This window comes from Mesorhizobium sp. J18, assembly GCF_007829525.1.
Classification (GTDB): Bacteria; Pseudomonadota; Alphaproteobacteria; order Rhizobiales; family Rhizobiaceae; genus VLJP01.
This window is the reverse complement of the sequence record NZ_VLJP01000008.1, coordinates 1-56,458: the sequence shown is the minus strand read 5'-3', so window position 1 is coordinate 56,458 and position 56,458 is coordinate 1. Positions and strand designations below refer to the sequence as shown.

Sequence of the window (56,458 nt, the reverse complement as noted above, 5' to 3'; positions counted from 1 at the left end):
CCTCGATGTCCGGGGCGAGTCCCGCCCGGTTTCCAACAATGCGGACGCGCACGCCGTTCTGATGAAGCTCGGCAAGATCACGCCGGATAAAGAGCTTCAGGAGCCCCATCAGGTCGCTGATTTCGGATTTCGGCCGCGACCAGTTCTCCGAAGAGAAGGCATAAACCGTAAGCCAGGGGATTCCCATCTCGCCAGCGGCGCGCACGGTATTGCGGAGAGCCTCTACGCCGGCCCGATGACCTGCACTTCGCGGCAGACCGCGTGCACCAGCCCAGCGGCCATTGCCATCCATGATGATTGCGACATGCGCGGGCTTCACCGATCCTTACCCCTTTGTGGTTCTGACGCCCGCCGATGCAGTCGTCAGACCTGCATGATCTCCGCTTCCTTCTCAGCCAGAAGCTTGTCGATTGTCGCGATGGTGTCATCCGTCATCTTCTGCACCCGCTCCGATTGCGAGCGCAATTCGTCCTGGCTGATGGCGCTGTCCTTCTCGGCCTTCTTCAGATGCTCCATCCCGTCGCGCCGCACATGCCGCGCGGCGACGCGCGCGTTCTCGGCATATTGATGGGCAATCTTGGCCAATTCCTTGCGCCGCTCTTCGTTAAGTTCCGGGAGCGGAATACGAAGGGTCGAGCCGTCGACGATCGGGTTAAAGCCTAAATTCGACTCGCGGATTGCGCGGTCGACCGCCTGCACCATCGATTTGTCCCATACGCTGACCGAAATCATGCGCGGTTCAGGCACAGTGATGGTCGCGACCTGATTGATAGGCATAGGGGAGCCGTAGGCTTCAACCTGGATCGGATCGAGGAGGTTGGCTGAGGCCCGACCGGTGCGAAGCGAACCGAGATCGTGTTTGAAGGCGCTTACCGCGCCGTCCATCCGCCTTTGCAGATCCTTGAAATCAACTCCGTCGCTCATCTGCCGCTCCCTGACCCGTTCTATTCTGCAGCCGCAGGTTCATCAGCCACCACGGTATAGTGGCCTTCGCCCCTCAAAATGGCTCCAAAACCGCCTTTTTCATGAATTGAGAAGACGATTATCGGTATGTTGTTCTCACGCGCAAGCGCAATCGCCGCCGTATCCATGATCGACAGCCCCTCACGGATGACGTGCTCATGGCTGATGCGATCGTAACGGATTGCATTCTTGTCCTTGTAGGGATCGGCGGAATAGACGCCATCCACTTGCGTTCCCTTGAACAGGGCGTCCGCCCCGATCTCGGCGGCGCGCAAAGCGGCGGCGGAATCCGTCGTGAAGAAGGGATTGCCCGTTCCGCCGGCGAAGATCACCACCTTGCCCTCATTCATATATGCGGTCGCCTGGCGCTGGGAGAAGCTTTCGCAGAGCTCGGGCATGGCAATTGCCGACAAAACCACAGCCTCGACGCCGATTTTCATCAGCGAAGTACGCAGCGCAAGGGAATTGATGACTGTCGCGAGCATACCCATGTGGTCGCCGGTCACCCTGTCGCCCCCCTTTGAAGCAACGGCCACGCCGCGGAATATATTGCCGCCACCGATGACGACACCAACCTCGACGCCGAGCGACCGCGCCTCGGCTATGTCGGCAGCGATCCTGTCGACCACCGAAACGTCGATCCCAAAGCCTTGTCCGCCCATCAGGGCCTCGCCGGAAGCCTTGAGCACGACGCGCCGGTAAATGGGTTTGGAGGTCATCTATTCCTCTTAGGATCAATCGCCCCTGCGATACACGAAGGGCATCGCGATGTCACGCGATGCCCCTCGATAGATCGTTACTGAAAAATGGTTACTTCTTGACCGCCGCGGCGACTTCGGCTGCGAAGTCGGACGTTTCCTTCTCGATGCCTTCGCCAAGGGCAAAGCGCACAAAGCCGGCGATCTTGGCGGGTGCGCCGATTTCCTTCTCGGCCTCGGCCAACGCCTTCTCGACCGTGAGGTCGGGATTGATCACAAAAGCCTGCTTCAAAAGCACCACTTCCTCGAAATATTTCCGCAAGCGGCCTTCCACCATCTTCTCGATGATGTTCTCCGGCTTGCCCGACTGGCGCGCCTGATCGGAGAATATCTCCTTCTCGCGCGCGACCGCGGCCGGATCGACCTCTGCTTCCGTCAGGGCAAGCGGGTTCGTCGCTGCGACATGCATGGCCACCTGGCGGCCGAAGGCATTTGCCGCCTCGGCATTGCCGGTGGTCTCGATGGCAACAAGCACGCCCATTTTGCCGAGATTTTCAGCGACGGCGTTATGGACATATGTCGCCACAACACCGTTTTCGACCGAAAGCTTGGCGGCCCGTCGGAGCGTCATGTTCTCGCCGATCGTGCCGATTGCGTCCTTGATCGTGTCAGCGACTGATTTCCCGCCCGACGGATAGGCCGCCGCGGCAACGGAGTCGACCTTGCCGTCTGTCCCGAGGGCAACCGAGGCGATATCCCGTACCAGTTCCTGGAAGGCATCGTTGCGGGCGACGAAGTCCGTTTCTGAATTGACCTCGACAACAACGGCGCTCGACTTGTCGGCAGCAACACCGATCAGGCCTTCGGCCGCGGTGCGTCCGGACTTCTTGTCGGCCTTGGCTATACCCTTCTTGCGCAGCCAGTCGACCGCGGCTTCCATGTCGCCGCCCGTCTCGGCCAGCGCCGCCTTGCAATCCATCATGCCTGCGCCGGTCATCTCGCGCAGTTCCTTGACCTGTGCTGCAGAAATGCTCATCGTGGCCTCTTCCATTCTCGAAATTCTGCAAAATTGATAGCGCAGCCGCGCCTCTCAAATATGACGCGCGGGCTGCATGAACAGCCCGCGTTCGCCCACGAACGGCTGCCCCTCGACGGGGGCTCAGGATTCCTTGGAATCCTCGGTGCTGGCAGCTTCCTCGCCACCGGCCGCCTCGCCGGCATCGGCTGATTCATCAGGGCTGCTTTCCTCGAGGGCCGTCTCGACCGGCGCCTCGGTGGATTCGCCGACGTCGATGCCAAGCGAGCCCTGCTGCCGCGCGATGCCATCAATCGCTGCTCTGGCGATCAGGTCGCAATAGAGCGAAATCGCGCGTGCGGCATCGTCATTACCTGGAATTGGATAGTCGATCGGATCCGGATCGCAATTCGAATCGATGATCGCGACGACCGGGATGCCAAGACGCTTGGCTTCCTGGACGGCAATCGCCTCCTTGTTCGTGTCGATGACGAACATCATGTCGGGCGTGGAGCCCATATCCTTGATGCCCCCCAAAGCCCGATCGAGCTTGGCGCGCTCGCGCTCCAGGTTGAGCCGTTCCTTCTTGGTGAAGCCCTGTGCTTCCCCGGCAAGGAGTTCATCGAGCTTGCGCAGGCGCTGGATCGAATTGGAAATGGTCTTCCAATTCGTCAGCATGCCGCCGAGCCAGCGAGCATTGACGTAATACTGCGCGGAGCGTTGTGCCGCGTCAGCGACAATTTCCGAAGCTTGGCGCTTGGTTCCCACGAAGAGAAGCCGGCCGCCCTTCGAGACGGTATCCGAAACAGCGCGCAACGCCTGCTCAAGCAGCGGTACGGTCTGGCTGAGGTCGATCACGTGGATGTTGTTGCGGGCGCCGAAGATGTAAGGCGCCATTTTCGGGTTCCAGCGATGTGTCTGGTGGCCGAAGTGAACACCAGCTTCCAAAAGCTGGCGCATGCTGAAATCAGGCAGAGCCATCTGCGTTCTTCCTTTCCGGTTAGCCTCCACGGACCAAACGGCGGGTTGCCCCGCCACCGGAGGTGTCAGCCGTATTTCTCCCGGTCAGATACCCAAGTCCGTGTGTGGAATGGGCGCCATATAGATGCATCAAGCCATCAATGCAAGCCGGCAGCGTCTCAGTTCTTGTCACAGGGTTTGGGCGCTTCGAAAAATGCCAGATCAACTAGCCGCCCCTTTATGGAGAATTCGCCATAGTTCATCAGGAGGTCGCGCGTGATGCCGCTTTCGTGGAGCTTGAAGCTGATATTGTAGTCCGGCGTCTCCTCGCCTTCCTCCTCCTTGCCGTCGAAATATGCGATGGTGACGGGCCAGAATTTGTCGGCCGCTAGTTTCTCCATCGCGGTCCGTTCCGGATCATCTGCTTCGACGCCCTCTGCCTTGCCCACGATGACCGATGTCATCATCACCTCGCTGGCCTCATCCGAACCGTCGAAAAGGTCGGTTTCGTAAAAATTCTCGCCGGCCTTTGCCTTGCCTACGAGTTCCAGAAGATGTTCGGTCGGAAAGCGCGTGGGCTTCAGATCGAGCTCCTTGGGTTCAGGTTTCTGTAGCTTTACAATCGTGCCTTCCGGGCTGGTGGTGGCAGTGCCCTTCACCTCACTGTCGAGCGCCTCATCGATGAACGATTTGGTGACGAAGTCGAACGTCGTGCCATCACCACCTTCGAAGGTTGTCGTCTGCTGATCAGTGATCCGCGACATCTCGTCGGTGTCAATCTGGGTGACGAAGCGGAAATTGACGGTGTAGCCTTCGCAGGCCGAGCCTGCGAATTCATAGACCATTCTGCCGCTGACGCCGTTGATGCCTGAGCGGTCGGTTGCCTTGTCGAGCGACAGGTCGTAGACGGCACGATGAGGCAACAGGAGTGGGGCGGCAGAAGCGGTCTGTACAGTGAGGCCGCAGCATGTTCCGATGGCAAGCAATACGAAGCGCGATGCGCCCATGAAATCTCTCCCGTTGGCACACAGTCGGGGCATGACCATGCATATAGCACATGCAAAACAGTCGTGGCGGAAGCGAGGCAAAATATGCAAGCTCCTTCCGCTCTCTATTCAGGACCACAAAGCGAGGCAATGACCATGGCGGACACGATCGAAAAAAGACTTCTCGAACTCGGTGTCGAACTGCCCACGCCGGCAACGCCTGCCGCGAATTACGTGCCCTTCGTCGGGAGCGGAAAACTGCTCATCACCTCCGGCCAATTGCCCATCAAGGACGGCAAGCTGATGGCTATGGGCCTGCTCGGAAGGGAACTGGGTACCGAAGCCGGCAAGCTGGCCGCCAAGTGGTGTGCCGTAAACATCCTGGCACAGTTGAAAGTAGCGCTCGGTGACCTGGAGCGTGTTAAACGCATTGTCAAACTCACGGTCTTCGTCGCATCAACGCCAGACTTCACGGATCAGCATCTCGTTGCCAACGGTGCATCCGATCTCCTCGTTGCCGCCTTGGGCGAAAGTGGTCGTCACGCACGTTCTGCGGTGGGCATGGCTTCCCTGCCTTTGAATGCGCCTGTCGAAATAGAAGCAATCGTCGAGGTGGCCTGACGCATGCGGGACCTCTCCTGGTTGACGGCCCAGCCGATCGCCCATCGCGGGCTGCATGACATGAACAAGCTGCGTTGGGAGAATACATTATCGGCTTTCGTCGCCGCGGCTGATCGCGGTTACGCGATCGAATGCGACGTGCACCTGTCATCGGATGGAATTCCTGTCATCTTCCATGACGAACCTCTCCAGCGCCTGCTTGGGCAGGAAGGCAATATCTGGGAAAGGACAGCCGCCGAGCTCTCCGCATGTTCCGTTGGAGGAACGGCCGACTGCGTTCCTGCCCTGGAAACAGTTCTGGAACGGATTGACGGGCGTGTGCCCGTCATTATTGAGCTCAAGGGAACGAAGGGCCGTGATGAGGGGCTGGTCGAGAAGGTCGCTGGCCTCCTCGCCACCTATCCCGGCAAGGCAGCCATCATGTCGTTCGATCATTGGCTTGTTCGTGATTTCCGAAAGCATGCCCCGAACATTCCCGGTGGCCTAACGGCCCTTGGAACTTCCGATGCCGATATCGAGAGGCATTTTTCAATGCTTGCCCATGATATTGCCTTCGTATCCTACCACGTCATGGATTTGCCGAACCGTTTTATCTCCTTCGTACGGGAACGCCTCGCAATGCCCGTGATCACCTGGACGGTGCGCGATCAGACGGCGGTCGAGAGGACCTTCCAATACGCAGATCAGATGACCTTTGAAGGTTTCGAGCCCTGATCCGACCTGCCCGGCATCTTGCAATGCCGCAACGCAGCAATATGTTGATGCGATGATCTGCAACGGCTGGAACGCTTTATGAGCGGCGACCTTACGATCAAGGTCGTTCAAAGCCTTGCCGCGTTCTCGTCTCGGGAATGGGCGGACCTCTCCGGTACTTGTCGCGCTGCCTGCACAAGCAGCTACAATCCATTTTTATCCTTTGCTTTTTTGAAGTCTCTTGAAGACAGTGGATGCGCCACGCCGCAGACGGGATGGCTTGGACAGCATCTGCGCCTTGAAGCCGCAGACGGCAGACTGATGGGGGCCGTTCCCTGCTACCTGAAATCACATAGCCAAGGCGAGTATGTCTTCGATCACGGCTGGGCCGATGCGTTCGAGCGTGCCGGCGGACACTATTATCCCAAGCTGCAAGTTTCTATACCATTCACGCCGACAACAGGGCCGCGCCTCCTCGTTCATCATTCAGTCGAACCCGAGAGCGTGCGGACTGCCCTTGCTCATGGCCTTCGCGCGCTTGTCGAAAAACTTGGTGTGTCCTCGGTCCACGTCACCTTCGCACAGCCTGTCGACATGACTGCTCTCACGGAGGCTGGTTTTCTTCATCGCACGGACCAGCAGTTTCATTTCCACAACGAGGGATATTCGTCCTATGATGATTTCCTCGGTCAACTTGCATCCCGCAAGCGCAAGGCGCTCAAGAAGGAGCGGCGCGTCGCGTTGGAGAACGGCATCGAGATCGACTGGCTCACCGGCCGTGACATCACGGAAGCCGTGTGGGACGATTTCTTCGCCTTCTACATGGATACCGGCAGCCGCAAATGGGGACGGCCATACCTCAACCGGCGCTTCTTTTCGCTGATCGGAGAGCGCATGAGCGAGGATATCCTGCTTGTCATGGCGCGGCGCGGCGGACGATATATTGCCGGAGCAATCAATTTCATCGGTTTCGACACGCTTTACGGCCGCAACTGGGGATGTATTGAAAACCATCCCTTCCTGCACTTCGAGGTCTGTTACCATCAGGCGATCGAGTTTGCGATCGCCAAAGGTCTACGGACTGTGGAAGCCGGCGCCCAGGGCGAACACAAGCTGGCGCGCGGCTATGTGCCGGTGACGATGCATTCAGCGCACTATATTGCTCATCCGGGTTTGCGGAACGCTGTTGCCGACTACCTCGAACGTGAGCGCAGTGATGTGGAGGCGATGGGGGAATACCTCGAAGATCACCTGCCCTTCCGGCACGGAGACTGATTTCCTGTTAGGGGCAGGACTTAGTGGGATAACGTCTTTGAGAACAGGTTGACCACGAGCACGCCTGCCAGAATAAGAGCGATTCCTATGACCGCAGCCAGATCAAGCGATTGGCGAAACCAGAGCCACCCTATTGCTGTGATAAAAACAATACCTGCACCTGACCAAATGGCATAGATGATGCCCACCGGCATGGTCCGAAGCGGCAATGACAGGAAATAGAATGCCAGACCATAGCCGATTATGGTTATGACGGCTGGCCAGAATCTTGTGAAACCATCTGTTTCCTTGAGTGCCGAGGTGGCCACGACCTCGAAAGCAATCGCCGTCAGGAGATAGACATAGTTCATGGGGGCCTCGAATCGTCGGGTTGACGATCCGGAACCTAGCGCGGATAGATGCCTTGCGAAATTCAAGGCTGGTGAGAAGGGCGATGACGAACAAGCCGTATGACGATGGGAATATCTTTGCCAAGATTCTGCGCGGTGAAGTTCCCTCCCATAAGATCTACGAAGACGCCGAGACCTTCGCATTCATGGACATCATGCCGCGCGGCGACGGCCATTGTCTCGTCATCCCGAAGAAGCCGGCGCGTAACATTCTGGATGTCGATCCCGACAGCCTGAGAGCCGTCATGATCACGGTGCAGAAACTGTCACGCGCCGTGATGAAGGCGTTCAACGCTGATGGGGTAACGATCCAGCAATTCAACGAACCCGCTGGCGGTCAGGTGGTTTTTCATCTGCATTTTCATATTCTGCCGCGCTTCGAAGGCGTGCAGTTGCGCCCGCATACCGGTGAGATGGCCGATCAAGCGGTCTTAGCGGCGAACGCCGAGAAGATCCGCAAGGCACTGGCCGAATTCTAGAAGAGAAGAAGACCGGCGAGCAGTACCGCCTCGCCGGTGGCAATGCCCACGATCATCTTTTTGCCGGTTGCCAGATAGGCCGCGAAACCGGCTATGGCAGCGCCGATGCGCAGCGCCAGCGGCGTTGTAGCCAATGCGCCGCCGGGAAAGACGATGAGATTTGCGATTACTGCGGCCACCAGTGCTGTCGCGACGCACCGGACAAGCACCAGAAGATCGGAATCCTCAGAAATACGCTCGCCGAGGAATACACCGGCGAAGCGCCAGATGTCTGTGGCGATCCATCCTGCGACCAGGATAAAGACGAACGGCCACCACCAGGCCTCGATCGCGCCAAAGGTCATGTTCCTCGCCTCCGGACAATGCGGTGGAAGACATATGCCATAATGCCACCCGAGAGCCCTGCCCCCAGCAGGTCGAATTCGGGCGTCAGCAGGTGGAAGACAGGCCCCAACAGAAGACCCGCCGCCATTGCCACATGTCCGGCTCGCTCGCGGGCCGATCCCCACAATGAGGTGAGGAAATACATCGGCGTGAGCAGGAACAGGGCAGCTGAGATGGTTGCCGGCAAACGGCCAGCCATGGTGAATACGATGGCCACCACCGCCATATTCGTCAACACCAGTGTTGAGCCAAGCCCTGCATAAAAGGTCGTGCGCATTTTTCGTGGCACATGCTGAAATTTTTCCATCGCCAGCACCCAGGATGTCACAGCGACGAAATGGGAAAGCAGGTAGAGGACCCATTTGCGGGTCGTGGGCACTCTCATTTCAGGAACAAGCGCTACGACCATCGGCATCAGCCGCACGGAGGAAAGGCTGACAGCAAAAGCGGCCGCCGGAAGCGTATTGCCGGCGAGTATCGAGCCAACCAGGACAACCTTCGCCGGAAGCGCCCATACGATCCCGGTCATGAAGACTGTCTGCACAAGCGTCAGCCCTGCATCCCGTGCCAGCCCGGCGAAGCCAACAAAGGCAGCCATCAGAATCAAACCGGGCAAGGAAAAGCTTGTCCGAACGCCCCTTAGATACCAGCCGCTCGGCCGGAGTGACGCATATGTCGATCTAGAATCGTCATCAATCATTCTCAGGTCGCATAACACAGGCGACTTTGGCAGGCGACACGAGGAAATGGCTTAAATTGGAATGGTCCAAATTGGATCGTAATCGAGAAGAAGGCAGCGGTCGGTTGGCCACTGCCTTCTTGGTTGGTATCAGGATCGTCTTGAATCAGGACCGGCGGGGGAGCTGCGGCACCATGCTGCGCTGGGGCGATGCCTTCGGCTTCGCCGCAGACTTGGCCTTTGCCTGGGTTTTCCTGCCCGCTTTCCGCTTCGGGGCCGGTTTGTCCTTTGGCGGAGTCTCGCGCTTGGGCTTCACGGGGGCGTCGTCGGGAACAGCTTCAAGCTTGAGCTCCGAAACGCCGGCCTCGTTCTTCTCGACCGTCACGCGCACAGTGCCGCCCTTCTTGAGCTTGCCGAATAGCACTTCCTCGGCCAGAGGCTTCTTGATGTGCTCCTGTATCACACGGCCGAGCGGACGCGCGCCCATGCGTTCGTCGTAGCCCTTGTCGGCAAGCCAAGCGACAGCTTCCTCGGAAAGGTCGAAAGTGACACGTCGCTCCGCAAGTTGGGCCTCGAGCTGCATGACGAATTTCTGCACGACCTGATGAATGACAGGCACCGGCAGCGATCCAAACGGGATGATCGCATCGAGACGGTTGCGGAATTCCGGCGAGAACAGCCGGTTGATCGCCTCCATGTCGTCGCCTTCACGCTTCGAGGAACCGAAGCCGATCGCGGCCTTCGCCATATCGGCGGCTCCCGCATTCGTCGTCATGATCAGGATCACGTTGCGGAAGTCGATCTGCTTGCCGTTATGGTCCGTCAGCTTGCCGTGATCCATGACCTGCAACAGGATGTTGAACAGGTCCGGATGCGCCTTCTCGATCTCGTCGAGCAGGAGGACGCAATGCGGATGCTGGTCCACTCCGTCCGTCAGAAGACCGCCCTGGTCGAAGCCAACATAGCCGGGAGGCGCGCCGATGAGCCGCGATACGGTATGGCGCTCCATGTATTCTGACATATCGAAACGCAGGAGCTCAACCCCGAGCGAGGCGGCGAGCTGTTTGGCGACTTCGGTCTTGCCGACTCCGGTCGGTCCGGAGAACAGGTAGGAACCGATGGGCTTGTCCGGTTCGCGCAAACCTGCACGCGCCAGCTTGATCGAGGAGGCAAGCGCGGAGATGGCTGTATCCTGACCATAAACGACGCGCTTGAGTTCCACCTCCAGTCCGGCGAGCACTTTCTCGTCGTCGGCCGAAACCGTCTTCGGCGGAATGCGCGCCATAGTGGCTATGGTCGCCTCGATCTCCTTGATGCTGATCGTCTTCTTGCGCCGCGATTCCGGCAAAAGCATCTGCGAAGCGCCGGTCTCATCGATCACGTCGATCGCCTTGTCGGGCAGCTTGCGGTCGTTGATATAACGGGCCGAAAGCTCCACCGCGGCCTTGATGGCGTCGTTGGTGTAGCGAACCTTATGGAAGTTCTCGAAGTAAGGCTTCAGGCCCTTCATGATGGCGATCGCATCATCCACCGTTGGCTCGTTCACATCGATCTTCTGGAAGCGGCGGACCAAGGCCCTGTCCTTCTCGAAGAACTGACGGAATTCCTTGTAAGTAGTTGATCCAATGCAACGAATCGTACCCGATGAAAGAGCCGGCTTCAGCAGGTTCGAAGCGTCCATCGCCCCGCCCGAAGTGGCGCCCGCGCCAATGACGGTATGGATCTCGTCGATGAACAGGATTGCGCCGGGGAAATCCTCCAACTCCTTTACGACCTGCTTCAATCGCTCCTCGAAATCGCCGCGATAGCGGGTTCCCGCAAGCAGCGTGCCCATGTCAAGCGCGAAGATGGTGGCATCGGAGAGCACCTCGGGCACATCGCCCTCGACAATGCGCTTGGCGAGCCCTTCTGCAATAGCGGTCTTGCCGACGCCCGGATCACCGACATAGAGCGGATTGTTCTTGGAGCGGCGGCAAAGCACCTGGATCGTGCGATTGATTTCCGGCTCACGTCCGATCAGCGGATCGATGCGCCCCGCCCGCGCCTTGGCGTTCAGATTAATGCAATAGGCCGACAGCGCGTCCTGCTGCTGCTTCTTCTTGGTACCTTCTTCGGTCTCGGCTCCTGCCGCGCCGGCCTGGTCCTCTTCTGCACCGCGCGGTGTGCGTCCTTCGCTGGCGCCTGGCCTTTTGGCAATGCCGTGGCTGATATAGTTGACCGCATCGTAGCGGGTCATCTGCTGTTCCTGGAGGAAATAGGCAGCATGACTTTCGCGCTCGGCGAAGATCGCTACAAGCACATTCGCCCCCGATACTTCTTCCCGCCCGGAAGACTGGACGTGAATCACGGCACGCTGGATGACCCGTTGGAATCCAGCCGTCGGCTTGGAATCCTCGTCATAGCCGGTAACCAGATTGTCGAGTTCGGTATCGACGTAATTGAGCACCGTGCGCCGCAACTCTTCGAGATCGACATTGCAGGCACGCATGACCGCGCCCGCATCAGCGTCGTCGATCAGCGCAAGCAGCAGGTGCTCAAGCGTGGCATATTCATGATGCCGCTCGTTTGCATATGTGAGCGCCTGGTGAAGGGCACGCTCCAGGCCTTGCGAGAAAGCCGGCATTCAAAACCTCACTTTTTCTCCATCACGCATTGCAGCGGGTGCTGATGCTGACGGGCAAAATCCATGACCTGGGCCACTTTGGTCTCGGCCACCTCGAACGTGAACACGCCACACTCGCCTACCCCGTGATTGTGGACGTGCAGCATGATCCTCGTCGCCGCCTCCCGGTCCTTCTGGAAGAACCGCTCCAGCACATGAACCACGAACTCCATCGGGGTATAGTCGTCGTTAAGCAGGAGTACGCGGTAAAGGCTGGGCTTCTTTGTTTTTGTTCTGGTGCGTGTGATGACGGCTGTTCCGCGGCCATTGCCGTTGCCGTCCTCGTTTCCTTCTTGCATCCGCAGAGCGTCGCTTGGCATGACTTCCCCGCCGATCCTCAAAAAATTCCTCGCACTTACTGCACCGTTTTCAGGTAGCCACATGTAGGCACTCTCGGGACAATTTTAAGGCCTTCTTTCCGGCTGACAATACGGCTGTGAATGCTTGGGGGCGAAATACGCCTCTTCGTGAACGGAAGTGGCTAAATTGCAGGCAAAAAAAACCCGGCCGCCACGGCGGCCAGGTCCAGAAACGCCCTGTAGGGGAATTGAAGGACGGTTGTGCCGGCTTACTTCACCTTCCCGACGGCCGATTCGAAAGGCTTGTATGCGTCCTTCGCCATCTCTGCGTAGAGGTCGCTCATCCGCGTCGCCTGAGAAATGAAGCTCTCATAGGCTTCCTTCAAGTAGTCTGTCTGAACTTCGAACGCCTTATCGAGAGATTTGGCGCTCACCAGTCGCTCGATAGCGGCGCTGCCCGTCTCGAACGCCTTCTTGGAGTAGTCAGCGGCTTCCACGCCGATCGCCTGCAAACCAGTCGTAACGGCCGCAAAGCTCTTCAGACCGCTGTCCATGAATTCCTTGCCCAGTTTTCCGACATCTTCGAATGACTGCATTGTGGAAAATCCTTTGCGACTGAACAAATGCGGCAACGCACCTTCTTTTGCGCTGCGGTATAACTAATGTGCAGTGCACAAAATGTCAATATATCGCCGGCAGCCGACCTTTCTCAACAGACCCTGAATTTCGCCTTAAATCGTCAACATCCCGGTTACCATAAACGGATTGGTAACACTGCACCCTTAGGGTCAGTGGTAGCGGCAGGGGACGGTTTGCCGCTGATCGAGCTCAAATGGAACATTCATGGGTGCAACTGTGCGTCAGGCGTTGGTGGGTATCGGCGAGATCTTCCGACTTTCTGCAAATTCGGTTCCGGCGTTTTTTATCGCAATGGTTATCGTGATCGGCATGAGCGCCAACGCGAATGCCAATTCGAAATATGCCGGCTTCGTCATGGATGCCAAGACTGGCAAGGTTCTCTATGAATCCAGTGCCAATGAGAAGCGTTATCCCGCATCGCTGACCAAGATGATGACGCTTTATCTCACCTTCGAGGCGCTTTCGAATGGGCGTATATCGAAGGATACGCCCATTCCGGTTTCCGCCCACGCAGCATCCGAACCGCCGTCGAAGCTAGGCCTCAAGGCTGGCCAGACGATCACCGTCGATCAGGCAATCAAGGCGCTGGTGACCAAATCCGCCAATGACGCAGCAACGGCGCTCGGCGAATTTTTGGGCGGCTCCGAGACCAATTTTGCCAAGCTCATGACCGCAAAGGCGCGGCAACTCGGCATGACCTCGACGGTTTTCCGCAATGCGCACGGCTTGCCCGATCCCCGTCAATACACCACCGCCCGCGACATGGCGCGTCTGGGCGTAGCACTGCGCGAACACCACGGCCGTTATTATGACTATTTCTCGACCCGCTCCTTTACGTACAAGGGTCATAAATACGGCAATCACAACCGTCTGCTCGGACGCGTAGAGGGCGTCGACGGTATCAAGACGGGCTACATCCGCGCCTCCGGCTTCAACCTCGTAAGCTCGGTCAGGGCTGATGGCCGGAGCATTGTCGCTGTCGTCATGGGGGGGAAGACAGCGCGCAGCCGCGATGCGCATATGGCTGATCTTATCAGTCGCTATCTGCCCAAGGCTTCCAGGGGTGCTGATCGCGAGTTGATCGCGCGCGGTTCCGGTGCTGGCGCGGCTGKGSCCGCCATGATGATCCCCGGACGCCAGGTGCCAGTTCCCACGAGCCGGCCAGATATCGACACCATCACTGCCTATGCTGCGGAAGAAAGCTCCGATATGGGCGATGCCGCAATCGTTGAAGCCGTTCGCCCCTCCGAGCCGATCGAAGTCGATCCGGTCAGCACCGCGTCAACGGCCAAGGGCGGCTGGGTGATCCAGGTTGCCTCCATGCCGTCCGAGACTGAGGCCAAAACCTTTCTTGCCCGCACGGCCGGCAGCGTGCCGACCCTCCTTGCGGAAGCGTCAGCCTTTACCGAGACATTCGACCACAAGGGTCGCACCTATTATCGGGCCCGTTTCGGCGGCTTCTCCTCCAAATCGGAAGCCTGGAACGCCTGCAGCGCGCTGAAAAAGAAGAGCATTCCCTGCTACGCCGTTCAGCAGTAGAAGGCGGCGCATCTCCGGGGAGTATCGTGTCGAAGGAGATTCAATCGTGATCGGACAACAGGATGTCCCGAGCCTCGTTGATGCGGGCGGCAAGAAAAGAGGATCCGCCGGCATCGGGATGCAGTCGCTGCATCAGGCGGCGGTGCGCCTTGCGGATTTCCGTCGCGGCCGCACCGGCCTCAAGACCAAGGATCTTGTAGGCCTCCTCCTTAGTCATGCTGCTCGAAGCTGGCGTGCCTCCCTGCCTGTCGCGGTCGTCCGCGTGAAGGCCTTCGCGCCAGACGGGAAACTTGCCGTCAAGATAAGTCTCCAATAGCTGCAGGCTCTCATTGTCGGCGGCGAGTTCCATTCGCAGGTCGAGAAGTTCCTCCAACGACATCTGGTTGAGAGGGCGGCCTTCGAAGCGGCCGGCGATAACCATTCCGTCCAAAGTGCCACTGTCGTGGTCCAGTTCCATTTCCAGCGCCGCGGTGCCGACGGTCGAGCGCTGGCCCGGAGCAGGCGCCTGTGTGCGCCGGAATCGACCCGATCCGAACCATGCGACGGCCGCCGAAATCAACATGCCGCCTATCGCCGCCCGGCCGGCAAGCATCAGGACCAGCCCGAGCATACCCAGGACAATCGGACCGGCATAACGGATCGAACCCGCGATACTGGCGGCGCTGGCGCTCAGGAAAAGACTGGCGGCCAGCAGAAAGACCAACAAGAGCGCGAATGCGACGAAGGGAACTGTCATTGTCCCTTGCCGCGGAGATTTTCCAGCATCAGCAGATCCTCCCTGCTTCCCCGCGCCTCCAGTGCTTTCAGCCCGCCGGTCGCGTAGACGGCCACCGAGGAAAGCAAACGGCCCAGTGTGGCGGCGGAATTCCGGTCGAAGCGGAACCATGCGCCTCTCGACAGACGCGCTATCTCGCGGAAGGCGGCTTCCGCCAGATAATCCGCTCCTTCCTGAAAAAGAAATACGGGAATCCCATGCAGGCCAAGTTGTCCTGCCTTGACGGCGAGGTCGTCCACATTCTCCTCCATCGCATCGCCGATATAGACGAGGGCATTGACCTTCTCCCGTGCCGTCTCCTTCAATGCATGCGACAGGACCTTGCCGATCTGGGTATGTCCGCCGCGGCAGTGGATGCGGGCCATCAAATCCTTTAAGGCGTTGGTATCGGTGACAAAACGGGATGCACGGCATTCGCCAAGGCCACGGAAATAGACAAGCTGCACATTCAGCGCACCGGCCTTGCCTACGGCATCGAACATTTGCCCCTGCAATTGGCAGGCCATATCCCAAGTCGGCTGCCGGCTCATTGTGGCGTCGAGAGCAAGGATCAGCCGCCCGCTTCCCGAACTGCCGCGTGTGGCAAGCGCCCTCGCCTGTTTGAGGAAGGCCGCTACTCCATCTGCGTCGGAGCGCTTCCCGACCGCGCGGCTGTCCTCACCGGTTTTCGCAGGTGTTCTTTTTTCACTCATATAGGGAAAATGTGCCGGGCCGGTTCGGCTTGCAAGTCCTACAACAACCCGAGATCGGCCAGTTCGCGGCGCAGCTTCGGCGGGAGCGCCTCGGCCTCGCCCCCCGATCTAATATCCGCCGGCGCATCCTCCGGCTTGAGGTAGCGCCAGCCCTGGAAGGCGCGCCGCGGCTGCCACTCGGTGCGCATGACCTGTGGATCAAGCACGAGATGACATCGGGAAATGCCTTCAACGTCGGTGAAAGGCCGTATTTCAACAAGACGCTGGCGGCACTGCACGGTGCCTTTGATCACCCAATAAAGTGATCCGCCGCCCGTCAATTCCGCCGCCTTTTTCGGCACCATGCGTGTCGTGTGGAAATGTTCTGGCACTTGTCCCTTGCGCCGCTTTTCCTCCAGTCGGTGCGCAATCCATGCCTCGAGATCCTCGACGCTGTCGCAGCCGACACAGAGTTTCACAAGATGCAGAACCATGACCGACGATTACCGCCATCCAGTCGGCGGTTCAACAGAATAGCCTGCTTACTCACAAGCCTGCCGTTCAACACTCGACGACATTGACGGCAAGGCCGCCCTGGCTGGTCTCCTTGTAGCGCTCGTTCATGTCTATGCCGGTCTGGCGCATGGTCTCGATTGCAGCATCGAGCGGCACGAAATGCTTGCCATCGCCTTTGATGGCGAGCGAAGCGGCCGTGACCGCCTTGACTGCGCCGAGGGCGTTGCGTTCGATGCATGGCACCTGAACCAGCCCGCCTACAGGGTCGCAGGTCATGCCGAGATGGTGCTCCAGCGCGATTTCCGCAGCGTTCTCCACCTGCTCGGGAGTGCCGCCGAGAACAGCAGCCAAACCTGCCGCCGCCATGGCAGAGGCCGACCCCACCTCTCCCTGGCAACCAACCTCGGCGCCGGAAATCGAAGCATTGTGCTTGATGATGCCGCCAATGGCAGCCGCAGTCAGGAGAAAGTCCCTGATACCCTTCTGGTCCGCATCGACATGGAAGCGCAGCCAGTAGCGCATGACAGCCGGTACGACACCGGCCGCGCCATTGGTTGGCGCAGTGACGACCCGACCGCCGGCGGCGTTCTCTTCATTGACCGCCATCGCATAGACAGAAAGCCAATCATTGGCCAGAAGCGGATTGGGGCGGTTCTGCTGCCATTCTTCCTCGAGTCGATCGTGCAATTGCCGGGCGCGGCGTCTGACCTTCAAGCCGCCTGGCATGATACCATCCTGGGAAAGCCCGCGCTCGATGCAGCCATGCATGGCTTGCCAGATTGCATCGAGGCCAGCGTCCAGGTCGTCCCTCGGTATGCGCGCCTCCTCGTTGGCGCGTTTCATCTCGGCTATGGACAGCCCGCTGTCTGCTGCCATGGTCAGCATCTGCCCTGCATTGGCAAAAGGATACGGCACATCGGCGTCCACCGGCGCCTTGCCATTGGCCTTCATCTTCTGCAGTTCCTCCTCGGAAGCGACGAAGCCGCCGCCGATGGAATAATAGATGCGCCGCAGCAGCAGTCGGTCATCTGCGTCCAGCGCGTTGAACGCCATGCCGTTCGCATGGCCGGGAAGCGCCTGCTTCCTGTCGAGGACGAGATCGCTTTGTGGATCGAAGCGGTAACCGGGATGGCCGGGCGGCGACACGAGCCGTTCTTCCGTTATTTGCGCCAGAACCGCATCGACCTTGTCGGGATCGATGGAGACTGGCGTGTAGCCGGCAAGCCCGAGGATGACCGCACGGTCGGTGCCGTGCCCTACCCCGGTAAAGGCTAGTGAACCATGCAGGCTGACGGAGATGCGTGCCACCTTGGTGCCAACAGGGCGTGGCCAGTCGCCTTCGGCGATCTCTGCCAGAAAGCGCGCGGCAGCCGTCATCGGGCCCATGGTGTGGGAACTCGACGGACCGATGCCGATCTTGAACAGGTCGAAAACGGACAGGAACATCTATCGTCAGCATCTTATATGCGAAATCACATCTTCGCATATATCGTCCGAAAGGCCGCCTTTCGCTAGGCGGGCTCCGACTTTCGCTGACGCGGCAACGACATTCCTGTCCAACGCCGGCAAAAAGAAGAGGCGCAGCGGACAGGCTGCGCCTTGCATTTGACAGGTATTTGTTAGGCTCAGTTGGCGGTCGCCAGGACCGCCGCCGGCTCGGCGTCGCTTACCTTGGTTTCGGCTCCGCTGAAAAGCCACGCCATGAGGATGATCGTAGCAAAACCAACCACTGCCTTGGCGGTCACGCCCCAGCAGGATTTCTGAACGGTATCGTCCATTTAGTGTCTTTTTCCGTGCTTTCTCTTTGCCGCCCGCGGCTATTTTCGCTTCGCGTCGGCTTCCATCGCGGACGGGTAGATAGCCATTTAAGGATCATTTCGCAATCGCGAAATGGGCAAAAGAGTGGCCGGAGACGGGCAATCTCGTTAAATCCGATCAAAAATACAAGCATTTTCATTGGCTTAAGATGATCGATCAGGTAAGAAAAAATAAACTGCTCGGGCGGAAATGTGGCATGCTTGATTCAAATTTGCACTTGATTGACGAGCTGGTTCGACATCCGTGATGCTTGATTCCCTGCTTCAGAATCCGCTTGATATTGTCGCCCTCCTCCTCTTTCTGACCGTTTGGATTGCCTTCTCCCAGGTCGCCGCCGGGCGCTTCTCTTCGAGACCAACGCTGACCATGTTGATGAACCGGCAGCGCGAGGTCTGGATGCGCACAATGGCGAAGCGGGATCTCAGGATGATCGACACGAGCATCATGATCGGCTTGCAGCAGGGCACTGCATTTTTTGCGTCGAGCGCGATCTTCGCCATTGGCGGCTGCTTCGCTCTTCTGGGCTCCTCGCAGCAAGTCCTTGACGTCCTTAACGACTTGCCGGCCAGCGCACCCGCCAGAGCCGTGTTTGAAGCCAAGGTGCTCGGGCTTATAGCGATCCTGGCCTATGCTTTTTTCAAATTCGGGTGGTCCTACCGGTTGTTCAACTACTGCTCGATCCTGATCGGTGCCGTGCCAATCCTTTCCGATAAAGCAGCGAACGAGGCCGAAGTGGAAGCTGCAGTCTTGCGTGCCGCCCAAATGAACGTGCTCGGCGGCAAGCATTTCAACGCGGGACTGCGGACGATATTCTTCGCGCTTGGTTATCTCGGCTGGTTCATCGGCCCATGGGTGTTCATGGGAACCACGCTCTTTGTTCTCGGAGTGCTCATCCGGCGGCAATATTTCTCGGCAGCCCGCCGGTCGCTCCTGACCTAGCCGGGCGGCAGGATCGAATCGATCCGGCCCGTCAGCCGATAGGCAAAAAGCCCGATCCACTCCCGAATGGCTATCGAAGTGTTCTCCAGGCAATCGGTCACATTATCCTGTGCAAGTCCGATCGTTTCCGTGCCGCTGGTTCTATAGTCCGCCGGCCAGGGAACCACGTCAAAGCCTGCCTTGCGAAAAAGCGCTACCGAGCGCGGCATGTGAAAGGCTGAAGTGACGAGAAGCCATGTCTCGCCGGGTTTGGGCTCAACTAGCTTCCTCGTGAAAACCGCATTCTCATAGGTATCGCGGGAATCCCGTTCCAGGATCAGGCGTTGCCGGTCCACGCCAAGCGCCGTAAGCAAACGCGGTGCCGTATCGGCATCGCCCTCACCGTCCAGGATCAATGTTCCGGTCCCCCCGGAGACCACAACCTTAGCCGCAGGATAGCGTCGGGCAAGGATTGCCGTTTCGATGAAACGATCCCCGCTTGAACTCAATTCATAGCCGCCGCGCGCAAGATTGACCGAGCCTTCAAAGCCGCCACCGAGAACGATGATCCCGGCAACGCTTTCGGGCGCCGGATCGGGTCGCGCAAAACGGTTTTCCAGGGGATGCAGGAGCAATGCGCCAAGGGAGGTCCAGGCTGATAGCGCTAACACCAGCGCCGAGGCTGTCGAGAACAGAATTGACAGTCTCTGCCAGCCCGCCAGGGCAAGCGTGATACCGATGATAATCAGAATGCCGATCAGATTGATTGGCTGGGCGACCATCCAGAATATCTTCGAGGCATAGAAGAACATTGCCGCTGCCCGAGGCCGGAGATCAGGATCTGTCTGGTCCCGATCCTCTCTACGCTACCACCATTTCTCCGGCTCGAAACGCCCCGCTGCCTGCTCAATCACATAGGCCGTGCGGAAAAGCGTCTCCTCGTCGAATGGACGGCCAATCAATTGCAGCCCGAGCGGCAGTCCCTTCCCATCGAGTCCAGCGGGAACTGCGATGCCGGGGAGCCCTGCCATGTTGACCGTCACCGTGAAGACGTCGTTGAGATACATCTTGACCGGATCGGCGGCCATGTCCTGGTCCGCAATCCCGAAGGCGGCCGAGGGTGTGGCTGGTGTCAGGATTGTGTCGATGCCTGCGTCGAAGACATCCTCGAAATCCTTCTTGATCAGCGTGCGGACCTTCTGCGCTCGCAGGTAGTAAGCGTCGTAGTAACCAGCCGAGAGCACATAGGTGCCGATCATGACGCGCCGCTTGACCTCACGGCCGAAGCCCGCTGCGCGCGTCTTTTCATACATGTCGGTGATATCCCTGCCCGGAACGCGGAGACCGTAGCGAACGCCGTCGTAGCGGGCCAGGTTGGACGAGGCTTCCGCCGGCGCGACGATGTAATAAGCGGGCAAAGCGTATTTGGTGTGCGGCAGCGAAATATCGACGATCTCCGCTCCTGCATCGCGCATCCAGGTAATGCCCTGCTGCCAAAGCTTTTCGATCTCCTCGGGCATACCCTCGACACGATATTCCTTTGGTATGCCTATCTTCATGCCCTTGATGGACTGTCCTATCGCCGCTTCGTAATCCGGCACCGGCCGGTCGACCGAGGTTGTGTCCTTGGCATCGACGGACGCCATGGATTTTAGCATGATCGCCGCGTCGCGAACGTCGCGCGTGATCGGTCCAGCCTGGTCGAGCGATGACGCGAAGGCGACGATGCCCCAGCGCGAACAGCGCCCATAGGTAGGTTTGATCCCGACCGTGCCGGTAAAGGCTGCAGGCTGACGGATGGAACCACCCGTATCGGTCGCCGTTGCTCCCGCGCACAGCCAGCTTGCCACGGCCGTGGCAGAACCGCCCGAAGAGCCACCCGGCACCAGATCCTTGTTGCTGCCCTTTGCCCGCCACGGGTTGATTACCGGCCCGTAAAAGGAAGTCTCGTTGGACGAACCCATGGCAAATTCGTCCATGTTGAGCTTGCCGAGCATGACCGCGCCGTCCGCCCATAGGTTGGCCGTGACCGTGGATTCGTAGCGCGGCCTGAAGCCGTCCAGGATATGGCTGCACGCCTGTGTGTGGATGTCTTCGGTCGCAAAAAGATCCTTGATGCCGAGCGGAATGCCTTCAAGCACCCCGGCCTCACCCTTGGCAAGACGCTCATCCGAGGCTTTCGCCATGGCGCGTGCCTTCTCCTCCGTGACGGCGACATAAGCATTGAGGCTGGCATTCGCGGTTTCGATGGCCGCGAGATATGCCTCGGTCAATTCGGTTGCGGTGATCTCGCGCTTACGTAGTTTTCCGCGTGCCTCAGCGATCGTGAGTTTGGTTAGTTCGCTCATCAGGACAGCTTCTTTTCGTAAAATCTTGAATAGCCGGAATCGGGGTAGTCCAGCACCGCGCCACAAGCCTGGAACCCGCCCCGTTCGTAGACACGCCAGGCCGGCTCGAAACCCGGAGCTTCACCGGTCTCCAGGACAAGCCTTTCCAGACCTTTCTCGCGGGCAAGGTTCTCGATTTTCTGCAAAAGCAGCGATCCGACTCGCCGGCCGCGCACCTCCGGCCGCGTGAACATCCGCTTCACCTCACCCAATCCGCTGCCATGGTCCCTGAGCGAGGCCATACCTACGGAACGACCGGCGGCGTCACGTGCCACGAATACAGTAACTGTTGGTTCAGCCATCTGCTCGGCCGTCAACTGGAACTGGAATTCGCGTGGTGTCAACGGGATCATATAGGCGTTGAGCTCAGCCACCATGGCCCGAACATCGTCTTGCAGCGGGCTTTCGACCGCGATCGTGATCGCCATCACTCCACCACTTTCGGGACCAGAAAGAAATTTTCTTCCGATGCCGGTGCATTGGCGACGATGTCGGCGGCCTTGTTGCCATCGGTCACCTCGTCGGCGCGCTTTTTCATGACCATCGGCGTGACGGAGGTCATCGGTTCGACGCCGTCGATATTCACTTCATTCAATTGCTCGACAAAGCCGAGAATGGCATTGAGTTCGCCCATCATGCGGCCGGCATCCTCATCGTCGATGGCGATGCGGGCCAGACGCGCGACGCGCTTCACTGTGTCGATATCGACGGACATGGGGTGTCTCCTGAGATGGTTCGGCACGCTATAGCCGCGCGCCCGTGTCAGGGCAAGCTGAAGCGCAAGCCGGTTCGTCGGGCAGGCAGCGAGCGACTTCGCTTCTATACCTCGAAAGCCTGGCCAACCTTCGGCACAATGACCTCCGTTCCGGTCCCCTTCATACCCTCCACGAATTTGTCCGCCGATTCATCGATGATGGGGAAAGTCCCGTAGTGACAAGGGACCGCCTTTTCGAATTTGAAATACCGGCGGCAGGCGAGTGAGGCCACGGCGCCGCCCATGGTGAAGCGGTCACCAATCGGAACGATGCCGATCATTGGCTCATGCAGTTCCTGGATCAGCGCCATATCGCTGAAGATGTCGGTGTCGCCCATGTGATAGAGCGTCTTGTCGTTCGGGAAATGCAGCACCAGCCCGCCCGGATTGCCAAGATAGACGTTTCGGCCGCCCCCCAGGCTGCTCGACGAGGAATGCCAGGCAGCCACGAATGTGGTGGTGAAGCCGCCGCAATCGACCGTGCCGCCGAAATTGCCGGGATTGATCTTGCCCTGGTCTACACCCTGCCCCACCAGATACATGCAGATCTCGAAATTGGCGACCAGCATGGCGCCTGTCTTTTTCAGGATATTGGCCGCATCACCGATATGATCGTCATGCCCGTGAGTGAGCAGCACATGCGTCACGCCTTCGGCCGGCTCTTCCCATCCCTTCCCCCAGGAAGGATTGCCCGAAAGAAACGGGTCGATAAGTATCTTGGCGTTGCCCGTCTCGATGCGGAATGCAGAATGGCCGTACCAGGTGAGCTTCATGTTTTGGACCTCCTCGATTTTGGTTCCAGGCAAGGATAGAACGGCTGCCGCTCAAGTCAAAAAGGAAGACAGGGTCGGAAAGGAAGTCAGCAAGGTGGCTGTCATCGCAATAGAAGAACTTCCCGCCAATCTGCCCAAGGGTGCCACGATTGCCGGCCTCGATCTCGGTACGAAGACGATCGGTCTGGCCGTCTCCGACAGGAATCTTTCCTTTGCTCATCCGCGACCGGTAATCGCGCGCAGGAAGTTCACTCAGGATGCAACAGCATTGCTCAAGGCTTTGGAGACCGACAACGTCGCTGCTGTCGTCGTCGGTCTGCCAATCAACATGGACGGTAGCGAGGGACCTCGCGCGCAGGCGAGCCGCGCCTTCGTGCGCAACATGGAGCGCCTGACGGATCTTCCTTTCACATTCTGGGACGAACGTCTGTCCACCGTTGCCGCCGAGCGCGCGCTCGTGGACATGGACGTGTCGCGGAAGAAACGCGAGACGCGGATCGATTCGGCTGCCGCCGCCTTCATCCTCCAGGGTGTTCTAGACAGGCTTCAGGCACTGGAGCCCGATCAGGAAGGCTCTCAGTCCGATTCGGGATAAAGCATGTCCACGATGGCACGTGCATCATGGCGGGCATCAAGCATGCCATAAGTGGCACGCCATTGGCCGCCAAGGCGTGTCTCTATGAAGGCATCAGCAACCCGCCCGGCTCCGAGGCGCCTCAATTCAGCGGCAGCGGCAGCGAGCGCCAGTTGCTCGGTCAGGATCCTGGCAGAGCCCTCATCCGACTGGCAAACCTGCATCGCAGCCCGCAGCACGTCGATCGTTCCGCCGGCCCGGTCGCCGAGGTCGTGGTCGATCCCGGCCAGCACTTCCTCAAAAAGGCCGTTGCCGCGGCTGAGCACCCGCAGGACGTCGAGCGACATGACATTGCCCGAACCTTCCCAGATCGCATTCAGCGGCGCTTCGCGATAATAGCGGGCGAGCGGCGCCTCCTCCACATAGCCGTTGCCGCCCATGCACTCCATCGCCTCATAGGTGACTGCCGGGGTGACCTTGCAGACCCAGTATTTGATGACCGGGGTCATGGCACGCGCAAAGGCCGCCTCCCCTCGATCCTGGGCGGCTTCGTCGAAAGCCCTGGCCAGACGCAGGGAAAGCGCGGTTGCCGCCGCCACATCGAGCGCCAGATCCGCGAGCACGCGCTGCATAAGCGGCTGATCGATGAGGTTGGAGCCAAAGACCTTGCGATAGCGCGTATGGTGCACGGCTTCCGCGAGGCTGGCGCGCATAATGCCCGCCGACGCCACCGCGCAGTCAAGCCGTGTCAACGTTACCATGTCCATGATTGTCCTGATCCCGGCTCCCGGCTCTCCGACCATTTCTCCCAGTGCACCGTGGAATTCGACTTCCGAGGAGGCGTTGGAGCGGTTGCCGAGCTTGTCCTTCAGGCGCTGAAAACGGAAGCCGTTGCCGCTTCCGTCCTCCAGGAGCCGCGGAACAAGGAAACAGGACAGCCCCTCCGGCGCTTGTGCGAGAACGAGGAAGGCATCGCACATGGGCGCCGACATGAACCATTTGTGACCGGTGATGCGATAGAGGCCGCTGCTCGCACGTTCGGCGCGCGTGACGTTGGCGCGAACATCGGTGCCGCCTTGCTTTTCAGTCATGCCCATACCAAGCGTGACTCCCGCCTTCCGGCTGGCTGGTTTTTGCGAATGGTCGTATTTGCGTGTGGTGACGCGCGGACCCCATTCGCGGAAGAGCTTGGCATTCGCCATCAGCGCGCCCAGCGAGGCGCTGGTCATGGTGATCGGGCAGAGATGACCGCATTCGAGTTGCGCGGTCATATAGAAACGCGCAGCCCGTGCCCGATGGCGCACGCCCTTCTCGGCTTCTCCGCTCTCCCAGATAGAGGAATGCAGGCCGACGGCGACGGAGCGGCGCATCAAAGCGTGATAGGCCGGATGGAACTCGACGAGATCCATCCGGTTTCCGTAGCGGTCATGGGTCTTCAGGGCCGGCGTCTCGGTATTTGCAAGGCGCGCAAGGTCCTGTGCTTCCTGGGTCCTGACAAAGCGGCCGAGGACATCCAGCTCCTTGCGGACCGGCTCTGACAAGCGTTCGGCAAGCTGCATGAGCAGTGGATCGCTGCGCCAGGCGTTCGTACCTGCGATCGGCGGCGGCTGGTTTATCACCTCGTTTATCACGCCCGTCTTCCTCTCTCGCGAATCCTGCCCTCTCATTGCTATATAGCGAATGCTGCCTCAAGGTCGTGCGTGCAATCAAAATGCGAGGCAAAATGCGGGAAAGAAGATTTCTCTCGATGCGAGCACGCTTGCAGCGGCAGGCCACGCCGCCTATAGCAGCCACTTGAGATGACAGACGCCACGGCCTTCCCCCTTTTTCCTCACCGCCATCTTCTGGGCATCAAGGACCTGTCCCCTCCTGATATAGAACTTTTGCTGGATCGAGCGGATGCCGCGGTCGCGATTTCGCGCCAGCCGGAAAAGAAGACCGGCACCTTGCGAGGCCGCACGCAGATCAACCTTTTCTACGAATCATCCACGCGCACCCAGTCTTCCTTCGAGCTTGCCGGGAAACGCCTGGGAGCCGATGTGATGAACATGGCAGTCGGCAATTCATCCGTGAAGAAGGGCGAAACGCTGCTCGACACCGCCATGACGCTGAATGCCATGCGGCCGGATATCCTCGTCATCCGTCATTCTTCGGCCGGGGCTGCCGCACTACTGGCGCAAAAGGTCACCTGCTCGGTCGTCAATGCAGGCGACGGCGCCCATGAACACCCTACCCAGGCATTGTTGGATGCTCTGACGATCCGGCGCGCAAAGGGCCGCATCGGCGGGTTGACCGTTGCCATCTGCGGCGATGTCCTGCATTCGCGCGTCGCCCGTTCCAACATCATCCTCCTGAACGCGCTCGGGGCACGGGTGCGTATCGTGGCGCCTTCGACACTGCTGCCGTCGGGCATCGAGCAGATGGGTGTCGAGGTCTTCACATCCATGACCGAGGGTCTGAAGGGCGTGGATGTCGTGATGATGCTGCGCCTGCAGCGCGAACGCATGGCAGGTTCCTTCGTACCTTCGGTGCGCGAATATTACCGCTATTTCGGCCTCGATGCGAAAAAGCTCAAAGCGGCGAAGGACGACGCGCTCGTCATGCATCCGGGCCCCATGAATCGCGGCGTTGAAATCGCATCCGAGATCGCGGACGGACCGCAAAGCGTCATCCAGGAGCAGGTCGAGATGGGGGTGGCCGTACGGATGGCAGTGATGGAGGCTCTCCTCGACCCTCGCCGCAATCAGGAGGGCGTTCCGGCATGAGCGTGACCGTCTTCGATCAGGCGCGGGTTCTGGACCCGTCCCGCGGCATCGACGAGCACGGCGCCGTCATCGTGGACGGCCGCAGGATCATAGCGGCCGGTGCTGCGGCCCTGAACCAGGGGCATCCCGACGGTGCGAAAGTCGTCAATTGTGCCGGCAAGGCCATCATGCCCGGGCTTGTGGACGGACAGGTCTTTGTTGGGGAGCCGGGAGCAGAACATCGCGAAACCATTGCCTCTGCCAGCCGAGCCGCTGCGGCAGGGGGCGTTACTTCCATCGTCATGATGCCGGATACCGCGCCGGTCATCGATGACGTCGCGCTGGTCGAATTCGTGTCGAGGACGGCGCGCGAGACGGCCGACATCAACGTTTTCCCTTCCGCCTCCATTACCAAGGGCCTGCTTGGCGCGGAGCTGACGGAGTTTGGCTTGCTGCGCGATGCGGGCGCTGTGAGCCTTACGGAAGGACGCCGCACTATTGCCAACGCACTGATCATGCGGCGCGCGCTCACCTATGCGCGCGATTTCGGGATGGTTATTTCCCACGAAACGCAGGACCCGGACCTTGCCTCTTCCGGGGTCATGAACGAGGGCCTTCTGGCAAGCTGGCTCGGCCTTTCCGGTATCCCGCGCGAAGCCGAGGCAATCCCGCTTGAGCGCGACCTGATGCTGGCGCGGCTGACCGGGGCCCGCTATCACGCCGCCAAAATCTCCACGAAAATGTCGGCAGACGCGATCGCCCGCGCCAAGGCAAATGGGGCAAATGTCACGGCAGGTGTCGCCATCAACCACCTGTCGCTCAATGAAAACGATGTCGGCGAATACCGGACGTTCTTCCGTCTTTCGCCGCCTCTGCGGGCCGAGGAGGATCGGCTGGCCATGATCGAGGCATTGAAGGACGGCACGGTGGACATCGTGGTGTCGTCGCACGATCCGCAGGATGTCGATACCAAAAGGCTGCCTTTCGCCGATGCGGCGGCGGGCGCGATCGGTCTTGAGACGCTGCTCGGCGCGGCGCTGCGGCTCTATCACAATGGCGAGGTGCCCCTTCTGCGGCTTGTCGAGGCTCTTTCCACCGCGCCGGCGCGGCTTTTCGGCCTGCCTGGCGGCACGATGAAGCCCGGCGCACCGGCTGACCTGATTCTTGTCGATCTCGATGCTCCTTGGCTGGTGCGCGAGGCCGATATCAGGTCGCTGTCGAAGAACACCTGCTTTGAAGGCGCGCGTATGCAGGGCCGGGTCTTGCAAACCATGGTGGCGGGCCGCACAGTATTTTCGGGTTAGGGATCGAATCCCGGGAGATGGCATGGCGGATCCGAACGGCTGGCAGCTCGCACTGCTCTCTATGCTCGCAGCGTTTCTATCCGGCTACCTCCTTGGCTCCATTCCGTTTGGACTGTTGATCACGCGAGCGGCAGGCCTTGGCGATGTCCGCAAGATCGGTTCCGGAAACATTGGCGCGACGAATGTGCTGCGCACCGGGCGCAAGGGACTTGCCGCGCTGACGCTTTTGCTGGATGCGCTTAAAGGAACCGTGGCCATGCTGATCACGGCCATGATCAGCCCGCAAACCGCACTTCTCGCTGGGTTCGGCGCTTTTCTCGGGCATCTCTTTCCCGTCTGGCTCGGCTTCAAGGGCGGCAAGGGCGTTGCCACCTATCTCGGCATCCTGCTTGGCGTCGCTCTGATCACGGGCGCATGGTACGGATTGGTCATCTTCGCCCTGACCTGGCTTTTGGTAGCGTTCACCACCCGCTATTCTTCCCTGGCCGCTCTAGTTTCAGTGATAGTGGTGCCAATCGCGCTTTATTTGCTCGATTTCAGGCATCCGGCACTTCTTTCCTTGGCCATGAGTGTGATCGTCATCTTCAAGCATCGGGCCAATATCGACCGTCTTTTTGCCGGAACCGAATCCCGTATCGGAGCCAAAGGGTGAACGCGCAGACAGAGGGTCGCCGCCTCACGGATCATCAAAGGATTGCTTGGCTCCGCCTCATCCGGACCGAAAATGTCGGCCCTGCCACCTTCCGCGATCTTATCGACCGCTTCGGCTCCGCCGAAGCCGCTCTCGAAATGCTTCCAGAACTCAGCCGCATGGGAGGCTCGTCACGCTCGGTGCGGATACCCTCCGTACACGAAGCGGAATCCGAACTGGAGAAGCTTACCCGCTTCGGCGCCCGCCTTGTCGCGATCGGCGAACCCGACTATCCGCTGCTGCTGAAGCGCACGGATTATCCGCCGCCTCTCCTGATGGTGAAAGGCAATGCGTCCGTGTTGCATGCACCGGCCATCGGCATTGTCGGAGCAAGAAATGCATCTTTTGCGGGCATCAAATTCGCCAGAAAATTGGCTGCCGATCTCGGTCGCGAAGGCTATGCGATCGTTTCCGGTCTGGCTCGCGGCATCGATACGGGCGCGCATCAAGGCAGCATCGCCACCGGCACAATCGCCGCTCTTGCCGGAGGGCTCGACCGCCCCTACCCGCCCGAGAATGTGGGGCTTTGCTCGGAGATAGCCGAGCGCGGCGCAATCGTTTCCGAAATGCCTTTTGGCTGGGAGCCGCGCGCCAAGGACTTTCCAAGGCGCAACCGCATCATCGCCGGGCTTGGCATCGGCCTCATTGTGGTCGAGGCGGCACAGCGTTCCGGTTCGCTGATCAGCGCGAGACTGGCAAACGAGATGGGCCGGCTCGTCTTTGCCGTTCCAGGCTCGCCACTCGATCCGCGCGCAGCCGGCACCAATGGACTTCTGAAGCAGGGCGCGACGATCGTCACCGAGGCTGCGGACGTGCTGAGCCAGATCGCCCCCTTGCTCGACTTCCCCCCTCTCAGCGTTCAAAGCCTGGCGGAACCTACGAATCCGCAGGCTGCTCCGCCGCCTGGCGAGAGCGACCGCGCGCTTGTCGTGGAGGCCTTGGGCGCCACGCCAATCAGCATAGATGAAATCATCCGCCACACCGGACTTCACACAGCCCAAGTATCTACGATCCTGCTGGAACTGGATCTCGCCGGACGCCTCGAGCGGCACTCAGGAGGTACCGTGTCGCTTCTTTTCGCTGACGATCAGCCCTGATTCTTCGCTCCCGAGGCGCGCGGGACGCTCGCCCCGTATAATGTCAGTCGCCTCCACGTAAGCCATCTCGATGAAGTAGGCGAGCATGTCATATTGCTCGGCTTCAGCCATGGTGCGGAGCTGACCCAGCATCGACTGCATATAGTCCAAAGTTTCGGCTTTTTTCCTGTCATCTCGCGCGGATGCGTTCATCAAAACCCCAGGGGCCTCAAGGACCCTCTCCCTAATCAGCCTTTGCGCGGCATAATCTCAACCATTAATCGCGCAATTGAAACATGCAAGCGTCAAAGTTGTAAACTACCTTCGGTTGGTCTTTCCGTTTCCAGCCCCGCCGGTAGGTCAAAATGACCACTGGCACTTGACCGCACTTCAAAGCGCGGCCATGTGACGTGCTGATTTCAAATCGTGAATGCGGCTTCGGCACGCGAAGCCAACAAGGAATTTGCGTCGCTCATGGACGTCGTTGTCGTCGAATCGCCTGCAAAGGCCAAAACAATCAACAAGTATCTGGGGCGGGACTATAAGGTTCTGGCCTCGTTCGGCCATGTGCGTGATCTGCCTGCCAAGGACGGCTCCGTGCGGCCAGACGAGGATTTCGCGATGTCGTGGACGATCGACAGTCCATCCGCGAAACGCCTTTCCGATATCGCCAAGGCCGTCAAGGATGCCGATGGACTGATCCTCGCCACCGACCCTGACCGCGAAGGCGAGGCCATTTCCTGGCATGTTCTGGAAGTGCTGAAGCAGAAGCGTGCTCTCGGGGGCAAGCCTGTGCGCCGCGTCGTCTTCAACGCCATCACCCGGCAATCAGTCCTCGATGCTCTCGCCAACCCCCGCGATGTCGATATGCCGCTTGTCGATGCCTATCTGGCCCGGCGAGCTCTCGACTATCTTGTGGGCTTTACCCTCTCTCCCGTTCTTTGGAGGAAGCTTCCCGGAGCGCGTTCGGCGGGACGCGTGCAGTCGGTGGCGCTGCGCCTCGTCAGCGAGCGCGAGGCCGAGATCGAGCGCTTCGTCCGAGAGGATTATTGGCAAATCGCTGCTCTCCTGAAGACGCCGCGCGGAGACGGTTTCGAGGCGCGGCTGACCACCTATGACGGCAAGAAGCTGCAAAAGCTTGATATCAAGAGTCAGGAGCAGGCCGACGCCATCAAGGCAATGCTCGAAGGGGCGACATTCCGTGTGCGATCGGTCGAAGCCAAACCGACCAAACGCAACCCGGCCCCTCCCTTCACCACCTCTACATTGCAACAGGCAGCTTCCTCGCGGCTCGGCTTTTCGGCTACCCGCACCATGCAGATTGCGCAGCGGCTCTATGAAGGCGTCGATATCGGCGGCGAAACAGCCGGCCTGATCACTTACATGCGCACGGACGGCGTGCAGATGGCGCCGGAAGCGCTGGACAGCGCGCGCAGGGCCATCGGCAGCGAATTCGGAAGCAAATATCTGCCCGAGAAGGCCCGTTTCTATTCGACCAAGGCCAAGAACGCCCAGGAAGCGCATGAAGCCATCCGTCCGACGGATTTCTCCCGCACGCCCGCGGCGATGCGCCAGTATCTCGATGCCGACCAGGCGCGGCTCTATGAAATGATCTGGAAGCGTGCCATCTCCAGCCAGATGACCGCCGCCGAGATCGAGCGCACAACCGTTGAAATCGAGGCTGTAAACGGAACCGCGACGGCAGAGTTGCGTGCGGTTGGCTCGGTCGTTCGTTTCGATGGTTTTCTGGCTTCCTATACCGAGCAAAAAGATGAGGACGCGGAGGATGAGGAAAGCCGCCGGCTGCCCGAAATCCGTTCCGGCGAAGATCTCGTGCGCGAAGCCATCAATGTCACGCAGCACACGACCGAACCGCCGCCGCGCTACACCGAGGCATCGCTCATCAAAAAGATGGAGGAGCTTGGCATCGGCCGGCCTTCGACCTATGCGGCAATCCTGAAGACGCTGGAGGATCGGGGCTATGTCACGATCGAAAAACGTCGTCTGACCCCGGAGGCCAAGGGCCGTCTCGTCACAGCCTTTCTGGAAAGCTTCTTCGAGCGCTATGTCGAATACGACTTCACTGCCGATCTGGAAGAAAAGCTCGACGAAATTTCAGATGGAAAGCTCTCCTGGAAAGATGTCCTGCGGGATTTCTGGAAGGATTTTTCCGGCTCTGTCGAAGGCATTAAGGAATTGCGCGTCGCCGACGTGCTTGACGCGCTGAATGAGGAACTGGCTCCTCTTGTGTTCCCGCCACGCGAGGATGGTTCGGACCCGCGGATCTGCCCGAGATGCGGAACCGGCCAGCTTTCGTTGAAGCTCGGCAGGTATGGCGCTTTTGTCGGCTGTTCGAACTATCCCGAATGTGGCTATACGCGCCAGTTGGGCGATCCGATGAACGGCAATGGCGAGGCAGGCGGTGCTGAGAACGGCACCAGGGTGCTCGGCACTGATCCCTATACGAATGAGGAGATCACTCTGCGCTCAGGCCGCTTCGGACCATATGTCCAGCGCGGCGAAGGCAAGGAAGCCAAGCGCGCGAGCCTGCCCAAGGACTGGACGCCCGACTCCATCGATTATGAAAAGGCGCTTGCTCTTCTTTCGCTCCCGCGTGATGTCGGCAAGCATCCAGAAACCGGCAAGATGATCTCAGCAGGAATAGGGCGTTACGGACCTTTCCTCATGCATGAGGGCAGCTATGCCAACCTGGAAAGCGTCGAGGATGTCTTTACAATCGGGCTCAACCGCGCGGTCTCCATTATTGCCGAAAAGCAGTCGAAGGCCGGCAATGGTCGCGGACGGGGAACCCCTGCCGCGCTGAAGGAGTTGGGCGAGCATCCTGATGGCGGCAAGGTGACCGTGCGCGATGGCCGTTACGGACCCTATGTGAACTACGGCAAAATCAACGCCACGCTGCCCAAGGGCAAGGATCCAGCCTCCGTCACCCTCGAAGAGGCGCTGGAATTGGTCGCCGCGAAGGCCGGCAAGAGCGGCGGAAAGAAACCAGCGCGCTCGAAAGGCGCGAAAAAGAAGGCCTGAAGCGAAATTGGCACGCAGCATTTCCGGACGCCGCTCCAACCGCGACAAAGGCGCGGCAACCGGTGATGGCACGTCGGCTTCGCAGCCAACACGTGACGATATCCTGCGCTTCATAGCGGAAAATCCAGACCGTGCCGGCAAACGGGAAATCGCCAAGGCCTTCGGTCTCAAGGCCGGTGGACGCATATGGCTCAAGAATCTGTTGCGCCAGCTCGAAGAGGAGGGATTGCTCGAAAAGCGACGCAAGAAGCTGGTGCGGCCAGGTTTCCTGCCGCATGTCGTCGTCCTTTACATCCACTCGCGTGATGCCGATGGCTCGCTGGTCGGCCGTCCGGCGGATCAGGACACCGAAGCCGCCGCCAACGCCGTGGTGACATTAAGCATGCCGAAAACGGCAAAAGGCCCGGTTCCCGGCGTTGGCGACCGCGTCCTGGCACGCGTTTTCCCCTCCGAGGAAGGCGATGGAGCTTATACGGGGCGCGTCATCCGCATTCTGGAAAAGAGGCGCGAAGCTATCCTCGGCTTGTTCCGTGTTCTTAAGGACGGCTCGTTCCGGATCGATCCCGTTGAGCGCGGCAAGCCGGAACTCGTCGTCGACGAAGCATTCCGCAACGGCGCCAAGGATGGCGATCTGGTAGAGGCGGAGCCGGTCAGCCTCGGTCGCTACGGCCTTCCACGGGCAAAAGTGCTGACGATCGTTGGATCCCTGGCGAGCGAGAAGGCGGTCTCCATGATCGCCATCCATGCCCATGAAATCCCCCATATCTTCCCGCCGGAGGTTCTTGCGGAGGCCGATTCGGTCGGGCCGGTTTCGCTTTCGGGACGTGAGGATTGGCGGACTTTGCCGCTGGTCACCATCGACCCGCCGGACGCCAAGGACCATGACGATGCTGTTCATGCCGAGCAGGATACGGAAGAGAAGAACAAGGGCGGCGTGATCGTAACCGTCGCTATTGCCGACGTAGCCGCCTATGTGCGCCCCGGTTCCGCGCTTGACCGCGAGGCGCTGAAGCGCGGCAATTCTGTCTATTTTCCCGACCGCGTCGTTCCGATGCTGCCGGAACGTATCTCGAACGATCTCTGCTCGCTGCGCGAGAACGCGGAGCGCCCTGCCCTTGCCGTTCGCATGGTCTTCTCGTCAGAAGGCCGTAAGCTCCGGCACTCGTTCCATCGCGTGATGATGCGTTCCGTTGCGCGGCTTGCCTATGGGCAGGCCCAGGCCGCAATCGACGGCAAGCCGGACGAAAAGACGGAACCTCTTCTCGAAACGGTGCTAAAGCCACTCTGGAACGCTTACGCAGTCCTGGGGCGTGGGCGGTCAGCCCGCGAACCACTGGAGCTTGATCTGCCCGAACGCAAAATCCTGCTCAAGCCGGATGGCACGGTGGACCGCGTGATCGTCCCTCCCCGCCTCGATGCGCATAAGCTGATCGAGGAATTCATGATCCAGGCCAATGTCGCAGCGGCGGAGACTCTGGAGGCCAAACGGCAAAGCCTGATCTACCGCGTGCATGATCAGCCTTCGCTCGCCAAGCAGGAATCGCTCCGGGAGTTCCTCGCGACGATCGGCCTTTCCCTGGCGCGCAGCGGCCAGTTGCGACCATCCCATTTCAACGGCATCCTGGCGCAGGTCTCCGGCTCCGATCATGAGGAACTGGTGAACGAAGTTGTTCTGCGCTCCCAAAACCAGGCGGTCTATGCAAACGAGAATATCGGCCATTTCGGCCTCAATCTGCGCCGCTACGCCCATTTCACTTCGCCGATCCGCCGCTATGCTGACCTCATTGTTCACCGCGCCCTGATTGCCGCACTTGGTCTCGGCCCCGACGGGCTGACGACCAGGGAAGAAGAGCGGCTTGAAGAGATATCTGGGCTGATCTCTGCGACGGAGCGCAGAGCCATGGCTGCCGAGCGCGAGACCGTCGATCGTCTTATTGCCGAACACTTGTCGGCGCGCGTAGACGAAACCTTCGAGGCCCGCATTTCCGGCGTCACGAAGGCAGGACTTTTTGTCCAGTTGCCGGAATATGGCGCCGATGGTTTTATCCCGGTGTCATCCTTGGGGGGCGATTACTACATATATGACGAGGGTGCCCGCTCGCTTGTCGGGGAAAGGACCAATAAGGGATTCCAACTCGCGGACCGCGTCGACGTAAGGCTTGTCGAAGTCGCGCCGGTCGCGGGTGCCATGCGTTTCGAAATGTTGAGCGAACCTCGCCCCTTCCCCGGCTCGAAGCGTTCGTTTCACAAGTCGAAGGCAGGACGATCGGCGGCACGACAACGTAACTCGCGACCTTCGGGCCGCAGGAGGCGAAGATGAAACAACAGGTTTTCGGCGGCGAAGTGGCCCAGTCAAAAAGGCCGGCAAGGCGCGTTGGGGAAGCCATGTGGCGCGGCTTCAGGGGCAAATGTCCGCATTGCGGAGAAGGTCGGCTTTTCCGCTCATTCCTGAAGACGGTCGATGCCTGCGAAAAATGCGGCGAGGAAATCCATCATCACCGGGCCGACGACCTGCCGGCTTATCTGGTGATCGTCGTGGTCGGCCATATCGTCGTCAGCGCATTCATGGGTATCGAGGCAGTCACCGCCTGGCCAGGCTGGCTTCATCTGGCGATCTGGGTTCCTGTCACAATCCTCATGTCGCTCCTGCTCATACAGCCGATCAAGGGCGCCATTGTCGGCCTGCAGTGGGCGCTTTACATGCATGGTTTCGGCGGCGAGCATGACGTGATCGAATCTCATCCCGAGATCTGAAGAGGAAGCGAATCTTGCGTCCGGAAAAAGTGGACGGCCTTACGCGGCAAGAACTCGACAAGGCCGAATCGAAGGATTTCGCCCTCGGCGGCAAACCGATGCGGCCGCGGGACGCAGCGACATTGATTCTGCTGGACCGTCGCGGCAGTGACTTCCTGGTTCTGCTTGGTCGTCGTCATCACGGCCACGCCTTCATGCCGGGCAAATTCGTCTTTCCGGGTGGCCGCACGGATCCGACGGACAGCCGTATCCCCGTCGTCAGCCAACTGCACCCGGCCGAAGAGCAGAAACTCGTTGGGACAGTGGCCCGCGGCACACTGGCACGGGCGCGGGCGATCGCACTTTCTGCGGTGCGGGAAACCTATGAGGAAGCCGGCCTGCTTCTTGGCCGCAGAATGGCCTTCTCGACCGCCAACCCGCAATGGCAGGGGTTCGTCGAGAACGGTGTCCATCCCTCACTTGATATGCTGCGTTTCGTGGCCCGCGCCATCACACCGCCCGGCCGCGTGCGCCGCTTTGACACACGCTTCCTCGCTGCCTGGCGGAAAGACGTCGCAGTGGAACTGGAAGGGGGCGGACCTACCAACGAGCTTGAGGAGCTTATGTGGCTGCCGATCGGCGAGGCGAAGGAAGCCGAGATACCTCTCATTACAAAGACCGTGCTCGATGAACTCGAGAAGCGGCTGGCCGCTGATCCCGAACTGACTCCCGGCGGGCCGGTGCCCTTTTTCCGCATGCAGAACGGCCGATTCCGGCGCGAAACAATCTAGGATCAGTAATGACGGCTACTCTTCGCGTCGATGGAATCGGCCCGGAGAGCGGCACACGATGGCTGGCGATTTCCGCAGCCATCGCCTCGATCAGCGTTGTCGGCATTGCGATCGGGCTCGGCGTTCCGCTTCTCAGCGTGATCCTGGAGGGGCGTGGCCATTCAGCCAGCATGATCGGTCTCAACACGGCGGTGGCGGGCATAGCCTCTATTGCCGCGGCCCCGCTCGCCACGCCGCTTGCCGCCCGCTTCGGAGTCGTGCCAACGATGCTGACCATGATTCTCGTCGGCGGTTTTTCTTTCGTCGGATTCTATTTTGCGGATAGCTTCTGGCTCTGGTTTCCACTGCGTGCTGTGCTGCACTGCGCACTCACTCTTCTGTTCATCCTGTCCGAATTCTGGATCAGCACCTCAGCTCCTGCCCACAGGCGTGGACTGGTGCTTGGCATCTACGCGACTGTACTGTCGCTTGGTTTCGCTTTTGGTCCATGGCTATTCGCTCAGATAGGCAGCGAAGGTTTCCAGCCGTTCGGGATTGCATTCACCCTCGTCATTCTGGCTGCCATTCCCGTGCTTCTAGCCTGGCGCGAAAGCCCTAACATGCATAAGGAAAAATCAGCAAACAGCTTTTTCCGCTATGTTTTTCTCGTTCCGACTGCAACGGCAGCAGTGCTCGTTTTCGGTGCCGTTGAAACCGGTGGATTTGCTCTCTTTCCCGTATACGGTGCTCGTATCGGCTATTCGGAAGCTGAAGCCGCCTTGCTCCTTTCCATCATAGGGCTTGGCAATGTCGTCCTTCAGATTCCCCTCGGAATGCTGAGCGATCGAATGGGCGATCGGCGGCACATGCTCATCGCCTGCGCGGCGATTGGACTTGCAGGTATGCTCTTGCTGCCAATGCTTGCAAGCAGTTGGACGGCAAGCGCGGCAGTGCTCTTCATCTGGGGTGGCGTTGTTGCCGGCCTCTATACGATCGGGCTTGCGCATCTCGGTTCCCGGCTTTCCGGCCGGGATCTTGCTTCTGCGAATGCGGCATTCGTCTTTTGCTACGGCATCGGCATGCTGGTCGGTCCGCAAATAATCGGCATTGGCATGGATGCGCTGGGGCCAAGCGGCTTTGCCTGGTCATTGGCGGTCTTCTTCGGCCTTTACCTGGTGCTGGTTGGCAGCCGCATGCGGACACGGACTTGACTTTGCGGAGGTTCTCTTTATGTGTCGCGCAAGCTTTCCGCCGCCGGCGTCCGCAGATGTCCCGTGGCGGCATTTTTCACCAGATTAACGGACGACCGCCATGGCCAAGGCCACGACCATCAAGATCAAGCTTCTTTCTACGGCCGACACGGGCTTCTTCTACGTAACCAAGAAGAACAGCCGCACGATGACCGAGAAGATGACAAAGCGCAAATACGACCCGATCGCCAAGAAGCACGTTGACTTCAAGGAAGCCAAGATCAAGTAGCTTCCGCCTGCCGTGCTTTCGCGAGGACGCCGCCTCTGGCGGCGTTTTTGTTTGGCATGCGAAGGGTTTCCCGCTCATGTGAGCAGGAAACCCTTTTGAATGACTGGAGATATTGGGGGCCGGTCGGCTAACTGGCAGCGGTACGAGGAGGCCACTATAGCCAGCGCCGGCCGGCCAACCCCACGGACCCAGGAGATGCGGCGGACCTGAGCATCATGGGGCATTCAGGTGACAGGGCTCACCTAGCCTCGTCATTGGCGAGACACTTGCGCAACAGCGCGAGAAAATCAACACTTTCTTAACCAAGGCCAATCTCGGCCTGTAAATACGGTAAACACGCAGGCTATACTTACGCCTACACCTGCTTTGTACATCCACTTTCGAAGGAGCCGCTCGCCTGGAAGATGTACCTGTGTCCGAACTACATGGTTTGGAGGGTTAAGACAGGGTCAGATCGGCCGATTTCAAGCGCTATGCATCACCAAGATAGGATTTTATTGTCTCGATGAATTTCGGGACCGAGATCGGCTTTGAGATATAAGCTTCACACCCACCCTGCCGAATGCGCTCCTCGTCCCCCTTCATGGCAAAGGCGGTGACGGCGATCACCGGGATCGAATGGAGATCATCGTCTTCTTTCAGCCATTTGGTGACCTCAAGCCCCGAGACCTCAGGAAGTTGGATGTCCATCAGGATCAGGTCGGGCCGATGCTCGCGGGCGAGTTCAAGTGCCTGCAGCCCGTTGCGTGTACGCACGGTTTCATAGCCGCTGGCCTCTATCAGGTCGCGAAAGAGCTTCATGTTGAGCTCATTGTCCTCGACGATCATCACCTTCTTTGGCATGGAGTTTTCGTCCCGCTGAATCGCAGAGTCAAACTAGCCCGCGCGGCTTTACGGGATCAAGACACCCTTTCCGACGGTCATGCTTGCCCGAACGACAGGAGGGCGCTATCCCGCCTGTCGAAACTGATCAGACCTGAGCGACAGCATGAACACACAGCAAGCAGAGGCCGTAGCGATCTCCGTTCTCGGTTTCATAGCCGGAGATGGAGAACTGTTGCAGAGGTTCCTCGCAATAACCGGCATCGAGGCCAGCCAGATACGCCACGCCGCGAGCGAGCCCGGTTTTCTTGCCGGTGTTCTGAACTTTGTCCTTGCCCACGAACCGACCTTGCTGCGTTTCGCAGAGGAAAGCGGCACCGATCCATCCCTGGTCGGACAGGCATTGCGCGCGCTACCGCAGGGCGACGATAGCTACGAGTCCTCGACATGAGCGACGATCCGGAAACGTTGCGCCAGATCGAGGAACTGGCGCATGACGATCGCCCCCTCCTCGTGCTGGACGTCGATGATGTCGTGCTCGATTTTATCGGTCCGTTTCCGCGCTTCCTGGAAGCGCAAGGTTATGAACTTCGGTTCAATTCACCTCGCCTGCATGGCAATGTCTTCGATCTTTCGTCTGGTGCAGCGGCCGAAGCTGAAACGGTCTCCGCCCTTATAGACGACTTCTTTCATGGTCAGGCGGATTGGCAGACCATGACCGAAGGCGCCGCCGACGCGATGGCGGAGATCGCACAGCAAGCCGAAATCGTTCTTCTGACAGCAATGCCGCACCGCCATCGCGAAACCCGGCGTGCATATCTGAATGCTCTCGGCCTGCCCTATCCGCTTCTGACGACCGAAATGCCCAAAGGGCCCGCGATCCGCAAGCTGCGCGGCGATACTGGTCGGCCGGTTGCCTTTGTCGATGATCAACCGCGAAATCTGATCTCGGCAGGGGAATCCGTTCCCGACGCGCATCTCTTCCTTCTCGTGAAGGATAGCCGGCTTCGAGCCTTGATGGCGCCACCCCCGGAAGAGCTCATATTCGTGAAAAACTGGCACGAAGCCCTTCCCCTCATCAAGCACGCGCTGGGTCTCGCGGGCACCTAACATGCCGGATAGGCAGAAAGAAATGGCGAAGGCTGCCTACAGCATATAGCGCATCATAGGCCGACCGGCCTTTCGCTCAGCGATACGTTCGAGCCAGCTTTCTTGAATCTGCATCCAACATCCCCATCGAAGGCAAGGGAGACCCGGCGGAGGACCCGCCATTACCCGCTCACGCATATGATCCTTGTTGCGCTGCCTGTTATTCTCCCGCCGCACGGCGGGCGGCAACCGGAAATGCGTGTACCAGCAGCCGTAACAGGCGCCCTGTTTGCCGAACAGATCCTCAAATGCCGGCCAGCGAGCTGGAGTTAGCGGCGTGATCGACATGCTCATTGGTTATTCTCCGCAAGTCAACTTCCCTCCGCCGGATCGCCTTGTGGCGCTCCTCGGGTTGGAATAGAATTTATGATGTTCTTGTTACGTTCTCATTCATGGCCACATCTGTCAACGATCCTCTTGCCGGCTTCTGCCGCGATTGCCTGGCGCCCTCCCGCCCGGCTGCAAGGCGTTGCGATTCCTGCGGCAGCCCCCGCCTGCTGCGCCATGCGGAGCTGTGGTCTCTCAGCCTTGCCCACATCGATTGCGACGCCTTCTATGCTGCCATCGAGAAGCGGGACAACCCGTCGCTGAGGAACAAGCCGGTGATTGTCGGTGGCGGCAAGCGGGGCGTGGTATCAACTGCCTGCTACATCGCGCGCATCAACGGCGTGCGCTCGGCCATGCCCATGTTCAAGGCGCTCGAAGCGTGCCCCGAAGCCGTCGTCATCAAGCCCAATATGGAAAAATACGCCAAGGTCGGCCGGGAAGTGCGCGAGATGATGCAGGCCCTGACCCCGATGGTGGAGCCCATCTCCATCGACGAAGCCTTTCTCGACCTGGCCGGAACAGAAAGGCTGCACGGCGCCCCGCCAGCCTATATTCTCGGTCACTTCGCCGCGCAGGTGGAGCGGGAGATCGGTATTACCGTTTCTGTAGGACTTTCCTACTGCAAGTTCCTTGCAAAGGTCGCATCCGATCTGGACAAGCCGCGCGGCTTCTCCGTCATAGGCAGGGCCGAGGCCATGTCTTTTCTCGAAAACAAGCCGGTAACGCTCATCTGGGGCGTCGGCAAGGCATCTGCCGCGACCCTCGAGCGGGATGGCGTTCGCACCATCGGCCAGCTACAGAAGATGGAGAGAAGCGACCTTCTGCGCCGCTACGGCACGATGGGCGATCGGCTCTACTATCTCTCGCGCGGCGAGGATGCACGAAAAGTCCATGCCGACCACGACGCCAAAAGCGTTTCGGCCGAGACCACATTTGAGACCGATCTAGCGTCGACGGCCGATCTGGTGCCGATCCTGCGGGCCTTGTCGGAAAAGGTTTCCAGACGTTTGAAGGCTTCCGGTCTGGCAGGCCGCACCGTGGTGCTGAAACTCAAGACACGCGATTTCAAAATCCGCACCCGTAACCGGCAGCTTGCCGATCCTACCCGGCTTGCCGATCGGATTTTCCAGACCGGCCTCCAGCTTCTGGAGAAGGAGACAGACGGTACGAAATACCGGCTGCTCGGCATCGGTGTCAGCGACCTGACTGACGCGGAACGCGCCGACCCGCCGGATCTGGTCGATGTGCGAGCGCGCAAGCGCGCCATGGCCGAGGACGCCATCGATGTGCTGCGGGACAAGTTCGGCAAGCAGGCAGTGGAGACTGGATACACCTTCGGCAAGGGGCGGAATGGACGGGCCCCTAGGCCGGACAGCAGCTAGGGCGAGATGAACTCAGATGCTCAACCCAAACTGCTAAAGCATGTTTTGTGCGTCCGAACTGATGCTCAAACGCCGCTGGTTCAGACCAGTTCGACCTCCACGACGCCCGGCACCGCACGCATTGCCGAAGCCAGAGAAGGCGAAATGCGGTAGCGGTTCGGCAACTCGATCTCGACCTCGCCGGCCCCACCTTCTTTGATGACGATGAAGCTCACCTGCCCGTCACCCTGTGCCGGCAGGGTTGCCGATATTGCCGGCAAAGGCGTGCTGTCGCGGAGATAGACCCGCAGGGCCTTCTGCATGCGGCTTGCCTCCTCCTCCAGCGACTGCACGCTCTGGATGCGCAAATTGACGCCCTCCGGCCTGTCCTCGGCCGAAACGGTGATGACGATCGACCGGCCCGGCTCAAGAAGATCGCGATATTGTGCGAGGCTCTCGGAGAACAGCACGGCCTCATATTGTCCAGTGGTATCCGAAAGTTGCACTATGCCCATCTTGTTGCCGGTGCGCGTCTTGCGCTCCTGTTTCATGGTCACCGTGCCGGCAAGCCTGCCTGCAGTCGCCCCGCGCTTCACCGCAGCCTGGAATTCGACCCAGTTTTGCACGCGCATCTTCTCGAGCGTCGAGGCATATTCATCGAGCGGATGGGCCGACAAATAGCAACCGACAGCCTGGAACTCACGGTGCAGCTTTTCCGCCGGCAGCCAAGGATCGGCGGCAGGCAGATGGAGCTTTTGCGGCTCGGCCGCTCCCGCCATGCCGAAGATGTCGCCCTGCCCGATCGCGGCATCCTCGGTAGCGCGGGCAGCCAGCCCCATCAGCCTGTCGACACCAGCGAACAGGGTCGCGCGATCATGGCCGAAGCAATCGAGCGCTCCGGCCGAGATGAGGCTTTCCAGTACCCGCTTGCCGACAATCTTCGGATCGATGCGCTGACAGAAATCTTCGAGGCTTTCGAAAGGCTTTTCAGCACGGCGCGCGACTATGTGCTCCACTGCTGCATCACCGACGCCCTTGATGGCGGCCAGCGAATAGTAGATGCGGTTCTCTCCGACCTCAAAGTCGCGGTAGCTCGTCATCACCGAAGGCAACACCACTTCGATGCCGAGGCGCATGGCATCGCGACGGAAGTCGTTCAGCTTGTCGCTGTTCGACATATCATAGGTCATCGAAGCAGCAAGGAACTCGACCGGATAGTGCGCCTTCAGATAGGCTGTCTGGTAAGAGACAATCGCATAAGCCGCCGCGTGGCTCTTGTTGAAGCCGTAGTCGGCGAATTTCGCCAGAAGGTCGAAGATGAAGTCGGCCTGCTTGCGGTCAACGCCACGCTCCACTGCGCCCTCAACGAAGCGCACGCGTTGTTTGTCCATCTCCGCGCGGATCTTCTTGCCCATGGCGCGACGCAGGAGATCCGCTTCCCCCAGCGAGTAGCCGGCGAGTTCCTGCGCGATTTGCATCACCTGTTCCTGGTAAACGATGACGCCCTGCGTCTCCTTCACCAGATGGTCGATTTTTGGATGGATCGACGCCGTTTCCTCATCGCCATGCTTGCGGGCATTATAGGTGGGGATGTTCTCCATCGGTCCCGGCCGGTACAGGGCAACCAGGGCGATGATATCCTCGATGCAGTCCGGGCGCATGCCGATCAGCGCCTTGCGCATGCCCGCGCTTTCCACCTGGAAGATGCCGACCGTCTCGCCGCGCGACAGCATGGCATAGGTCTTCTCGTCGTCGAGCGGTATGCTCGACAAGTCGATATCAATGCCGCGCCGGGCAATGAGCTTTACCGCGGTCTGGAGCACCGTGAGAGTCTTGAGGCCCAGGAAGTCGAACTTCACTAGCCCCGCCTGCTCCACCCATTTCATGTTGAACTGAGTCACCGGCATGTCGGATCGCGGATCGCGATACATAGGCACCAGTTCCGACAGCGGCCGATCGCCGATCACGATGCCAGCGGCATGGGTCGATGCATGGCGGTAGAGCCCTTCCAGCTTCTGCGCCATTTCAAGGAGCGTGCCAACGATCGGCTCCTTCTCGACCTCCTCGGCAAAACGCGGCTCCCCTTCAATCGCCTTGGCGAGCGTCACCGGATTGGCGGGATTCTGCGGCACCATCTTGCAGAGCCTATCCACCTGGCTGTAGGGCATCTGCAGTACGCGACCGACATCCCGCAGCACCGCGCGCGCCTGCAAGGTACCGAAAGTAATGATCTGCGCCACCTGATCGCGGCCGTATTTCTCCTGGACGTAACGAATGACCTCGTCCCGCCTGTCCTGGCAGAAATCAATGTCGAAGTCCGGCATCGACACGCGGTCCGGGTTGAGGAAGCGTTCGAACAGCAGCGAGAAGCGCAGTGGGTCAATGTCAGTAATTGTCAGCGCGTAGGCAACAAGCGAGCCCGCGCCGGAGCCGCGTCCCGGACCGACGGGAATCCCTTGCGCCTTCGCCCATTTGATGAAGTCGGCAACGATCAGGAAGTAGCCGGGAAACTTCATGCTCTCGATAATGCCGAGCTCATATTCCAGTCGCTCGGCATATTGCTCCGCAGTGTACCCGGCGCTCGGTCCGTGCTTCGCCAGCCGCATCTGCAGACCTTCCCGGGCCTGACGCCGTAACTCGTCTGCCTCGGCTTTCTCGGCAGCTTCCGGATCGGTGCTGACGCCCGTCGTGAAGCGCGGCAGGATGGGCTTGCGCGTACCGACATAATAGGAGCAGCGCATGGCGATCTCGACGGTATTGTCGATCGCCTCGGGAAGATCGGCAAAGAGCGCCGACATTTCCGCCTGGCTTTTCAGGTAATTGTCCGGCGTCAGGCGGCGGCGGTCGTCAACGGCGATGACGGAGCCTTCTGCAATGGCGATCAGCGCGTCATGTGCGTCATAGTCCTCGCGCACGGGGAAGAAGGCTTCGTTCGTCGCCACCAATGGCAGATCATGGGTATAGGCAAGCTCGATCGTGGCTGCCTCGACCATGCGATCGTAGCCCGTGAGCCGCTCCAGTTCGACATAAAGCCGGTCGCCATAAATCTCCTTGAGTCCCAGCAACCGCTGCTCGGCGACATCCTGCCGATCCTGCCGGAGAGCTGAACCAATCGGGCCGCGCGGACCGCCGGTCAAGCAGATAAGCCCTTCTGCAAGGTCCCGTAGCCAGGTTGCCTGCACATGTGGCGGCTCGCCTACGGGTGTCTCGAGATAGGCGCGGCTGACCAGCTTGACGAGATTGGCATAGCCGGTTTCCGTCCCGGCGATGAGGACGACTGGAAAAAGCTCCGGTCCGGAGCGCCGCTGATGCCCATGGCGGGTGCCGCCACCGCTGTCGAAAGCCACGCTCAACTGACAGCCGATGATCGGCTGTACACCTTCCTTGGAGGCTTTCTGACTGAACTCGAGGGCGCCGAAAAGATTGTTGGTGTCCGAGATGGCAATCGCCGGCGCATTGTCGGCGATTGCATGCCCAATGATCTTGCCGAGCGGCAGAGCGCCTTCAAGCAGCGAATAGGCCGAATGAACACGCAAATGGATGAACGGCCTTGCAGATGTGGTTGTATCTGTTTCCGTAGCCGCCAAGATTTCACGTTTCAAAGGATCGCGGGGTGGCCGCTCGCCTGTCATTCTATCCGTACCGCCTGAGGAATCGTCATCGATGGATGACATTGTCCCGGACGCTCGCGCTCATGTCCAGAAACACCCGTCATTGATACCCAGGAAACCTGCCGTCAGGCAATCGGCGTGATGCCACGAGGCCCGGCAGTTCCTGCGGCCTTTCCACAATCAAACCAGCGCCCGCGCTTTCAAGCTCCTGACGATCACCGTATCCCCACAACACACCGATCGAGCGGGTTTTATTGGCATTCGCGCCAAGGACGTCATGCGACCGGTCGCCGATCATCGTGCATCGTTCCGGGTCCAGACTTTCACTTTCGAGAAGATGCGCAATCAGCTCGGTCTTGTCAGCATGCCTGCCATCGAGGCCTGAACCATACAGCGCCTTGAAGTATTTTCTGAGCCCGAAATGCTCGATGATCTCGTTGGCATAGGTGGAAAGCTTCGAGGTCGCGACGAACATCTGATGGCCCCCATCGGCCAGGCGCGAAAGCGTCTCCGGGATACCCTCTATAAGGCTGTTTTCAAACTTTCCGATATCAGAATAGCGTTCGCGGTAAAGCCGCACCGCTTCCTCTACAAGCGCCTGATCGTCGGTCCCGAGAAGCTTTGGAAAGGAGGCGTGCAACGGCGGGCCGATGCACCAGCGCAGATCATCTGCCGCAGGAGCCGCACGGCCGAGCGCTTCCATGGCGTACTGAATGGACCTTGTGATTCCAATGAACGGATCCGTCAGGGTTCCGTCGAGATCAAAGAGGATCGCCGCACGCGCCGGAAGTTCTTCCAAATCAGGCAAACTCCATGATGACCGCGTCCACGGCCAGGCTGTCGCCCGGCTTGGCGTTGATCTTGGCTACCGTCAGATCGCGTTCTGCACGAAGGACGTTCTCCATCTTCATCGCCTCCACCACGGCCAGTGTCTCCCCGGTCTTGACTTCCTGGCCCTCCGTTACCGCCACGGAAACGACCAGTCCCGGCATGGGGCACAGCAGCATCTTGGAGGTATCGGGCGGCAGTTTGACAGGCATCAGCCTGTCCAGTTCCGCTGTTTTCGGCAACATGACGCGCGTCTTCACCGAAATCCCCTGCCACGCGATCCTCGTGCCGTTTAGCACCGGACGCAGTTGCGCCGCCACCTTTCTGCCGTTCACCGTCCCGTTCCAGACAGGTTCGCCAGGCCGCCAATCAGAGGCGACGGTCATCGGCTTGYCGCCATCGGCAGCGATGTCGATTTCCAGCGGAATGGAAACCATCCCCTCGACAACCGACATGTCCACATAGTCGTGGTTCACTTTCACGACCCAGTCCCGCTTCAGCTCGCCTGAATGAGGCGCGAGCCGGCCCGGCAGGCGATCCAGCCTGTCCCGCCGCAGAAGTTCTACGGCAAGCGCGATGCCTGCCACCACCTTGCGCTCCTCCTCCGACGGTTTTTGGGGTTCGAAACCGTCTGGATATTCTTCCGCGATAAAGCCCGTCGAAAGCCTGCCTTCGCGCCAGCGCGGATGACGCATGAGTGCTGCAAGGAAGGGAATATTGTGTTCAATGCCGTCAACGACGAACTGGTCCAGGGCGTTCGACATGGCATCGATCGCGCTCATCCGATCCGGGGCCCAGGTGCAGAGCTTGGCGATCATCGGATCGTAGAACATCGATATCTCCGAGCCTTCGGTCACACCCGTATCGTTGCGCACGATGATATCGCCGTGATGGCCTTCTTCGGGCGGGCGATAGCGCGTCAGCCTGCCGATGGAAGGCAGGAAATTGCGGAACGGATCCTCCGCATAGAGCCTGCTTTCCACCGCCCAACCGTTCAGCTTCACGTCCTCTTGGCCGATCGTCAGCTTCTCGCCTGCCGCTATGCGGATCATCTCTTCGACCAGATCGATGCCGGTAACAAGCTCCGTCACCGGATGCTCGACCTGCAAACGTGTATTCATTTCAAGGAAATAGAAGTTCTTGTTCCTGTCGACTATGAATTCCACCGTGCCGGCGCTCTGGTAGTCTACTGCCTTGGCCAGTGCCACAGCCTGCTCGCCCATGGCCTTGCGGGTCTTCTCATCGAGGAAGGGCGATGGCGCCTCCTCGACGACCTTCTGGTTACGGCGCTGGATCGAACATTCGCGCTCGCCGAGATAGATGCAGTTGCCGTGGGCGTCTGCCAGCACCTGGATCTCGATGTGGCGCGGTTCTACGATGAATTTCTCGATGAAGACCCGGTCGTCGCCGAAAGAGCTTTTCGCTTCCGAGCGGGCGCGGTCGAAACCGTCTCGCACTTCGTCCGCATTCCAGGCGATACGCATGCCCTTGCCGCCACCGCCTGCCGAAGCCTTGATCATCACCGGATAGCCGATCTCGTCCGCAATCTTTTGCGCATGTTCGGCGCTCTCGATCACGCCCAGAAAGCCCGGAACGGTATTCACCTTTGCGGCATTGGCGAATTTCTTCGATTCGATCTTGTCGCCCATGGCGGTGATCGCCTTGGGCTTGGGACCGATGAAGACGATTCCTAGCTGCTCCAGAGCCTCGCAGAATGAGGCCCGCTCGGAAAGGAAACCGTAGCCGGGATGGACCGCCTCCGCGCCTGTCGCCTTGCAGGCTTCTATAATCTTTTCAGCGATGAGATAGCTTTGGGCGGCCGGCGCGGGCCCGATATGCACGGCCTCGTCTGCCATCTCGACATGGATTGCGTCGCGGTCGGCGTCGGAATAGACCGCTACCGTGGCGATGCCCATCTTCTTGGCCGATTTGATCACGCGGCAGGCGATCTCGCCGCGATTGGCAATCAGGATTTTCTTGAACATGTTCAGGCGGATCCTCCGGAAGACGGTTTCTTTTATGGACTTCCCGCGACGGGCTCAAGTGGAGCAAGGACTTGCAAACCGGGTCTACGCCTGCTGAAAGTGGTCCCAACCGTGAACGGGCAGAGCAAATGGATGAAACCGACGACCTGCCCTGCGGCAATTCCCCTCGGCAAGACCGGTTGAATAGCTGCGAGAATCCTGAAACTTCATTTCCGGGCACATAAACTTAGGAGAACGCCAATGAAAACCCGTGCCGCCGTAGCCGTCGCCGCCGGAAAACCGCTCGAGATCATGGAGGTTGACCTGGACGGTCCACGCGAAGGCGAGGTTCTCGTTGAAGTCAAGGCAACCGGTATCTGCCACACTGACGAGTTCACGCTGTCCGGTGCCGATCCGGAAGGCATTTTCCCATCCATCCTTGGTCATGAGGGAGCGGGCGTGGTGGTTGATGTCGGGCCGGGCGTTACCAGCGTGAAGAAGGGTGATCATGTCATCCCGCTTTACACGCCCGAATGCCGGCAATGCCCCTCCTGCCTGTCCCGCAAGACCAATCTGTGCACCGCCATCCGCGCCACGCAGGGCCAAGGCCTCATGCCGGACGCCACATCACGCTTCTCCGTCAATGGCGAAAAGCTCTTCCACTATATGGGCTGCTCGACCTTCTCTAATTTCACCGTGCTGCCCGAGATCGCTGTGGCCAAGGTCAACCCGGACGCGCCCTTCGACAAGATCTGCTACATTGGCTGTGGTGTTACCACGGGTGTTGGCGCCGTCATCAACACGGCAAAAGTGGAGCCGGGCGCAACGGCAATCGTCTTCGGCCTCGGGGGCATCGGGCTCAACGTCATCCAGGGCCTCAGACTCGTCGGCGCAGATATGATCATCGGCGTCGATCTGAACAACGATAAAAAGGCCTGGGGCGAGAAGTTCGGCATGACGCACTTCGTCAACCCGAGCGAGATCGAAGGCGATCTGGTACCCTATCTCGTCGATCTGACGAAGCGGGGTGCGGATACGATCGGCGGCGCCGACTATACTTTCGATTGCACAGGCAACGTGAAGGTCATGCGCCAAGCCCTTGAATCAGCACATCGCGGTTGGGGAGAGTCGATCATTATCGGTGTCGCCGGGGCCGGCCAGGAGATTTCCACGCGGCCGTTCCAGCTCGTCACCGGGCGCGTCTGGAAGGGCACGGCCTTTGGCGGCGCACGCGGCCGCACCGACGTGCCCAAGATTGTTGACTGGTACATGGAGGGCAAGATCGAGATCGACCCAATGATCACCCACACCCTCAGTCTTGACGAGATCAACAAGGGCTTCGACCTTATGCACGAAGGCAAGTCGATCCGAAGCGTAGTGGTGTACTGAGATGCTTTTCCCTCCCACCATCGCCGGCAGCCTGCCGAAGCCGGCATGGCTGGCAGAGACGGAACGGCTATGGCCGAAATGGCTGCATGAAGGTGCGGCCCTCGAAGCAGCGAAACGCGATGCCGCACTCATCTGGCTCAAGGAGCAGGAGGATGCCGGCATCGAGATCGTGTGCGACGGCGAACAATTCAGGCGTCATTTCGTCCATGGCTTCCTCGAGCGGCTATCCGGCATCGACTGGGAACTGATGACTCCGATGGGCATCCGCAACAACCGCTATGTCGCTGATGTGCCGACGGTGACCGGCCCGATCCGCCGCGATCAGCCGGTACACGCTCAGGAAGCCGCTTTCTGCCGGGCGCATACCAGGAAGAAGCTGAAATTCACCCTGCCGGGGCCGATGACGATCTGCGACACGCTGGCCGACGCCCACTACGGAAAGCGCGCGGATATGGCGATGGCCTTTGCCGAAGTGCTCAATCAGGAAGCGCTGGAACTGGAAGCGGAAGGGGTCAACGTGATTCAGTTCGATGAGCCTGCTTTCAACGTCTTCATGGACGAAGTCAACGAATGGGGGATCGCGGCGCTGGAACGCGCGGCACGCGGCCTGAAATGCACCACTGCGGTCCATATCTGCTACGGCTATGGCATCGAGGCGAACATTCAGTGGAAGGCGACGCTCGGCGAGGAATGGCGTCAGTATGAACGGATATTTCCCGCCCTCAATGCCTCTGGCATCCAGCAGGTGTCACTCGAATGCGCCAATTCACGCGTGCCGATGTCGCTGATCGGACTCCTGTCGGACAAGGTCGTGCTTGTGGGCGCGATCGACGTCGCCTCGACGAAGGTAGAGGAGCCGGAAGCCGTCGCCGCCGTGATCGGCGAGGCTCTGAAACATGCCGAGGCCGAGCGCATCCAGCCCTGTACCAATTGCGGCATGGCTCCCTTGCCGCGCGAAGTCGCAGCAGGCAAGCTGCGGGCGCTGGGCGCAGGCGCGGAACTGGCGAGGCGGCAGCTTGGTTGACAAGGCCGGCATTCCTGCTGGGCCGGTTATCTATGTCGATGCCGATGCCTGCCCGGTAAAGGAGGAGGTCGTCAAGGTCGCTGCACGGCATGGGCTTGCAGTGATCTTTGTGTCTAACGGAGGTTTACGGCCTTCCCGCGATCCGATGGTCCGCAATGTCGTCGTCTCGAAGGGCGCGGATGCGGCTGACGACTGGATCGCCGATCACGCGGCGCCGAACGATATCGTCGTGACAGCGGATATCCCGCTCGCTGCTCGGACTGTCGCCCTTGGATGCCATGTCATAGGCCCGAACGGACGGCCGTTTACACAGGAGACCATCGGCATGGCGGTCGCCATGCGCGACCTGAAACAACATCTGCGCGAAACAGGTGAAAGCAAAGGTTACAATGCAAGTTTCACCGCCCGCGACCGTTCGGCCTTCCTGAGTTCCCTCGATCAGGCGGCAAGACGAGCCATGCGGGGTTCAGCCAATCAGGACAAATCGGAGTTGGAATGAAAACCATATCGATCGCTAAATCTCATGGCGGCTTCCAGGGTGTCTATTCCCACGCCTCCGACACCTGCAAATGCGAGATGACCTTCGCCGTCTTTGTCCCCCCGCAGGCGAAAGAGGGCCCCTGCCCGGTGCTTTGGTATCTTTCAGGTCTCACATGTACACATGCTAATGTCATGGAAAAAGGTGAGTATCGGCGCCTTGCAGCAGAGCTCGGCCTGATTGTGATCTGCCCCGACACCAGCCCGCGTGGGGCCGATATTCCGGACGAGAAGGACAATTGGCAGTTCGGTTCCGGTGCCGGCTTCTATCTCGATGCGACGCAGGAGCCCTACTCCGCCAATTATCGCATGTATTCATATGTGACCGAAGAGTTGCCCGCCCTGGTAGCAGACGAATTTCCAGCCGATATGGAAAAGCAGGCTATCTTCGGCCATTCCATGGGCGGGCACGGCGCACTGACAATTGCACTGAAGCATCCGGACCGCTTCCGCAGTTGCTCCGCCTTTGCCCCGATCGTCCAGCCCATGACGGCGGATTGGTCGAAAGGTGCTTTCGAAAAATATCTCGGGCCCGATCAGGATGCATGGCGCGCTTACGACGCCTGCGCACTGGTGGAGGATGGCCACCGCTTTTCCGAGTTCCTGATCGACCAGGGGACGGCTGACGGATTCCTCGACAACGGTCTTCGCCCCTGGCTGTTCGAAGAAGCATGCGGCAAGGCTGGCATCCCGCTGACGCTGAACATGCGCGAGGGCTACGACCATTCCTATTTCTTCATCTCCAGTTTCATGGAAGATCACCTGCGCTGGCATGCTGATCGCTTGACCGCCTGAGGCGCGGGAACAGGCAGAATTTCGACAATTTGTCGGAAAACTTGCGATTTTCGGGCCGGTCCTGCATGCTTTAGGGCCTCGAAGCCCCGTCCCGCGGGGAAATCCAAATTCACGCAGGAGGTTTGAACGGGTGTCTGACACCACGAATATCTATTCCGAAACACCTGATCTCGACACAATGGGGGGCCGGTTGTCACGCGCCCGCGACGCTGCTTCCCTCACGGTCGCACAACTCGCACGGCGCCTCGGCGTCAAATCCTCCACCATTCAGGCATGGGAAAGCGACCGCTCACAGCCGCGCGCCAACCGTCTGGCGATGCTCGCCGGCGTCCTGAATGTCAGCCCTTCATGGATCCTTTACGGCGTTGGCACGTCACCGTCGGAGGACGTTCACGCCGACCTTGCCCGCTCTGTTCATCTCAATTTCGAGCGGCTGCGCCGGCTGCAGGAAGAGAGCAATCAACTGATTGGTCAGATCGAGGAGGACCTCAAGCGTTATTCTGCCAGAATGTAGAAGTCGCCTTCCTGCGTGACATTGGCCATGTGATCGGCTAGCTTCCGATTCGTCGAGGGTCGTTGACCCTGCCTGTCTGTGGGAGAGAGCAGCGAAGAGCTGCCGCCGAAGGGGAAATCGCCCGAAATCTCTCAGGCAAAAGAACCGTAGACGGGCCAAGACACTCTGGAAAGTCGGGGCAGATGCCCCGCGCCGAAGGTGTAAGCGTTGCCGACAGGGTTCCGGCCGCGCGAGTCTCTCAGGCTTCCGACAGAGGGGCACGAATCGAGCCGCTTTTGCGGCTTGCGTGCAACTTTGGAGGAAGTATGAGCGGAGCCGAAGCGTCCAGACATCTGCCCCTTGAGGACATGCATGAGGCTGCAGGCGCTCGTTTCGGCGCATTCGCCGGCTGGCACATGCCTATCACCTATCCTGCCGGTGTCATGAAGGAACATCTTCATGTGCGCGAAAAGGCGGGGCTTTTTGATATTTCGCATATGCAACTCATCGCGGTTGAGGGACCGGAATCTGCCGCCATGCTGTCGCGCGCCTCTCCGATCGATGCCGAAGGTCTGCCTGCCGGTCAATCCAAGTACACGTTCCTGCTGAACGAGCGCGCCGGCATCATCGACGACCTGATCATCACCAGGCTTGGCGGCGACCGTTTCATGGTTGTCGCCAATGCTGGTAATGCAGCGCGCGACAAGACCGAGTTCGAAAGCGTCGCCGCGGATTTCAATTGCTCGGTCACAGCGCTAGAGCGGGTTTTCCTCGCGCTCCAGGGGCCCGCGGCAGAATCAGCCCTCAAGGATGCTGGCCTGGATTTCGGCAGACTTGTCTTCATGACAGGAATGGAACCTCAACCCGGCTGGTTCATCAGCCGCTCCGGCTACACTGGCGAGGACGGCTTCGAGATTGCCTTGCCATCGGAGGAAGCGCGACCGCTTGCGGAAAAGCTCCTTGCCGACGAGCGGGTCATGTGGATCGGTCTTGCCGCACGCGACAGCCTGCGGCTGGAGGCTGGCCTGTGCCTGCATGGCAACGACATCGACGAGAGCACCGACCCGGCAAGCGCCGCGCTCCTCTGGGCCATTCCCAAGCATGTCCGTGAAGCTGCAAAGTTTCGTGGAGCGGAGGTATTCAGTTCAATCCTGCAAAAAGGCGCCGATGAAAAGCGCGTTGGCCTGAAACCTGAAGGACGACAGCCGGTGCGCGCTGGCGCGCCTATCGTTGACGCCGACGGAAAACCCGCGGGCCGGGTCACGTCAGGCGGCTTCGGCCCTTCCGTCAACCATCCGGTCGCAATGGGTTATGTGCCCAAGTCGCTGGCCGAACCCGGTACGCGCCTTTTCGCGGAAGTACGCGGAAACCGCCTCCCAATCGACGTCCACCCCCTTCCATTCACGCCGCATCGCTACCGCAAAGGATGACCAGCATGGCGAAAACCTATTTCACCGAAGACCACGAATGGCTGCGCGTAGAGAACGGCATAGCGACCGTGGGCATTACGGACTACGCCCAGGAACAATTGGGTGACCTCGTCTTTGTCGATCTGCCGGAAGCTGGAAAGGCGGTTTCGAAAGGAGACGCCGTGGCTGTAGTCGAGTCGGTCAAGGCGGCCTCGGACGTCTACGCGCCGGTAGACGGCGAAGTGACCGAGCGTAACCAGGAACTGTCAAGCGACCCTTCGCTCGTCAATTCGTCCGCCGAAAGCAACGGCTGGCTCTGGAAGATGAAGCTTTCGGACGAAAGTCAGCTGGACGGCCTTATGGATGAAGCCGCCTACAAGGCCAAGCTCGCCTAGGAGACGATCATGCCGCAGAACCAGCAGGAATTCGCCGCGCGCCATATCGGCCCCCGTGCCGATGATATCAAAGCAATGCTCACCACGCTCGGAGTTCCCTCTATCGAGACGCTGATATCGCAAGCGGTACCGAAGTCGATCCGTCTTGACCGACCGTTGCAATTGCCGCCGGCGGCAAGCGAGGCCGAGGCGCTGGACGAATTGCGAAAGAGCATGGAAGAAAATCTGGTTCTAAAAAGCTTCATCGGCGCCGGGTACCATGGCTGCCATGTCCCGCCGGTGATCCAGCGCAATCTGTTCGAGAACCCCGCCTGGTATACAGCCTACACACCCTACCAGTCGGAGATCAGCCAGGGCCGGCTGGAAATGCTTTTTCATTTCCAGACGCTGGTGACCGAACTGACGGGATTGCCTGTCGCCTCCGCTTCGTTGCTCGATGAAGCGACCGCCGTGGCGGAAGCCGTAGGCATTGCATGGCGTCACCACCGCAGCCAGCGCAATCGCGTCGTGATCGCTGGCCCACTGCATCCGCAGACGCTGGACGTGGTGCGGACGCGCGCCGAGCCACTCGCCATCGAAATCACCGAGGGCGAGATCAGCGGTGATACCGCTGCGCTGATCGTCCCGTGGCCGGACACCTACGGCGCCTTTGCGGACCATTCCGCTGCTATCAGGGAGGCACAGGAAGCGGGCGCCATCGTTGTCTTCGTCGCCGATCCGTTGGCTTTGACCGTCAGCAATGCCCCGGCGACAATGGGAGCAGAGATCGCCGTCGGCTCAATGCAGCGCTTTGGCGTGCCGATGGGCTATGGCGGTCCGCATGCAGCGTATTGCGCCGTCTCGGACAGGCTGACCCGGCTCATGCCGGGCCGGCTCGTGGGACAATCTGTCGATGCACATGGAAGGCCTGGTTACCGATTGGCGCTCCAGACGCGCGAGCAGCATATCCGCCGCGATAAGGCGACTTCCAATATCTGCACCGCGCAGGCCCTGCTGGCCAATATGGCAGCCGCCTACGCCATCTGGCATGGGCCTGAAGGGCTGATCGCCATCGCGGAACGTATCCATGCGCTGACGGCAAGATTCGCTGCAGGACTCAAGGCTGCCGGATATAAAGTCGGAGCACCTCCCTTCTTCGATACAATCACCGCACTCGTGCCCGGAAAGGCCAAGGATATCGCCGCCAGGGCGGAAGAAACCGGCAGGCTTCTCCGTGTGATTGATGCGGATCGCATCGGCATCACCTTTGACGAGACTTCCACCGACGACGATGTCGTGGCTCTCGCCGGTCTGTTCGACGCAACAGCCCCGGAGAAGGCCGAACCGGCACTGCCCGGTATCCGGCGCGACAGGCATTTCATGACGCAGCCGGTTTTTCACGAAAACCGCTCCGAGACCGAGATGATGCGCTTCCTGCGGCGTCTCGCGGACAAGGATCTTGCGCTCGACAGGGCGATGATCCCGCTCGGCTCATGCACCATGAAGCTTAACGCGGCAGCCGAGATGATGCCCGTAAGCTGGCGGAGCGTGGCCAATCTGCACCCCTGCGCACCGGAAAAGCATGCGCGCGGTTATCGGGCCATGACCGACGAGTTGGAAGGCTGGCTTGCCGAGATCACCGGCTTCGACGCGGTTTCTTTGCAGCCAAATGCCGGCAGCCAGGGCGAATATGCCGGTCTGCTGGCGATCCGGCGATATCACCACGGACGCAGCCAAAGCGGGCGTGATGTCTGCCTGATCCCCTCCTCCGCGCATGGAACCAACCCGGCCAGCGCCTCCATGGCGGGCATGCGGGTTGTTGTGGTGCGTTGTCTGGAGGATGGCGACATCGACGTCGAGGATCTCAAGGCCAAGGCGGAGCAGTATTCCGACACGCTCGCGGCACTGATGCTCACCTACCCCTCGACCCATGGCGTGTTCGAGGAAGGTGTGAAGGATATTTGCGCTCTCATCCACCAACATGGCGGGCAGGTCTATTTCGACGGCGCCAACCTCAACGCGCTTGTCGGCTTGGCGCGGCCCGGCGATCTCGGCGCCGATGTCTGTCACATGAATCTGCACAAGACCTTCTGCATCCCGCATGGCGGCGGCGGGCCGGGCATCGGGCCGATCGGCGTGAAGGAACACCTGAAACCTTTCCTGCCCGGCCATGTGGAGCGCGACTCGCGCCACGCCGTCTCGGCGGCTCCATTCGGCAGCGCATCGATCCTGCCCATCACATGGATGTATATCCGCATGATGGGAGCGGCCGGCCTGAAACAGGCAACGGAACTGGCAATCCTCAACGCCAACTATGTCGCCACCCGGCTGAAGGAGCACTATCCCGTGCTCTTCAAGGGGCGCAACGATCGTGTGGCGCACGAATGCATCCTCGATACCCGAATCCTGAAGGAAAGCGCCGGTGTCACAGTGGAGGATATCGCCAAGCGGCTGATCGACTACGGTTTCCATGCCCCGACCATGTCGTGGCCGGTAGCAGGCACGCTCATGGTGGAGCCAACGGAATCGGAGCCTAAAGGAGAGCTGGACCGTTTCTGCGATGCAATGATCTCCATCGCCCGGGAGGCACGCAAGGTGGCGCAAGGTGAATGGCCAAAGGACGACAATCCGCTTGTCAATGCGCCACATACTGCGAGCGAACTGACTGCGGAAAAATGGGCTCATCCTTATTCGCGCCAGGAAGCTGCCTTCCCTTCGGGCAATGCGGATTTTGCTTCAAAGTATTGGCCGCCCGTATCGCGTATCGACAACGTGGCTGGTGATCGCAATCTCGTCTGCTCCTGCCCGCCGATCGAGGCGCTTGCGAGCTGACCGGGTTAATCTAGCTGGCGAGCCGCAGCCGATCGAATTCCACTCGATTGCGGCCGCCGCGTTTTGCGGCGTAGAGCGATCTGTCGGCATGCTCCAGCGCCTCAAAGCCGGCGGTCAGTCATGGCCAAACCTGATGCCGATAGCCGGCATCAAGGACATAAAGTCCAGCAGCATTGTTTGTAACCCCGCCTTGCAGCAAACATCTCTTAATGTTCAAGGCTCATTCTAGGCTGCTAG

General features: G+C 59.8%; 56 protein-coding genes, 1 pseudogene and 1 riboswitch (1 of these 58 cut by a window edge). Of the genes and pseudogenes, 28 read left to right on the top strand and 29 right to left on the bottom strand.

Going from position 1 to position 56,458, the window contains the following annotated elements; genetic code table 11:
• The 6 genes from L598_RS04580 to L598_RS04555 all read right to left on the bottom strand — a co-directional run.
• A protein-coding gene (locus L598_RS04580; RefSeq protein ID WP_144860784.1) for an isoprenyl transferase crosses the window boundary here: on the bottom strand, positions 1-319 show its start. Its footprint begins 398 nt before the window's first position; the window shows 319 of its 717 coding nt (coding positions 1-319); it begins with the start codon at positions 317-319; its stop codon lies beyond the left edge, outside the window.
• Between the two features lie 44 nt (positions 320-363).
• Positions 364-924, bottom strand: a complete 561-nt coding sequence (gene frr / locus L598_RS04575) for a ribosome recycling factor (protein WP_144860783.1) — start codon at positions 922-924, stop codon at positions 364-366.
• Between the two features lie 20 nt (positions 925-944).
• Positions 945-1,682 carry a UMP kinase gene (pyrH, locus tag L598_RS04570; protein ID WP_144860782.1) on the bottom strand — a complete coding sequence of 246 codons (738 nt, stop codon included), beginning with the start codon at positions 1,680-1,682 and terminating at the stop codon, positions 945-947.
• Between the two features lie 91 nt (positions 1,683-1,773).
• Positions 1,774-2,697, bottom strand: coding sequence for a translation elongation factor Ts (gene tsf / locus L598_RS04565; protein ID WP_144860781.1), 924 nt, complete (start codon positions 2,695-2,697; stop codon positions 1,774-1,776).
• Between the two features lie 123 nt (positions 2,698-2,820).
• A complete protein-coding gene (rpsB, locus tag L598_RS04560) occupies positions 2,821-3,657 on the bottom strand; it encodes a 30S ribosomal protein S2 (protein ID WP_144860780.1) in 837 nt (278 codons plus the stop codon).
• 158 nt (positions 3,658-3,815) lie between these two features.
• Complete coding sequence (locus L598_RS04555) at positions 3,816-4,643, bottom strand: cell envelope integrity EipB family protein (protein ID WP_144860779.1); 828 nt, start codon at positions 4,641-4,643, stop codon at positions 3,816-3,818.
• 135 nt (positions 4,644-4,778) lie between these two features.
• Between L598_RS04555 and L598_RS04550 the strand changes: the two genes are divergently transcribed.
• The 3 genes from L598_RS04550 (at position 4,779) to L598_RS04540 (ending at position 7,211) form a co-directional block, all read left to right on the top strand.
• The gene (locus L598_RS04550; protein WP_144860778.1) at positions 4,779-5,243 is read left to right on the top strand and encodes a RidA family protein; all 465 of its coding nucleotides are present in this window, start codon (positions 4,779-4,781) and stop codon (positions 5,241-5,243) included.
• A gap of 3 nt (positions 5,244-5,246) precedes the next feature.
• Entirely contained in the window at positions 5,247-5,957 is a 711-nt protein-coding gene (locus L598_RS04545; protein WP_144860777.1) for a glycerophosphodiester phosphodiesterase, read from the top strand.
• 78 nt (positions 5,958-6,035) lie between these two features.
• Entirely contained in the window at positions 6,036-7,211 is a 1,176-nt protein-coding gene (locus L598_RS04540) for a GNAT family N-acetyltransferase (protein WP_144860776.1), read from the top strand.
• A gap of 20 nt (positions 7,212-7,231) precedes the next feature.
• On the opposite strand, the gene L598_RS04535 is transcribed toward L598_RS04540, so the two are convergent.
• Positions 7,232-7,561, bottom strand: a complete 330-nt coding sequence (locus L598_RS04535; protein ID WP_144860775.1) for a multidrug efflux SMR transporter — start codon at positions 7,559-7,561, stop codon at positions 7,232-7,234.
• A gap of 83 nt (positions 7,562-7,644) precedes the next feature.
• Between L598_RS04535 and L598_RS04530 the strand changes: the two genes are divergently transcribed.
• Positions 7,645-8,079, top strand: coding sequence for an HIT family protein (locus L598_RS04530; protein ID WP_144860774.1), 435 nt, complete (start codon positions 7,645-7,647; stop codon positions 8,077-8,079).
• Here the strand turns inward: L598_RS04530 and L598_RS04525 are convergent.
• The 5 genes from L598_RS04525 to L598_RS04505 form a co-directional block, all read right to left on the bottom strand.
• Positions 8,076-8,423: an AzlD domain-containing protein gene (locus L598_RS04525; RefSeq protein ID WP_144860773.1), complete on the bottom strand. Its 348-nt coding sequence runs from the start codon at positions 8,421-8,423 to the stop codon at positions 8,076-8,078. The two genes, L598_RS04530 and L598_RS04525, sit on opposite strands and share 4 nt — an antisense overlap.
• Positions 8,420-9,163, bottom strand: coding sequence for an AzlC family ABC transporter permease (locus L598_RS04520; protein ID WP_144860772.1), 744 nt, complete (start codon positions 9,161-9,163; stop codon positions 8,420-8,422). Before L598_RS04520 ends, L598_RS04525 begins: the two co-directional genes overlap by 4 nt.
• Before the next feature lie 145 nt (positions 9,164-9,308).
• Positions 9,309-11,765, bottom strand: coding sequence for an ATP-dependent Clp protease ATP-binding subunit ClpA (gene clpA, locus L598_RS04515; RefSeq protein ID WP_144860771.1), 2,457 nt, complete (start codon positions 11,763-11,765; stop codon positions 9,309-9,311).
• An 8-nt stretch (positions 11,766-11,773) separates the two neighbouring features.
• Entirely contained in the window at positions 11,774-12,103 is a 330-nt protein-coding gene (clpS, locus tag L598_RS04510) for an ATP-dependent Clp protease adapter ClpS (RefSeq protein WP_144860812.1), read from the bottom strand.
• A gap of 269 nt (positions 12,104-12,372) precedes the next feature.
• On the bottom strand, positions 12,373-12,699 hold the full coding sequence (locus tag L598_RS04505; protein WP_144860770.1) for a phasin family protein: 327 nt from the start codon (positions 12,697-12,699) through the stop codon (positions 12,373-12,375).
• Between the two features lie 247 nt (positions 12,700-12,946).
• On the opposite strand from L598_RS04505, the gene L598_RS04500 reads away from it, so the two are divergent.
• The gene (locus L598_RS04500; RefSeq protein ID WP_144860769.1) at positions 12,947-14,281 is read left to right on the top strand and encodes a D-alanyl-D-alanine carboxypeptidase family protein; all 1,335 of its coding nucleotides are present in this window, start codon (positions 12,947-12,949) and stop codon (positions 14,279-14,281) included.
• 40 nt (positions 14,282-14,321) lie between these two features.
• Here the strand turns inward: L598_RS04500 and L598_RS04495 are convergent, their stop codons facing one another.
• From L598_RS04495 to L598_RS21370, 5 genes are all read right to left on the bottom strand, one after another.
• Positions 14,322-15,017 (bottom strand): DnaJ domain-containing protein, encoded by a 696-nt coding sequence (locus L598_RS04495; RefSeq protein WP_144860768.1) that lies wholly within the window; start codon positions 15,015-15,017, stop codon positions 14,322-14,324.
• Entirely contained in the window at positions 15,014-15,748 is a 735-nt protein-coding gene (locus L598_RS04490) for a VWA domain-containing protein (RefSeq protein ID WP_144860767.1), read from the bottom strand. The genes L598_RS04495 and L598_RS04490 overlap by 4 nt, the downstream gene beginning before the upstream one ends.
• 38 nt (positions 15,749-15,786) lie before the next feature.
• Positions 15,787-16,221: a DUF1489 family protein gene (locus tag L598_RS04485; RefSeq protein WP_144860766.1), complete on the bottom strand. Its 435-nt coding sequence runs from the start codon at positions 16,219-16,221 to the stop codon at positions 15,787-15,789.
• A gap of 67 nt (positions 16,222-16,288) precedes the next feature.
• Entirely contained in the window at positions 16,289-17,689 is a 1,401-nt protein-coding gene (locus L598_RS04480; RefSeq protein ID WP_144860765.1) for an L-serine ammonia-lyase, read from the bottom strand.
• Between the two features lie 179 nt (positions 17,690-17,868).
• Positions 17,869-18,021, bottom strand: a complete 153-nt coding sequence (locus tag L598_RS21370; protein ID WP_186444935.1) for a hypothetical protein — start codon at positions 18,019-18,021, stop codon at positions 17,869-17,871.
• Between the two features lie 286 nt (positions 18,022-18,307).
• On the opposite strand from L598_RS21370, the gene L598_RS04475 reads away from it, so the two are divergent.
• The gene (locus L598_RS04475; RefSeq protein ID WP_144860764.1) at positions 18,308-19,000 is read left to right on the top strand and encodes a DUF599 family protein; all 693 of its coding nucleotides are present in this window, start codon (positions 18,308-18,310) and stop codon (positions 18,998-19,000) included.
• On the opposite strand, the gene L598_RS04470 is transcribed toward L598_RS04475, so the two are convergent.
• From L598_RS04470 to L598_RS04450, 5 genes are all read right to left on the bottom strand, one after another.
• Entirely contained in the window at positions 18,997-19,791 is a 795-nt protein-coding gene (locus L598_RS04470; RefSeq protein WP_144860763.1) for a YdcF family protein, read from the bottom strand. The two genes, L598_RS04475 and L598_RS04470, sit on opposite strands and share 4 nt — an antisense overlap.
• A 54-nt stretch (positions 19,792-19,845) precedes the next feature.
• Complete coding sequence (gene gatA / locus L598_RS04465) at positions 19,846-21,327, bottom strand: Asp-tRNA(Asn)/Glu-tRNA(Gln) amidotransferase subunit GatA (protein WP_144860762.1); 1,482 nt, start codon at positions 21,325-21,327, stop codon at positions 19,846-19,848.
• Positions 21,327-21,794: a GNAT family N-acetyltransferase gene (locus L598_RS04460; protein WP_144860761.1), complete on the bottom strand. Its 468-nt coding sequence runs from the start codon at positions 21,792-21,794 to the stop codon at positions 21,327-21,329. Before L598_RS04460 ends, gatA begins: the two co-directional genes overlap by 1 nt.
• Positions 21,794-22,081, bottom strand: coding sequence for an Asp-tRNA(Asn)/Glu-tRNA(Gln) amidotransferase subunit GatC (gatC, locus tag L598_RS04455; protein ID WP_144860760.1), 288 nt, complete (start codon positions 22,079-22,081; stop codon positions 21,794-21,796). Before gatC ends, L598_RS04460 begins: the two co-directional genes overlap by 1 nt.
• Positions 22,082-22,185: 104 nt before the next feature.
• On the bottom strand, positions 22,186-22,893 hold the full coding sequence (locus L598_RS04450; protein ID WP_144860759.1) for a metal-dependent hydrolase: 708 nt from the start codon (positions 22,891-22,893) through the stop codon (positions 22,186-22,188).
• A gap of 94 nt (positions 22,894-22,987) precedes the next feature.
• Here L598_RS04450 and ruvX point away from each other — a divergent pair, with 94 nt between their 5' ends.
• Positions 22,988-23,488: a Holliday junction resolvase RuvX gene (gene ruvX, locus L598_RS04445; RefSeq protein WP_144860758.1), complete on the top strand. Its 501-nt coding sequence runs from the start codon at positions 22,988-22,990 to the stop codon at positions 23,486-23,488.
• Here the strand turns inward: ruvX and L598_RS04440 are convergent.
• The gene (locus tag L598_RS04440; protein WP_186444934.1) at positions 23,470-25,134 is read right to left on the bottom strand and encodes an acyl-CoA dehydrogenase family protein; all 1,665 of its coding nucleotides are present in this window, start codon (positions 25,132-25,134) and stop codon (positions 23,470-23,472) included. The two genes, ruvX and L598_RS04440, sit on opposite strands and share 19 nt — an antisense overlap.
• Before the next feature lie 132 nt (positions 25,135-25,266).
• Here L598_RS04440 and L598_RS04435 point away from each other — a divergent pair, with 132 nt between their 5' ends.
• The 4 genes from L598_RS04435 to dprA are packed head-to-tail and all read left to right on the top strand — an operon-like array spanning position 25,267 to position 29,303.
• Positions 25,267-26,232, top strand: a complete 966-nt coding sequence (locus L598_RS04435) for an aspartate carbamoyltransferase catalytic subunit (RefSeq protein WP_144860756.1) — start codon at positions 25,267-25,269, stop codon at positions 26,230-26,232.
• Positions 26,229-27,515, top strand: a complete 1,287-nt coding sequence (locus L598_RS04430; RefSeq protein WP_144860755.1) for a dihydroorotase — start codon at positions 26,229-26,231, stop codon at positions 27,513-27,515. Before L598_RS04435 ends, L598_RS04430 begins: the two co-directional genes overlap by 4 nt.
• 22 nt (positions 27,516-27,537) lie before the next feature.
• Complete coding sequence (gene plsY / locus L598_RS04425) at positions 27,538-28,167, top strand: glycerol-3-phosphate 1-O-acyltransferase PlsY (RefSeq protein ID WP_144860754.1); 630 nt, start codon at positions 27,538-27,540, stop codon at positions 28,165-28,167.
• The gene (gene dprA / locus L598_RS04420; RefSeq protein ID WP_144860753.1) at positions 28,164-29,303 is read left to right on the top strand and encodes a DNA-processing protein DprA; all 1,140 of its coding nucleotides are present in this window, start codon (positions 28,164-28,166) and stop codon (positions 29,301-29,303) included. The genes plsY and dprA overlap by 4 nt, the downstream gene beginning before the upstream one ends.
• On the opposite strand, the gene L598_RS04415 is transcribed toward dprA, so the two are convergent.
• Positions 29,259-29,495 carry a hypothetical protein gene (locus tag L598_RS04415; RefSeq protein WP_144860752.1) on the bottom strand — a complete coding sequence of 79 codons (237 nt, stop codon included), beginning with the start codon at positions 29,493-29,495 and terminating at the stop codon, positions 29,259-29,261. The genes dprA and L598_RS04415 overlap by 45 nt on opposite strands.
• A gap of 261 nt (positions 29,496-29,756) precedes the next feature.
• Here L598_RS04415 and topA point away from each other — a divergent pair, with 261 nt between their 5' ends.
• The 6 genes from topA (at position 29,757) to rpmG (ending at position 37,306) form a co-directional block, all read left to right on the top strand.
• Positions 29,757-32,324, top strand: a complete 2,568-nt coding sequence (topA, locus tag L598_RS04410; protein ID WP_144860751.1) for a type I DNA topoisomerase — start codon at positions 29,757-29,759, stop codon at positions 32,322-32,324.
• Between the two features lie 7 nt (positions 32,325-32,331).
• Positions 32,332-34,644: a ribonuclease R gene (gene rnr, locus L598_RS04405; protein WP_144860750.1), complete on the top strand. Its 2,313-nt coding sequence runs from the start codon at positions 32,332-32,334 to the stop codon at positions 34,642-34,644.
• Positions 34,641-35,078: a DUF983 domain-containing protein gene (locus tag L598_RS04400; protein WP_144860749.1), complete on the top strand. Its 438-nt coding sequence runs from the start codon at positions 34,641-34,643 to the stop codon at positions 35,076-35,078. Before rnr ends, L598_RS04400 begins: the two co-directional genes overlap by 4 nt.
• A 29-nt stretch (positions 35,079-35,107) precedes the next feature.
• Positions 35,108-35,848: an NUDIX domain-containing protein gene (locus L598_RS04395; protein ID WP_144860811.1), complete on the top strand. Its 741-nt coding sequence runs from the start codon at positions 35,108-35,110 to the stop codon at positions 35,846-35,848.
• An 8-nt stretch (positions 35,849-35,856) separates the two neighbouring features.
• Positions 35,857-37,038 carry an MFS transporter gene (locus tag L598_RS04390; RefSeq protein WP_144860748.1) on the top strand — a complete coding sequence of 394 codons (1,182 nt, stop codon included), beginning with the start codon at positions 35,857-35,859 and terminating at the stop codon, positions 37,036-37,038.
• Positions 37,039-37,138: 100 nt separating this feature from the next.
• Positions 37,139-37,306, top strand: a complete 168-nt coding sequence (gene rpmG, locus L598_RS04385; RefSeq protein WP_144860747.1) for a 50S ribosomal protein L33 — start codon at positions 37,139-37,141, stop codon at positions 37,304-37,306.
• Positions 37,307-37,777: 471 nt separating this feature from the next.
• Here rpmG and L598_RS04375 read toward each other — a convergent pair whose 3' ends face one another.
• Complete coding sequence (locus tag L598_RS04375; protein ID WP_144860746.1) at positions 37,778-38,149, bottom strand: response regulator; 372 nt, start codon at positions 38,147-38,149, stop codon at positions 37,778-37,780.
• Positions 38,150-38,294: 145 nt separating this feature from the next.
• Between L598_RS04375 and L598_RS04370 the strand changes: the two genes are divergently transcribed.
• Both L598_RS04370 and L598_RS04365 read left to right on the top strand, forming a co-directional pair.
• Positions 38,295-38,579, top strand: coding sequence for a DUF3572 domain-containing protein (locus L598_RS04370; protein ID WP_144860745.1), 285 nt, complete (start codon positions 38,295-38,297; stop codon positions 38,577-38,579).
• Positions 38,576-39,238, top strand: coding sequence for a hypothetical protein (locus L598_RS04365; RefSeq protein WP_144860744.1), 663 nt, complete (start codon positions 38,576-38,578; stop codon positions 39,236-39,238). Before L598_RS04370 ends, L598_RS04365 begins: the two co-directional genes overlap by 4 nt.
• 138 nt (positions 39,239-39,376) lie before the next feature.
• On the opposite strand, the pseudogene L598_RS04360 reads toward L598_RS04365, so the two are convergent.
• Positions 39,377-39,571: pseudogene (locus L598_RS04360) on the bottom strand (GNAT family N-acetyltransferase); the annotation flags it as partial.
• 98 nt (positions 39,572-39,669) lie between these two features.
• On the opposite strand from L598_RS04360, the gene L598_RS04355 reads away from it, so the two are divergent.
• The gene (locus tag L598_RS04355) at positions 39,670-40,986 is read left to right on the top strand and encodes a DNA polymerase IV (RefSeq protein WP_144860743.1); all 1,317 of its coding nucleotides are present in this window, start codon (positions 39,670-39,672) and stop codon (positions 40,984-40,986) included.
• 80 nt (positions 40,987-41,066) lie between these two features.
• On the opposite strand, the gene dnaE is transcribed toward L598_RS04355, so the two are convergent.
• The 3 genes from dnaE to L598_RS04340 form a co-directional block, all read right to left on the bottom strand.
• Positions 41,067-44,597, bottom strand: a complete 3,531-nt coding sequence (gene dnaE / locus L598_RS04350) for a DNA polymerase III subunit alpha (RefSeq protein WP_144860742.1) — start codon at positions 44,595-44,597, stop codon at positions 41,067-41,069.
• A gap of 79 nt (positions 44,598-44,676) precedes the next feature.
• On the bottom strand, positions 44,677-45,375 hold the full coding sequence (locus L598_RS04345) for an HAD family hydrolase (RefSeq protein ID WP_144860741.1): 699 nt from the start codon (positions 45,373-45,375) through the stop codon (positions 44,677-44,679).
• Between the two features lies 1 nt (position 45,376).
• On the bottom strand, positions 45,377-47,389 hold the full coding sequence (locus L598_RS04340; RefSeq protein WP_144860740.1) for an acetyl/propionyl/methylcrotonyl-CoA carboxylase subunit alpha: 2,013 nt from the start codon (positions 47,387-47,389) through the stop codon (positions 45,377-45,379).
• A 240-nt stretch (positions 47,390-47,629) separates the two neighbouring features.
• Here L598_RS04340 and L598_RS04335 point away from each other — a divergent pair, with 240 nt between their 5' ends.
• The 8 genes from L598_RS04335 (at position 47,630) to gcvP (ending at position 56,221) form a co-directional block, all read left to right on the top strand.
• Positions 47,630-48,757: an S-(hydroxymethyl)glutathione dehydrogenase/class III alcohol dehydrogenase gene (locus tag L598_RS04335; RefSeq protein ID WP_144860739.1), complete on the top strand. Its 1,128-nt coding sequence runs from the start codon at positions 47,630-47,632 to the stop codon at positions 48,755-48,757.
• A gap of 1 nt (position 48,758) precedes the next feature.
• A complete protein-coding gene (locus tag L598_RS04330) occupies positions 48,759-49,781 on the top strand; it encodes a methionine synthase (protein WP_144860738.1) in 1,023 nt (340 codons plus the stop codon).
• Positions 49,782-49,791: 10 nt separating this feature from the next.
• Positions 49,792-50,280: a YaiI/YqxD family protein gene (locus L598_RS04325; protein WP_144860810.1), complete on the top strand. Its 489-nt coding sequence runs from the start codon at positions 49,792-49,794 to the stop codon at positions 50,278-50,280.
• On the top strand, positions 50,277-51,113 hold the full coding sequence (gene fghA / locus L598_RS04320) for an S-formylglutathione hydrolase (protein WP_144860737.1): 837 nt from the start codon (positions 50,277-50,279) through the stop codon (positions 51,111-51,113). Before L598_RS04325 ends, fghA begins: the two co-directional genes overlap by 4 nt.
• Positions 51,114-51,243: 130 nt before the next feature.
• The gene (locus L598_RS04315; RefSeq protein WP_144860736.1) at positions 51,244-51,627 is read left to right on the top strand and encodes a helix-turn-helix domain-containing protein; all 384 of its coding nucleotides are present in this window, start codon (positions 51,244-51,246) and stop codon (positions 51,625-51,627) included.
• 69 nt (positions 51,628-51,696) lie between these two features.
• Positions 51,697-51,784, top strand: a riboswitch (glycine riboswitch).
• A 148-nt stretch (positions 51,785-51,932) separates the two neighbouring features.
• Positions 51,933-53,036 (top strand): glycine cleavage system aminomethyltransferase GcvT, encoded by a 1,104-nt coding sequence (gcvT, locus tag L598_RS04310; protein WP_144860735.1) that lies wholly within the window; start codon positions 51,933-51,935, stop codon positions 53,034-53,036.
• A gap of 5 nt (positions 53,037-53,041) precedes the next feature.
• On the top strand, positions 53,042-53,410 hold the full coding sequence (gene gcvH, locus L598_RS04305) for a glycine cleavage system protein GcvH (RefSeq protein WP_144860734.1): 369 nt from the start codon (positions 53,042-53,044) through the stop codon (positions 53,408-53,410).
• A gap of 9 nt (positions 53,411-53,419) precedes the next feature.
• On the top strand, positions 53,420-56,221 hold the full coding sequence (gene gcvP, locus L598_RS04300; RefSeq protein WP_144860733.1) for an aminomethyl-transferring glycine dehydrogenase: 2,802 nt from the start codon (positions 53,420-53,422) through the stop codon (positions 56,219-56,221).
• The last annotated feature ends 237 nt before the right edge of the window (positions 56,222-56,458 follow it).

Excerpts from the sequence above, each read along its gene's own strand:
- frr (WP_144860783.1), bottom strand. The coding sequence starts at position 924 with ATGAGCGACGGAGTTGATTTCAAGGATCTGCAAAGGCGGATGGACGGC.
- pyrH (WP_144860782.1), bottom strand. The coding sequence starts at position 1,682 with ATGACCTCCAAACCCATTTACCGGCGCGTCGTGCTCAAGGCTTCCGGC.
- tsf (WP_144860781.1), bottom strand. The coding sequence starts at position 2,697 with ATGAGCATTTCTGCAGCACAGGTCAAGGAACTGCGCGAGATGACCGGC.
- rpsB (WP_144860780.1), bottom strand. The coding sequence starts at position 3,657 with ATGGCTCTGCCTGATTTCAGCATGCGCCAGCTTTTGGAAGCTGGTGTT.
- L598_RS04555 (WP_144860779.1), bottom strand. The coding sequence starts at position 4,643 with ATGGGCGCATCGCGCTTCGTATTGCTTGCCATCGGAACATGCTGCGGC.
- L598_RS04550 (WP_144860778.1), top strand. The coding sequence starts at position 4,779 with ATGGCGGACACGATCGAAAAAAGACTTCTCGAACTCGGTGTCGAACTG.
- L598_RS04545 (WP_144860777.1), top strand. The coding sequence starts at position 5,247 with ATGCGGGACCTCTCCTGGTTGACGGCCCAGCCGATCGCCCATCGCGGG.
- L598_RS04540 (WP_144860776.1), top strand. The coding sequence starts at position 6,036 with ATGAGCGGCGACCTTACGATCAAGGTCGTTCAAAGCCTTGCCGCGTTC.
- L598_RS04535 (WP_144860775.1), bottom strand. The coding sequence starts at position 7,561 with ATGAACTATGTCTATCTCCTGACGGCGATTGCTTTCGAGGTCGTGGCC.
- L598_RS04530 (WP_144860774.1), top strand. The coding sequence starts at position 7,645 with ATGACGAACAAGCCGTATGACGATGGGAATATCTTTGCCAAGATTCTG.
- L598_RS04525 (WP_144860773.1), bottom strand. The coding sequence starts at position 8,423 with ATGACCTTTGGCGCGATCGAGGCCTGGTGGTGGCCGTTCGTCTTTATC.
- L598_RS04520 (WP_144860772.1), bottom strand. The coding sequence starts at position 9,163 with ATGATTGATGACGATTCTAGATCGACATATGCGTCACTCCGGCCGAGC.
- clpA (WP_144860771.1), bottom strand. The coding sequence starts at position 11,765 with ATGCCGGCTTTCTCGCAAGGCCTGGAGCGTGCCCTTCACCAGGCGCTC.
- clpS (WP_144860812.1), bottom strand. The coding sequence starts at position 12,103 with ATGCAAGAAGGAAACGAGGACGGCAACGGCAATGGCCGCGGAACAGCC.
- L598_RS04505 (WP_144860770.1), bottom strand. The coding sequence starts at position 12,699 with ATGCAGTCATTCGAAGATGTCGGAAAACTGGGCAAGGAATTCATGGAC.
- L598_RS04495 (WP_144860768.1), bottom strand. The coding sequence starts at position 15,017 with ATGACAGTTCCCTTCGTCGCATTCGCGCTCTTGTTGGTCTTTCTGCTG.
- L598_RS04490 (WP_144860767.1), bottom strand. The coding sequence starts at position 15,748 with ATGAGTGAAAAAAGAACACCTGCGAAAACCGGTGAGGACAGCCGCGCG.
- L598_RS04485 (WP_144860766.1), bottom strand. The coding sequence starts at position 16,221 with ATGGTTCTGCATCTTGTGAAACTCTGTGTCGGCTGCGACAGCGTCGAG.
- L598_RS04480 (WP_144860765.1), bottom strand. The coding sequence starts at position 17,689 with ATGTTCCTGTCCGTTTTCGACCTGTTCAAGATCGGCATCGGTCCGTCG.
- L598_RS21370 (WP_186444935.1), bottom strand. The coding sequence starts at position 18,021 with ATGGACGATACCGTTCAGAAATCCTGCTGGGGCGTGACCGCCAAGGCA.
- L598_RS04475 (WP_144860764.1), top strand. The coding sequence starts at position 18,308 with ATGCTTGATTCCCTGCTTCAGAATCCGCTTGATATTGTCGCCCTCCTC.
- L598_RS04470 (WP_144860763.1), bottom strand. The coding sequence starts at position 19,791 with ATGTTCTTCTATGCCTCGAAGATATTCTGGATGGTCGCCCAGCCAATC.
- gatA (WP_144860762.1), bottom strand. The coding sequence starts at position 21,327 with ATGAGCGAACTAACCAAACTCACGATCGCTGAGGCACGCGGAAAACTA.
- L598_RS04460 (WP_144860761.1), bottom strand. The coding sequence starts at position 21,794 with ATGGCGATCACGATCGCGGTCGAAAGCCCGCTGCAAGACGATGTTCGG.
- gatC (WP_144860760.1), bottom strand. The coding sequence starts at position 22,081 with ATGTCCGTCGATATCGACACAGTGAAGCGCGTCGCGCGTCTGGCCCGC.
- L598_RS04450 (WP_144860759.1), bottom strand. The coding sequence starts at position 22,893 with ATGAAGCTCACCTGGTACGGCCATTCTGCATTCCGCATCGAGACGGGC.
- L598_RS04440 (WP_186444934.1), bottom strand. The coding sequence starts at position 25,134 with ATGAGAGGGCAGGATTCGCGAGAGAGGAAGACGGGCGTGATAAACGAG.
- L598_RS04435 (WP_144860756.1), top strand. The coding sequence starts at position 25,267 with ATGACAGACGCCACGGCCTTCCCCCTTTTTCCTCACCGCCATCTTCTG.
- L598_RS04430 (WP_144860755.1), top strand. The coding sequence starts at position 26,229 with ATGAGCGTGACCGTCTTCGATCAGGCGCGGGTTCTGGACCCGTCCCGC.
- plsY (WP_144860754.1), top strand. The coding sequence starts at position 27,538 with ATGGCGGATCCGAACGGCTGGCAGCTCGCACTGCTCTCTATGCTCGCA.
- L598_RS04415 (WP_144860752.1), bottom strand. The coding sequence starts at position 29,495 with ATGAACGCATCCGCGCGAGATGACAGGAAAAAAGCCGAAACTTTGGAC.
- topA (WP_144860751.1), top strand. The coding sequence starts at position 29,757 with ATGGACGTCGTTGTCGTCGAATCGCCTGCAAAGGCCAAAACAATCAAC.
- L598_RS04400 (WP_144860749.1), top strand. The coding sequence starts at position 34,641 with ATGAAACAACAGGTTTTCGGCGGCGAAGTGGCCCAGTCAAAAAGGCCG.
- L598_RS04390 (WP_144860748.1), top strand. The coding sequence starts at position 35,857 with ATGACGGCTACTCTTCGCGTCGATGGAATCGGCCCGGAGAGCGGCACA.
- rpmG (WP_144860747.1), top strand. The coding sequence starts at position 37,139 with ATGGCCAAGGCCACGACCATCAAGATCAAGCTTCTTTCTACGGCCGAC.
- L598_RS04375 (WP_144860746.1), bottom strand. The coding sequence starts at position 38,149 with ATGCCAAAGAAGGTGATGATCGTCGAGGACAATGAGCTCAACATGAAG.
- L598_RS04370 (WP_144860745.1), top strand. The coding sequence starts at position 38,295 with ATGAACACACAGCAAGCAGAGGCCGTAGCGATCTCCGTTCTCGGTTTC.
- L598_RS04365 (WP_144860744.1), top strand. The coding sequence starts at position 38,576 with ATGAGCGACGATCCGGAAACGTTGCGCCAGATCGAGGAACTGGCGCAT.
- L598_RS04355 (WP_144860743.1), top strand. The coding sequence starts at position 39,670 with ATGGCCACATCTGTCAACGATCCTCTTGCCGGCTTCTGCCGCGATTGC.
- dnaE (WP_144860742.1), bottom strand. The coding sequence starts at position 44,597 with ATGACAGGCGAGCGGCCACCCCGCGATCCTTTGAAACGTGAAATCTTG.
- L598_RS04335 (WP_144860739.1), top strand. The coding sequence starts at position 47,630 with ATGAAAACCCGTGCCGCCGTAGCCGTCGCCGCCGGAAAACCGCTCGAG.
- L598_RS04330 (WP_144860738.1), top strand. The coding sequence starts at position 48,759 with ATGCTTTTCCCTCCCACCATCGCCGGCAGCCTGCCGAAGCCGGCATGG.
- fghA (WP_144860737.1), top strand. The coding sequence starts at position 50,277 with ATGAAAACCATATCGATCGCTAAATCTCATGGCGGCTTCCAGGGTGTC.
- gcvT (WP_144860735.1), top strand. The coding sequence starts at position 51,933 with ATGAGCGGAGCCGAAGCGTCCAGACATCTGCCCCTTGAGGACATGCAT.
- gcvH (WP_144860734.1), top strand. The coding sequence starts at position 53,042 with ATGGCGAAAACCTATTTCACCGAAGACCACGAATGGCTGCGCGTAGAG.
- gcvP (WP_144860733.1), top strand. The coding sequence starts at position 53,420 with ATGCCGCAGAACCAGCAGGAATTCGCCGCGCGCCATATCGGCCCCCGT.